This window comes from Amycolatopsis eburnea (assembly GCF_003937945.1).
Classification (GTDB): Bacteria; Actinomycetota; Actinomycetes; order Mycobacteriales; family Pseudonocardiaceae; genus Amycolatopsis; species Amycolatopsis eburnea.
Window position 1 is genome coordinate 450,961 of record NZ_RSEC01000021.1, and the last position, 41,331, is coordinate 492,291.

47 protein-coding genes (1 of these 47 only partly in view) are annotated in these 41,331 nt (G+C 70.0%); 21 read left to right on the top strand and 26 right to left on the bottom strand.

From position 1 onward, the window contains the following. Positions 1 to 1,038, top strand: partial view of an FAD-dependent oxidoreductase gene (locus EIY87_RS06015; protein ID WP_125306610.1) — the 3' portion only. It extends 81 nt beyond the left edge of the window; only the last 1,038 of its 1,119 coding nucleotides appear in the window; its start codon lies beyond the left edge, outside the window; the stop codon is at positions 1,036 to 1,038. Here EIY87_RS06015 and EIY87_RS06020 read toward each other — a convergent pair. Further along, positions 1,035 to 1,916, bottom strand: coding sequence for an intradiol ring-cleavage dioxygenase (locus tag EIY87_RS06020; RefSeq protein WP_125306611.1), 882 nt, complete (start codon positions 1,914 to 1,916; stop codon positions 1,035 to 1,037). The genes EIY87_RS06015 and EIY87_RS06020 overlap by 4 nt on opposite strands. Before the next feature lie 82 nt (positions 1,917 to 1,998). Continuing rightward, positions 1,999 to 2,430, bottom strand: a complete 432-nt coding sequence (locus tag EIY87_RS06025; protein ID WP_125306612.1) for a MerR family transcriptional regulator — start codon at positions 2,428 to 2,430, stop codon at positions 1,999 to 2,001. Positions 2,431 to 2,454: 24 nt separating this feature from the next. Here EIY87_RS06025 and EIY87_RS06030 point away from each other — a divergent pair, with 24 nt between their 5' ends. Continuing rightward, the gene (locus EIY87_RS06030; protein ID WP_125306613.1) at positions 2,455 to 3,810 is read left to right on the top strand and encodes an MFS transporter; all 1,356 of its coding nucleotides are present in this window, start codon (positions 2,455 to 2,457) and stop codon (positions 3,808 to 3,810) included. Here EIY87_RS06030 and EIY87_RS06035 read toward each other — a convergent pair. Both EIY87_RS06035 and EIY87_RS06040 read right to left on the bottom strand, forming a co-directional pair. After that, positions 3,785 to 4,069, bottom strand: coding sequence for a MoaD/ThiS family protein (locus EIY87_RS06035; protein ID WP_125306614.1), 285 nt, complete (start codon positions 4,067 to 4,069; stop codon positions 3,785 to 3,787). The genes EIY87_RS06030 and EIY87_RS06035 overlap by 26 nt on opposite strands. Before the next feature lie 2 nt (positions 4,070 to 4,071). Beyond that, on the bottom strand, positions 4,072 to 5,154 hold the full coding sequence (locus tag EIY87_RS06040; RefSeq protein WP_125306615.1) for an exo-alpha-sialidase: 1,083 nt from the start codon (positions 5,152 to 5,154) through the stop codon (positions 4,072 to 4,074). 165 nt (positions 5,155 to 5,319) lie between these two features. Here EIY87_RS06040 and EIY87_RS06045 point away from each other — a divergent pair, with 165 nt between their 5' ends. Together EIY87_RS06045 and EIY87_RS06050 are read left to right on the top strand one after the other, a co-directional pair. Continuing rightward, on the top strand, positions 5,320 to 5,688 hold the full coding sequence (locus EIY87_RS06045; RefSeq protein WP_125306616.1) for a YciI family protein: 369 nt from the start codon (positions 5,320 to 5,322) through the stop codon (positions 5,686 to 5,688). Between the two features lie 55 nt (positions 5,689 to 5,743). Beyond that, positions 5,744 to 6,568 (top strand): NAD(P)H-binding protein, encoded by an 825-nt coding sequence (locus EIY87_RS06050; RefSeq protein WP_125306617.1) that lies wholly within the window; start codon positions 5,744 to 5,746, stop codon positions 6,566 to 6,568. 13 nt (positions 6,569 to 6,581) lie between these two features. Here the strand turns inward: EIY87_RS06050 and EIY87_RS06055 are convergent, their stop codons facing one another. Genes EIY87_RS06055 through EIY87_RS06065 form a run of 3 tightly spaced genes read right to left on the bottom strand, consistent with a single transcriptional unit; the run spans position 6,582 to position 8,181 of the window. Continuing rightward, positions 6,582 to 7,544 (bottom strand): NAD(P)-dependent alcohol dehydrogenase, encoded by a 963-nt coding sequence (locus EIY87_RS06055; protein ID WP_125306618.1) that lies wholly within the window; start codon positions 7,542 to 7,544, stop codon positions 6,582 to 6,584. Beyond that, positions 7,541 to 7,765, bottom strand: a complete 225-nt coding sequence (locus EIY87_RS06060; protein WP_125306619.1) for a helix-turn-helix transcriptional regulator — start codon at positions 7,763 to 7,765, stop codon at positions 7,541 to 7,543. The genes EIY87_RS06055 and EIY87_RS06060 overlap by 4 nt, the downstream gene beginning before the upstream one ends. Continuing rightward, a complete protein-coding gene (locus EIY87_RS06065; RefSeq protein ID WP_125306620.1) occupies positions 7,759 to 8,181 on the bottom strand; it encodes a hypothetical protein in 423 nt (140 codons plus the stop codon). Before EIY87_RS06065 ends, EIY87_RS06060 begins: the two co-directional genes overlap by 7 nt. A gap of 133 nt (positions 8,182 to 8,314) precedes the next feature. Between EIY87_RS06065 and EIY87_RS06070 the strand changes: the two genes are divergently transcribed. Together EIY87_RS06070 and EIY87_RS06075 are read left to right on the top strand one after the other, a co-directional pair. After that, on the top strand, positions 8,315 to 8,665 hold the full coding sequence (locus EIY87_RS06070) for a YciI family protein (protein WP_125306621.1): 351 nt from the start codon (positions 8,315 to 8,317) through the stop codon (positions 8,663 to 8,665). Positions 8,666 to 8,670: 5 nt separating this feature from the next. After that, positions 8,671 to 9,918 carry an RNA polymerase sigma factor gene (locus EIY87_RS06075; RefSeq protein WP_225439739.1) on the top strand — a complete coding sequence of 416 codons (1,248 nt, stop codon included), beginning with the start codon at positions 8,671 to 8,673 and terminating at the stop codon, positions 9,916 to 9,918. A 125-nt stretch (positions 9,919 to 10,043) separates the two neighbouring features. Here EIY87_RS06075 and EIY87_RS06080 read toward each other — a convergent pair whose 3' ends face one another. Beyond that, positions 10,044 to 10,667 carry an enoyl-CoA hydratase/isomerase family protein gene (locus EIY87_RS06080; protein WP_125306623.1) on the bottom strand — a complete coding sequence of 208 codons (624 nt, stop codon included), beginning with the start codon at positions 10,665 to 10,667 and terminating at the stop codon, positions 10,044 to 10,046. Next, positions 10,664 to 11,263, bottom strand: a complete 600-nt coding sequence (locus EIY87_RS06085; RefSeq protein ID WP_191983969.1) for a TetR/AcrR family transcriptional regulator — start codon at positions 11,261 to 11,263, stop codon at positions 10,664 to 10,666. Before EIY87_RS06085 ends, EIY87_RS06080 begins: the two co-directional genes overlap by 4 nt. A 54-nt stretch (positions 11,264 to 11,317) precedes the next feature. Between EIY87_RS06085 and EIY87_RS06090 the strand changes: the two genes are divergently transcribed. Next, positions 11,318 to 11,671 (top strand): arsenate reductase family protein, encoded by a 354-nt coding sequence (locus EIY87_RS06090; RefSeq protein WP_125306624.1) that lies wholly within the window; start codon positions 11,318 to 11,320, stop codon positions 11,669 to 11,671. On the opposite strand, the gene EIY87_RS06095 is transcribed toward EIY87_RS06090, so the two are convergent. From EIY87_RS06095 to EIY87_RS06110, 4 genes are all read right to left on the bottom strand, one after another. Continuing rightward, on the bottom strand, positions 11,668 to 12,879 hold the full coding sequence (locus EIY87_RS06095; RefSeq protein ID WP_125306625.1) for a threonine synthase: 1,212 nt from the start codon (positions 12,877 to 12,879) through the stop codon (positions 11,668 to 11,670). The two genes, EIY87_RS06090 and EIY87_RS06095, sit on opposite strands and share 4 nt — an antisense overlap. A gap of 11 nt (positions 12,880 to 12,890) precedes the next feature. Then, complete coding sequence (locus EIY87_RS06100; RefSeq protein ID WP_225439740.1) at positions 12,891 to 13,376, bottom strand: EXPERA domain-containing protein; 486 nt, start codon at positions 13,374 to 13,376, stop codon at positions 12,891 to 12,893. Between the two features lie 77 nt (positions 13,377 to 13,453). After that, positions 13,454 to 14,671, bottom strand: a complete 1,218-nt coding sequence (locus EIY87_RS06105; RefSeq protein ID WP_125306627.1) for a tyrosine-type recombinase/integrase — start codon at positions 14,669 to 14,671, stop codon at positions 13,454 to 13,456. Then, positions 14,658 to 15,161 (bottom strand): helix-turn-helix transcriptional regulator, encoded by a 504-nt coding sequence (locus tag EIY87_RS06110; RefSeq protein ID WP_158641285.1) that lies wholly within the window; start codon positions 15,159 to 15,161, stop codon positions 14,658 to 14,660. Before EIY87_RS06110 ends, EIY87_RS06105 begins: the two co-directional genes overlap by 14 nt. A 118-nt stretch (positions 15,162 to 15,279) precedes the next feature. Between EIY87_RS06110 and EIY87_RS06115 the strand changes: the two genes are divergently transcribed. The 6 genes from EIY87_RS06115 (at position 15,280) to EIY87_RS06145 (ending at position 19,190) form a co-directional block, all read left to right on the top strand. Then, positions 15,280 to 15,474: a helix-turn-helix transcriptional regulator gene (locus tag EIY87_RS06115; protein WP_125306629.1), complete on the top strand. Its 195-nt coding sequence runs from the start codon at positions 15,280 to 15,282 to the stop codon at positions 15,472 to 15,474. A 74-nt stretch (positions 15,475 to 15,548) separates the two neighbouring features. Further along, positions 15,549 to 15,899: a hypothetical protein gene (locus tag EIY87_RS06120; RefSeq protein ID WP_125306630.1), complete on the top strand. Its 351-nt coding sequence runs from the start codon at positions 15,549 to 15,551 to the stop codon at positions 15,897 to 15,899. Beyond that, positions 15,896 to 16,150: a hypothetical protein gene (locus EIY87_RS06125; RefSeq protein ID WP_125306631.1), complete on the top strand. Its 255-nt coding sequence runs from the start codon at positions 15,896 to 15,898 to the stop codon at positions 16,148 to 16,150. The genes EIY87_RS06120 and EIY87_RS06125 overlap by 4 nt, the downstream gene beginning before the upstream one ends. A 185-nt stretch (positions 16,151 to 16,335) precedes the next feature. After that, entirely contained in the window at positions 16,336 to 16,521 is a 186-nt protein-coding gene (locus EIY87_RS06130; protein WP_125306632.1) for a hypothetical protein, read from the top strand. A 1,048-nt stretch (positions 16,522 to 17,569) separates the two neighbouring features. After that, a complete protein-coding gene (locus tag EIY87_RS06140; RefSeq protein WP_125306634.1) occupies positions 17,570 to 17,992 on the top strand; it encodes a hypothetical protein in 423 nt (140 codons plus the stop codon). Between the two features lie 244 nt (positions 17,993 to 18,236). Then, positions 18,237 to 19,190: a hypothetical protein gene (locus tag EIY87_RS06145; protein ID WP_125306635.1), complete on the top strand. Its 954-nt coding sequence runs from the start codon at positions 18,237 to 18,239 to the stop codon at positions 19,188 to 19,190. A 483-nt stretch (positions 19,191 to 19,673) separates the two neighbouring features. Here EIY87_RS06145 and EIY87_RS06150 read toward each other — a convergent pair whose 3' ends face one another. After that, positions 19,674 to 20,111 carry a hypothetical protein gene (locus EIY87_RS06150; protein WP_125306636.1) on the bottom strand — a complete coding sequence of 146 codons (438 nt, stop codon included), beginning with the start codon at positions 20,109 to 20,111 and terminating at the stop codon, positions 19,674 to 19,676. A 117-nt stretch (positions 20,112 to 20,228) separates the two neighbouring features. Next, on the bottom strand, positions 20,229 to 20,513 hold the full coding sequence (locus tag EIY87_RS47565; protein WP_158641286.1) for an SWIM zinc finger family protein: 285 nt from the start codon (positions 20,511 to 20,513) through the stop codon (positions 20,229 to 20,231). 613 nt (positions 20,514 to 21,126) lie between these two features. Between EIY87_RS47565 and EIY87_RS47570 the strand changes: the two genes are divergently transcribed. The 3 genes from EIY87_RS47570 to EIY87_RS49250 all read left to right on the top strand — a co-directional run bounded on the left by EIY87_RS47570 (position 21,127) and on the right by EIY87_RS49250 (position 25,073). Beyond that, positions 21,127 to 21,291 carry a hypothetical protein gene (locus tag EIY87_RS47570; RefSeq protein WP_158641287.1) on the top strand — a complete coding sequence of 55 codons (165 nt, stop codon included), beginning with the start codon at positions 21,127 to 21,129 and terminating at the stop codon, positions 21,289 to 21,291. After that, positions 21,284 to 24,646 carry a hypothetical protein gene (locus EIY87_RS06160; protein WP_125306638.1) on the top strand — a complete coding sequence of 1,121 codons (3,363 nt, stop codon included), beginning with the start codon at positions 21,284 to 21,286 and terminating at the stop codon, positions 24,644 to 24,646. The genes EIY87_RS47570 and EIY87_RS06160 overlap by 8 nt, the downstream gene beginning before the upstream one ends. 64 nt (positions 24,647 to 24,710) lie before the next feature. Beyond that, positions 24,711 to 25,073: an excisionase family DNA-binding protein gene (locus tag EIY87_RS49250; protein WP_125306639.1), complete on the top strand. Its 363-nt coding sequence runs from the start codon at positions 24,711 to 24,713 to the stop codon at positions 25,071 to 25,073. A gap of 645 nt (positions 25,074 to 25,718) precedes the next feature. Here EIY87_RS49250 and EIY87_RS06170 read toward each other — a convergent pair. The 7 genes from EIY87_RS06170 to EIY87_RS06200 form a co-directional block, all read right to left on the bottom strand. After that, entirely contained in the window at positions 25,719 to 26,060 is a 342-nt protein-coding gene (locus EIY87_RS06170; protein ID WP_125306640.1) for a hypothetical protein, read from the bottom strand. A gap of 48 nt (positions 26,061 to 26,108) precedes the next feature. Beyond that, positions 26,109 to 26,489 (bottom strand): hypothetical protein, encoded by a 381-nt coding sequence (locus tag EIY87_RS06175; protein WP_125306641.1) that lies wholly within the window; start codon positions 26,487 to 26,489, stop codon positions 26,109 to 26,111. A 75-nt stretch (positions 26,490 to 26,564) separates the two neighbouring features. Further along, entirely contained in the window at positions 26,565 to 27,548 is a 984-nt protein-coding gene (locus tag EIY87_RS06180; protein ID WP_125306642.1) for a helix-turn-helix transcriptional regulator, read from the bottom strand. 134 nt (positions 27,549 to 27,682) lie between these two features. Further along, positions 27,683 to 28,108, bottom strand: coding sequence for a hypothetical protein (locus EIY87_RS06185; protein ID WP_125306643.1), 426 nt, complete (start codon positions 28,106 to 28,108; stop codon positions 27,683 to 27,685). 255 nt (positions 28,109 to 28,363) lie between these two features. After that, positions 28,364 to 28,996 (bottom strand): hypothetical protein, encoded by a 633-nt coding sequence (locus tag EIY87_RS06190; RefSeq protein ID WP_125306644.1) that lies wholly within the window; start codon positions 28,994 to 28,996, stop codon positions 28,364 to 28,366. A 96-nt stretch (positions 28,997 to 29,092) separates the two neighbouring features. Then, a complete protein-coding gene (locus EIY87_RS06195; protein WP_125306645.1) occupies positions 29,093 to 29,320 on the bottom strand; it encodes a hypothetical protein in 228 nt (75 codons plus the stop codon). Further along, complete coding sequence (locus tag EIY87_RS06200; protein WP_125306646.1) at positions 29,307 to 29,678, bottom strand: hypothetical protein; 372 nt, start codon at positions 29,676 to 29,678, stop codon at positions 29,307 to 29,309. Before EIY87_RS06200 ends, EIY87_RS06195 begins: the two co-directional genes overlap by 14 nt. A gap of 237 nt (positions 29,679 to 29,915) precedes the next feature. Between EIY87_RS06200 and EIY87_RS06205 the strand changes: the two genes are divergently transcribed. Together EIY87_RS06205 and EIY87_RS06210 are read left to right on the top strand one after the other, a co-directional pair. Next, positions 29,916 to 30,695 carry a DUF1295 domain-containing protein gene (locus EIY87_RS06205; protein ID WP_125306647.1) on the top strand — a complete coding sequence of 260 codons (780 nt, stop codon included), beginning with the start codon at positions 29,916 to 29,918 and terminating at the stop codon, positions 30,693 to 30,695. After that, a complete protein-coding gene (locus EIY87_RS06210) occupies positions 30,692 to 31,504 on the top strand; it encodes a carbon-nitrogen hydrolase family protein (RefSeq protein WP_191983970.1) in 813 nt (270 codons plus the stop codon). Before EIY87_RS06205 ends, EIY87_RS06210 begins: the two co-directional genes overlap by 4 nt. Positions 31,505 to 31,522: 18 nt before the next feature. On the opposite strand, the gene EIY87_RS06215 is transcribed toward EIY87_RS06210, so the two are convergent. The 3 genes from EIY87_RS06215 to EIY87_RS06225 form a co-directional block, all read right to left on the bottom strand. Beyond that, the gene (locus EIY87_RS06215) at positions 31,523 to 32,269 is read right to left on the bottom strand and encodes an SDR family NAD(P)-dependent oxidoreductase (protein WP_125306648.1); all 747 of its coding nucleotides are present in this window, start codon (positions 32,267 to 32,269) and stop codon (positions 31,523 to 31,525) included. Positions 32,270 to 32,374: 105 nt separating this feature from the next. Then, the gene (locus EIY87_RS06220; RefSeq protein WP_225439742.1) at positions 32,375 to 33,262 is read right to left on the bottom strand and encodes a LysR family transcriptional regulator; all 888 of its coding nucleotides are present in this window, start codon (positions 33,260 to 33,262) and stop codon (positions 32,375 to 32,377) included. Further along, the gene (locus tag EIY87_RS06225; RefSeq protein WP_125306650.1) at positions 33,262 to 34,515 is read right to left on the bottom strand and encodes a cytochrome P450; all 1,254 of its coding nucleotides are present in this window, start codon (positions 34,513 to 34,515) and stop codon (positions 33,262 to 33,264) included. Before EIY87_RS06225 ends, EIY87_RS06220 begins: the two co-directional genes overlap by 1 nt. Positions 34,516 to 34,562: 47 nt before the next feature. Between EIY87_RS06225 and EIY87_RS06230 the strand changes: the two genes are divergently transcribed. Both EIY87_RS06230 and EIY87_RS06235 read left to right on the top strand, forming a co-directional pair. Then, on the top strand, positions 34,563 to 35,291 hold the full coding sequence (locus tag EIY87_RS06230) for an alpha/beta fold hydrolase (RefSeq protein WP_125306651.1): 729 nt from the start codon (positions 34,563 to 34,565) through the stop codon (positions 35,289 to 35,291). Between the two features lie 240 nt (positions 35,292 to 35,531). After that, positions 35,532 to 38,771 (top strand): tetratricopeptide repeat protein, encoded by a 3,240-nt coding sequence (locus EIY87_RS06235; protein WP_125306652.1) that lies wholly within the window; start codon positions 35,532 to 35,534, stop codon positions 38,769 to 38,771. A gap of 85 nt (positions 38,772 to 38,856) precedes the next feature. Here EIY87_RS06235 and EIY87_RS06240 read toward each other — a convergent pair whose 3' ends face one another. Then, entirely contained in the window at positions 38,857 to 39,627 is a 771-nt protein-coding gene (locus EIY87_RS06240) for an L-histidine N(alpha)-methyltransferase (protein WP_125306653.1), read from the bottom strand. A 28-nt stretch (positions 39,628 to 39,655) separates the two neighbouring features. Between EIY87_RS06240 and pdxR the strand changes: the two genes are divergently transcribed. Further along, a complete protein-coding gene (pdxR, locus tag EIY87_RS06245; RefSeq protein ID WP_125306654.1) occupies positions 39,656 to 41,101 on the top strand; it encodes a MocR-like pyridoxine biosynthesis transcription factor PdxR in 1,446 nt (481 codons plus the stop codon). Positions 41,102 to 41,331 lie beyond the last annotated feature (230 nt).

Below are 41,331 nucleotides of genomic sequence, written 5' to 3' on the forward strand. Positions count from 1 at the left end.
GCCGTCGTCTACGAAGCCGAGGCTTCACCCATGGCGCGGATGCAGGGCGGGATGCTCGACATCCACGACTACAACGGCCGGCTCGCCGTCGAGGCCGCCGGGCTGATGACGGAGTTCCGGGGCTTGATCCTGGAGGGCCGTCAGGCGATGCGCGTCCTGGACGCGAGCGGGAAGCTGGTGTTCGAGAAGGCCGACGACGGTTCCGGCGGCCGTCCCGAGGTGCAGCGCGGGGATCTGCGGCGGATGCTGCTGGACTCGCTGCCGCCCGGCACCGTCCACTGGGGACACAAGGTCGCCGGGGTCCGGCCGGGGAACGAGGTGGTCTTCGCCGACGGGACCAGCGTCGAGGCCGCGGTGCTCGTCGGCGCGGACGGCGCCTGGTCGCGGGTGCGCCCGCTGCTGACGGCCGAAACCCCCGAGTACGCCGGGACTTCCTTCGTGGAGACCTACCTCTTCGACGCCGACACGCGGCACGCCGCCGTGGCGAAGGCGGTCGGGGGCGGGTCGATGTTCGTCGCCGGGCCCACGCCGGGGCAGGGCATCAACGCACACCGGGAAAGTGGCGACACCCTGCACGCCTACGTCGAACTCGAGCGGCCGCTGGAGTGGTTCGACGCCATCGACTTCGGCGACCCCGCCGCGGCCGCCGCCCGGATCGCGGCGGAGTTCGAGGGCTGGGCCCCGGAACTGACCGCGTTGCTCACCGACGCCGATTCCGGGCCGGTGCTGCGCCCGCACCACACCCTTCCGGCCGGGGTGCGGTGGGAGCGCGTGCCGGGAGTCACCCTCGTCGGCGACGCCGCCCACCTCACCGCGCCGAACGGCGAAGGCGCCAACCTGGCCATGCTCGACGGCGCCGAACTCGGTCAGGCGTTGGCCGCGTACCCGGTCGAGGAGGCGTTGGCCGGCTACGAGGAAGCGATGTTCACGCGCAGCGCGAACCCCGTCGACGAGTCGGTCCTCATCGAGAGCGTGTTCGGCGGCGAGATCCCCGAGCAGCTGCAGCAGCTGTTCGACGAGCTCAAGCCCGGCAGCTAGCGCGAGGGCGGCGGTCCGCCCGGGCCGCCGCCGGCCGCCGGGGCCGTCGTGGTGTCGACGCCGACCTTGAGCGTCACCGTGTAGCCGGCGGTCACGTCGCCGGTCACGGTGCCCAGCTGCAGCGCGCCGCTGTCGTCGCCGAAGACGTTGTCGCTGCTCAAGCTCACCTTCCGGAGGTTGGACACCGACGCTTCGTACCCGGGCTGCGCGTAGACCGCTTCGCAGACGTTCTGCGGCAGCGCGACCTGGGACGTCGCGATCGCCTTCGCGCTGTCGGTGATCGACGCCTGGTCCGGGTACACCTCGAAGTGGATGTGCGGCCACCGGCCGTCGTAGCAGGCGGGGAAGACGCTGGTGTAGCGCACGCGGCCGTCGGCGCCGGCGAGCTGGACGCCACGCAGGTAGTTCTCGTTCTGGACCCCTTGCGAATAAAGGGAATACCGGCCTTCGCGGTCGCAGTGCCAGACGTACACGGCGACCCCGGCGAACGGCGAACCGCCCTTGGCCAGGTCCGCGACCACCAGCTCCAGCGTCATCGGGACGCCTTCGGCGGTGCCACTGCCGGTGCCGAAGCTGGACCGGATGTCCGAGCGGACCACGCCGCTCTGCTCCAGCACGTCGGGCCCGTTGGAGCCGTCGCCGGGGTACGGACCCGCGGTCTCGTCCGGGATCTCGCCCGACGCCGTCGCGGTCGAAGAAGCCGACGTGGTGGTGGCCGAGGTCCCGCAGGCGGTCAGCACGGCACCGGCCGCGCCGAGCCCGAGGAACCACAGCGCCCGGCGGCGGCTGAGCAGGGTGCCGATGTCGAAGCCGAGGCCCTGGTCGACGACCTCGTCACGCGGCCGGGGCAGCGGGCGGCCTTCGTAGGTGGGGTTCATGGGGTTCACCCTGCCGCCGCGAGGTTGTCCTGCCTTGTGCGGAAGCTGTGCGGTTGCTGTCAATCGTCCCCGATGGGCGGTTCTACGCCTGCCCCGGCGCCCAGAGCCCGTCCGCGTCGCCCGCTTCCAGGCGGCCCCGGTACACGCCGATCTTGCGGTCGATCAGCTGCAGGTTCTCCTGCAGCTCGGCCAGCTTCGCCAGCACCTCCGCGCGGTGCTCCTCCAGCAGCGCCAGGCGTTCCGGCTCGTTGCCGCGGCCGGCGGCGACCAGGTCGGCGTAGCGGCGGATCGTCTTGATCGGCATGCCCGTGGCCCGGAGCTTGGTGCAGATCTTGATCCACTCCAGGTCGAGCTTGTGGTAGCGGCGGCGGCCGCCGCTCGTGCGGTCGACCTTCGTGACCACCAGGCCCGCTCGTTCGTAGTAGCGCAGCGTGTGCGCGCTGACGCCGGTGTAGCGGGCCGCGTCCGCGATCGTCAGCCCCTCGGCGGGGATCGGCGGTTTGACTTCGAGCACGCTCTAAATCCTAGCGTCGATCGCATGAACGTTCCGACCGCTCATCGCCCCGCGCTCGTGCTGGCCGTCTGCTGCGCCAGCATCGTCGTGGTCGTGATGGACATCTCCATCGTCACCGTCGCCCTGCCCGCGATCCGCCGCGACCTCGGCGCGTCCGTCTCCGGTCTGCAGTGGACAGTCGACGCCTACACGCTCGTGCTGGCCGGGTTCCTCGTGCTCGCCGGGTCGGCCGCCGACCGGTTCGGGCGCAAGCGGGTTTTCCAGTGCGGCCTCGCCGCGTTCGGGCTCGGTTCGCTGCTGTGCAGCCTCGCGCCCGGCATCGGCTGGCTGATCGCGGCCCGCGCGCTGCAGGCGGCCGGCGGCACCATGCTCAACCCGGTCGCGATGGCCATCGTCGCCACCACCTTCCCCGTCCCGGCCGAACGCGCCCGCGCGATCGGCGTGTTCGGCTCGATGTCGGGGCTGGCGCTGGCGCTCGGGCCGATCCTCGGCGGTGCGCTCGTCGACGGCTTCGGCTGGCGCGCGGTGTTCTGGGTCAACGTCCCGATCGTCGCCGCCGCACTGGTGGCCACCGCGTTGTTCGTGCCCGAGTCCCGCGCGCCGCGCGCCCGCCGGTTCGACCCCCTCGGGCAGCTCCTCGTGCTCGTGGTGCTCGGCAGCGTCGTCTACGCGCTGATCGAGTCGCGGCCGCTGGGCTGGACGTCGCCGCTGGTCCTCGGCCTGTTCGCGCTCGCCGCGCTCGGCGTGGCCGGCCTGCTCGTCCACGAACCGCGCCGCACGGACCCGCTGCTGGAGCTGCACCTGTTCCGCGGCGTCGCCTTCAGCTCGGCGATCGTGATGGCGGTGCTGGCCCTGTGCGGGTTCGGGATCTTCCTGTTCACCGCCACCCAGTACCTCCAGGACGTCCGCGGCCTGACGCCGCTGGCCGCCGGGTTGTGCCTGCTGCCCGTGGGGCTGCTGGTGCTCGTGCTGTCGCCGCGCACCGGACGGCTGGTCGGCACGCACGGTCCGCGCGGGCCGCTGGTCGTCGCCGGGAGCGCGCTCGCCCTCGGCGGCGCCGCGGCCGCGTGGCTCGGCCCGGCGACGCCGCTGCCCCTGGTGCTCGCCGTCTTCCTGCTGTTCGGCGTCTTCCTCGGCACGGTCAACCCGCCGATCACGAACACCGCCGTCTCCGGGATGCCCGGTTCGATGGCCGGGGTGGCCGCCTCGCTGGCGTCGACCGGACGGCAGACCGGCACCACGCTGGGCGTCGCGCTGGCCGGCACCGCCCACGGCGTGTGGTGGCTGGTGGCCGGGCTCGGTGCCGGGCTGCTCGCGCTGGCGCTGGTGGGCACCGCGCGCCGGGCTGAGGCGCTCAGCCTCCCGCGACCGACGGGATGATCTGCACCTCGGCGGCGTCGCGGAGCCGGGCGCCGGTGCCGCCGAGGGCGCGGCACTCCTCGCCGTCGACGTAGAAGTTGACGTACCGGCGCAGCCCCGCCTGCTCGTCGCGCAGCCGCCGTTCGAGCGCCGGGTACCGCTGCGCGAGCGCGTCGAGCAGGGCGCCCAGCGTGGCCGGCTCACCGACTTCGACGGCCAGCTTCGCCTCGCCGCCCGCCTTCTCCCGCAGCGTCCCGGGCAGCAGCACGGTGACCCGCACGGTCACACCGTCGCCGCGCGGACGCTGAGCACGTCGGGCAGGTGCGCCGCGACGAGCTGCCAGCTGTCGCCCTCGTCCCGGCTGGCGTAGACGTCGCCGCAGCGCGAGCCGAAGTACACCCCGGCCGGCTCGGCGTCGTCGGTGCACATCGCGTCCCGCAGCACGCCCGCCCAGTAGCCGTCCGGCAGGCCGGCGCCGACCGCTTCCCACGACTTCCCGGCGTCCTCGCTCCGGTACACCCGGCAGTGGCCGTCCGGCGGGAACCGCAGGGCGTCGGCGACCAGCGGGAACGTGTAGATCACCTCGGGGCGGCCCGGGTGGACCACGACGGGGAAGCCGAAGTCGCTGGGCAGCCCGTCGGCGATGGACTGCCAGGTCTCGCCGCCGTCGTCGCTGCGGTAGACGCCGTGGTGCACCTGGGCGTAGAAGCGGTCCGGCTCGGCCGGGTGCGCCGCGACCTTGTGCACGCACTGGCCGTATTCGGGGTACGGGTCGGGCACGTGGACGGCCTTGATGCCGGTGTTGCTCGCCCGCCACGACTCGCCGCCGTCCTCGGTGCGGTAGACGCCGCCGGTGGACATCGCGACGGTGACGCGGCCGGGCTCGGCCGGGTGCGGGAGCACGGTGTGCACGGCCTTGCCGCCGCCCCCGGGCGTCCAGTGTTCGCGGTGCGGGTGCTCCCACAGGCCGCGGACCAGCTCGTACGTGCGGCCGCCGTCGGTGGAGCGGAACAGCGCGGACGGCTCGGTGCCGGCGTAGACGACGTCCGGCTCGCTCGCCGGGCCGGGCACCAGCTGCCACGCCCTGGCCAGGGATTCGCCGGTGTCCGGCGGGAACGCGATCGGCGCGTGGTCCGGCTCGTCCCAGGTCGCGCCGAGGTCGTCGCTGGTGGCCACGCTCGGCCCGAAGTGCTCGCTGGTCACCCCGGCGAGCAGGCGCGGCGTGGCGCGGCGGGTGTCGATGCCCACGGCGTAGACGTCGGTCATCGGGTGGTGCGGGCCGCTCACCTCCCAGGTCTTCCGGTCGTCGTGGCTGGTCGCCAGCCACAGGCCTTTGCGCGTTCCGATCGCGAGCACGACGGGCATCCGGGCACCTCCGGTCGACGGTGACGCGGGTCACAGTACTCTGCCCGGGAAAATGTCCGGGAGAAATGTCGAGGGCCGGGCGCGGCCGATCGACGCGGGGGTGAAGGCCGGTCATCGCGTCCGGAAGGCACCGGACCCCGGCCCGTACGACCAGGGAGCAGGACCATGCGTTTCCTCATGATGCACCGGATCGACGAGAACGACCCGCAGGCGTGGAACCCCAGCCCGGAGTTCATGGCGAAGATGGGCGCGTTCGTCCAGGAGTCGGCGGAGAAGGGGATCCTGATCACCGCGGAGGGCGTGCACAAGTCGGAGAAGGGCGCGCTCGTCCGCAAGCCGCGCGGCGCCGCGATCCGGGTGACCGACGGCCCGTTCGCCGAGGCCAAGGAGGTCATCGGCGGGTTCGCGCTGATCAACGCCGCGGACCTCGCGGAAGCCGTCGAGTTCGCGCGGCGCTACGCCGAGCTGTTCGACCTGGAGATCGAGGTGGAGGTCCGCCAGGTCGTCGAGTTCGAGGACCTGCCGCAGGGCTGACGTGGCGGCCGGTGGCGCTACGGTGGGTCCAGGACGATCCTTGGGGGGTTCGCACATGTTCCTGGTCACCGGTGCCACCGGCAACGTCGGCTCGGAAGTGGTCACGGCGCTGAAGGAAGCGGGTGAACCGGTCCGGGCGCTGGTGCGCCGGCCGGACGCGGTGCTCCCGGACGGCGTCGAGGCCGCGGTGGGGGACCTGAACGATCCCGCCGGCCTCGGCGACGCGCTCAAGGGCGTCGAAGGCGTCTTCCTCCTGCCGGGCTACCAGGACATGCCCGGCATGCTGGCGCGGGCGCGCGACGCGGGCGTGCGGCGGATCGTGCTGCTGTCCGGCGGTTCGGCCGCGCTCGAGAACCTGGACAACGCGGTTTCGCGGTACATGACGCTGGCCGAACGCGCGGTGCGCGCGTCCGGCCTCGACTGGACGTTCCTGCGGCCGCGCGCGTTCATGACGAACGCGTTGCGCTGGCTGCCGCAGCTGCGCGCGGGCGACACCGTGCGCGCGCAGTTCCCGGACGTCGCCGCCGCGTGCGTCGACCCGGCCGACATCGCCGCGGTGGCGGTGAAAGCGCTGAAGGGCGGGTACGAAAGCCGGATCGGCGAACTGACCGGGCCGGTCGCGATGCGTCCCGCCGAGCAGGTCGCCGTGCTGGCCGAAGTGCTCGGACGGGAGCTTCGCTTCGTGGGGCTGACCGGCGACGAGACGCGCGCGGAGCTCGAGGCGAGCATGCCGGCCGCGTACGTCGAGGCGTTCTGGGACTTCTACGCCGGCGGGACGCTCGACGAGGCGACGGTCCACCCGGACGTCCGCGAGATCACGGGCCGCCCGGCCCGCACGTTCGCCGACTGGGCTGCGGCCCACGCGGACGCCTTCCGCTGACCGGCCGCGGGGTTCAGGGGAGCAGGACGACCTTGCCCGCCGCGCGCCCCGCGTGGAGGTGGCCGATCGCGGCGGCGGCGTCGGCGAGGGGATAGGTGCGGTCGAGCACCGGCGTGACCTTCCCGGCTTCGATCAGTTCCCGCAGGGTCTCGAGGTCCGCGCCGCGCTCGCGGGCGATGAGCCCCCGCAGCCGGTGCCGCACCAGCGGGCTCAGCAGCGCCGCGAAGAGCACCCGCTGGATGCCGCCGAACCAGCGGCCGCCTTCGCCGCCGACGATCACCAGCGTCCCGCGCGGGGTCAGCGCCCGGCGCAGGCGGGTCAGCGATCGCAGGCCCGCGGTGTCCACGATCAGGTCGTACCGCTGCGCCGCGAAGTCTTCGCGCGTGTAGTCGACGACGTGGTCGGCGCCGAGCGTGCGGACCAGGTCCGTCTTGGCGGTGCTGCACAGTCCCGTGACGTGCGCGCCGAAGGCCTTGGCCAGCTGGACGGCGAAGGAGCCCACGCCGCCCGCCGCCCCGATGACCAGGACGCGCTGCCCGGGCCGGACGTCGCCGGCGTCGCGCAGAGCCTGCAGGGCGGTGCCGCCGGAGACCAGGACGGCCGCCGCCTGCTCGAACGACAGGCGCGCGGGTTTCGCCGCGACGAGGTCCTGCTCGGCGACGGCGAACTCGGCGAAGGACCCCTTGCCGACGCCGAACACCTCGTCGCCCGGCCGGAACCGCGTCACGCCGTCGCCGGTCTCTTCGACGGTGCCGGCGAAGTCGAGGCCCCGCACCGGCTGCTTCGGCCGCCTGAACCCGAAACCCAGGAGCCGCAGCAGGTACGGCTGCCCGGTGGTCAGGTGCCACACGCCCGGGTCGACGCCGGCCCCGCGCACCCGCACGAGGACCTCGCCGGCACCGGGCGAAGGTCTGTCGACGTCGCGGAACTCGAGCAGGCCGGGACTTCCGTAGCGGGACTGGACGATCGCTTTCACGAGGACTCCTCCGGGTACTGGAACACTTCTTCGAGCGGGACGCCGAACACGTGCGCGAGCTGGAACGCCATCTCGAGCGAGGGGGAATAGCGGCCCTGCTCGATCGCGATGACGGTCTGGCGGGTGACGCCGATCCGGGCGGCGAGGTCGGCCTGGGTCATCTGGCCGTGGGCGAACCGGAGGGCGCGGATCGAGTTCGTGACGCGGGTCGGTTTCACCACGGCTGGAAACCCCGGCGGTAAGCGGCGATCCGGGCGGCCGACCCGAGCACCGCGGAGAGCGTGAACGCCAGGTAGACGGTGTTGGCGATCCAGAAGTGCGGCGCTTCGACCAGCGCCAGCAGCAGCGCGGCCACCGCGCCGATGACGACGAACGACTGCCCGACGTGGTCGCCGAACCGGCCGATCTCGCGGTCGCGCTGGTCCTTTTCGCCGTCTTTCGAGACCACCGCGGCGACGATGCTCAGCACGATCGCCGCGGCGATGGACGCGCCGACCGTCCAGAGCAGCGTCGCGACGTACGGGACTTCGGCCAGCGGCCGCCCGCCGGCCCGGCCGAGCACCAGGACGAGGTAGACCGCGTAGCTCACCACCGCGGCGAGCCCCTGGATCCAGGCGTTCTTCTCTTCGTGGGTCACCTTCGCCAAGGTAAAACAAACCAGACATCGTGTCAAAGTTTCTTGACATGAGAAAATCTTCGGCGAGGGTGTCCAAGGCGGCGCCGGCCGTTCGTAGTGCTCGCGTACGGCAACCGACACACCGGAGGACACCGTGAAGTACCTGATGCTGATCAACGCCGGCCTCGACGCCGAGGGTGAGCCCACCGGCTGCAGCACGCCCGAGGACTGGATGCGGTTCGACCAGTCCATGAAGGACGCCGGCGTCCACGTCGGCGGCAACTCGCTCGCCGACTTCACCACGGCCGCCGCGGTCCGCGTCAGCGAGACCGGCGAGCGGATCGTCACCGACGGGCCGTTCGCCGAGTCCCGCGAGGTGCTCGGGGGCTACTTCGTCATCGACGTGCCGGACTTCGACGTCGCCCTCGACTGGGCGGCGCGCTGCCCCGGCGCCCGCGACGGCGGGCACATCGTGGTGCGCCCGCTCGCGTCCTACGGGGACTGACGGCCGTGCCGGAGCGGGCGGCCGCGTCGATCGAGGCGGTGTTCCGGGAGGAGCGCGGCCTGCTGCTGGCCGCGCTCGCCCGCCGGTTCGGCGACCTCGACCTGGCCGAGGAGGTGACGTCGGAGGCGATCGAAGCGGCGCTGGTGCACTGGCCGGCCGAAGGCGTGCCGCCGAAGCCGGGCGCCTGGCTGATGACGACGGCGCGGCGCAAGGCCGTCGACCGGCTGCGCCGCGACCAGGCCTACGCGGCCCGGCTCGCGGTGCTGCAGGTCGAGGCCGACCGCGCGGCCCCGGCCCCGGCCCCGGCGCCGGACGGCGGCCTGCCGGACGAGCGGCTCCAGCTGTTCTTCACCTGCGCCCACCCGGCGCTGCCCGCGGAGGACCGCGCGGCACTGACGTTGCGGTGCCTCGCCGGCCTGACGACGGCCGAGGTGGCGCGCGCGTTCCTGGTGCCGGGCGCGACGATGGGCAAGCGCATCGTCCGGGCGAAGAACCGGATCCGCACGCTCCGGATCCCGTTCCGCGTCCCGGACCCCGACGAGCTGCCGGGGCGGCTGCCGGGCGTGCTCCAGGTCGTCTACTCGATCTTCACCGAGGGGTACGCGGCGAGTTCGGGGCCGGACCTGCAGCGCCTCGACCTGGCGGAGGAAGCGATCCGGCTCGCCCGGATCCTGCGCCGCCTGCTGCCGGGCGAACGCGAGGTCGCGGGCCTGCTGGCGCTGATGCTGCTGATCCACGCCCGCCGCGACGCCCGCACCGGCCCGGACGGCGACCTGGTCCTGCTCGACGACCAGGACCGCGCCCGCTGGGACCGCGCGATGATCGAGGAGGGCACGCCCTTGGCCGAGATCGCGCTGACCGGCGGCCCGCCCGGCCGCTACGGCGTCCAGGCGGCGATCGCGGCCCTGCACGACGAGGCCCCGGATGTGGCGAGCACGGACTGGCCGCAGATCGTCGCGCTGTACGACGTGCTGCGCGGCCTGGCCCCGTCCCCGGTGGTCGACCTGAACCGCGCGGTGGCGGTGGCGATGCGCGACGGCCCGGCAGCGGGCCTCGCGTTGCTCGACGCACTGGCGGACGAGCCCCGCCTCCGCGAGTACAGCCCATTCCCCACGGCCCGCGGCGACCTCCTGACCCGCCTCGGCCGCCACCCCGAAGCCGCGGCGGCGTACCGCGACGCCCTCGCCCTGGCCGGCACCGAACCCGAACGCGCCCACCTGCGCCGCCGCCTCGCCGAGGTCGCAAAGCCGTGAAGGCCTCCTTCACGGGCATAAACGCCGGTAAGGAGGCCTTCACGGACTTTGGGTGCGTGCGGGGCCGAGCGGTCGTCCGGAACTGTCGGTGCCCGCCGGTAAGCTGGAAACCGGGGGCCGGAGGCCTACGCGGGCGCGCGCAGCGCCGTCACCGCCGGGGCGAACATCGTCGCCTTGATCGCGCCCAGCGTGCCGCGGTCCTTGCCCGCCAAGACACGCACCCGCTCGGAAGCCACCTTCACCAGCTCGGTCTCGGCCGCGATTTCGTCCACCAGGCCGGTTTCCAGCGCTTCGGCGCCGCCGAACCGGCGTCCCGTGGTCATCGACGCAATCGCCGCCGCCGGGGTCAGCTTGGCCTGGATCAGCGCCGCCATCCCCGGCGTGAACGGGATGTTGATGTCCGCCTCCGGGAAGCAGAAGTAGCCGCGGTCCGCGCGCATCACGCGGAAGTCGTGCGCCATCGCCAGCATCGCGCCCGCGCCGAACGCGTGGCCGTTGACCGCCGCCACCGTCGGCACCGGCAGTGTCAGCACCCGCGCGAACAGCTCCTGCACGTCGGTGACGTACTGCTGGGCCTGGTCGCCGTGCGCGGTCAGCCAGTCGAGGTCGAGGCCGTTGGAGTAGAACTTGCCGCCGCCGGTGGTCACCAGCGCGCCGTCCACACCGTCCAAAAAGGAATGGACGCGCTGCAGCCACTCGGGGGAGAAGCGGTTCTCGTCGTCGCCCAGGTCGAGCACGGAAACGGTCACGGTCGGTCCTTTTCTCGGGGTGGCACGGTCAGCACGGCCCGCACGGCGGCGGCGAGCCGTTCCCGCACCAGGGGATCGGTGAGGTCGCGGCGGAAGAACGCGGTCGGCAGGTCGACGACGCAGGTGGTGACGACCTCCACGGCCAGGCCGTCCCCGCGGTCCCAGAGCAGCCGCGCGAGCCGCACCAGCAGCGCGACCAGCCGTTTGTCCAGCGCGTGCAGGGTGTCGGCGAGCTCGCCGGGCAGTTCGGGCCCGAAGAGCCGGTCGCCCCGGACCTTCAGCAGCATCCGTGCCGCGTCGGGTCGCTGAGCGGCGAACAACGCGGGGGTGCCGGCCGCCGCGACGACGGCCTCGACCGGCGCCGGAGCGGCGTCCACCTGGGACTCCTGCAGGTCGAGGAACGCTGTCGCCGCGCGCACCCAGACCCGGGCGAGCAGCTCGCTGAGCGAGCCGAACGCGTGGTAGATCGTCCCGTTCGGCACGCCGGCCGCCGTCGCCAGCCCGCGCACGGTCACGTTCTCGTACCCCGACGTCGCGACCAGCCGTTCGGCGACGTCGAGCAGCGCGTCGAGGTCGTGCACACGGGGCCGGGGCATGCCACGACCGTAACAGAACAGCTGCTCCAAAACCAGCGCGGTAGGCTGCCGCCCGTGGAGATCTGGGTCAACCCGGCGTGCTCGAAGTGCCGGTCCGCGGTGTCGTTGCTGGACGAAGCGGGCGCGCAGTACACCGTGCGCCGCTACCTCGAAGACCCGCCGACGCCGGCGGAGCTGACCGAAGTGCTCGAGCGCCTCGGCCTCGAACCGTGGGACATCGCGCGCACGGCCGAGCCGATCGCGAAGGAGCTCGGCCTCAAGACGTGGGGCCGCACACCGGCGGACCGGTCCCGCTGGATCGACGCGCTCGCCGAGCACCCGAAGCTGATCCAGCGGCCGATCATCACGGCCGACGACGGCACCACCGTCGTCGCGCGCGACCCCGAAACGGTCCGCTCGGTCCTTTAAGGAATCGCGTCGGTCTTCGCCAGCAGCGGGACGTCGAGCGGCACCGTCTCCGGGTACTTGATCCCGGCGCCGGTGTTGAGCACGACGACGTCTTCGTCGCCGTCGAGCCAGCCGGACTCGCGCAGGTGCCGGAGCGCGGCGAAGCACGCCCCGCCTTCGGGGCAGACGAACGTGCCTTCGCGCTCGGTGAGTTCCCGTTGCGCGGCAAGGAGTTCCTCGTCGGTGACGGCGACCGCGGTCCCGCCGGTCGCGTAAACCGCGTCCAGCACGAGGAAATCGCCGATGGCCTTCGGCACGGTGATGCCGAAGGCGACCGTGCGCGCGTCCGGGAACGGCTCGCTTTCCCGGGCGCCGCGCTCGAACGCGGACACGATCGGCGCGCACCCGGTGGCCTGCACCGCGACCAGCTTCGGCAGGTCGCCGGTCACCCAGCCCAGTTCGCGCATCTCCAGTAAGGCCTTGTGGATGCCGATGATGCCGACCCCGCCGCCGGTGGGGTAGAGGATGACGTCCGGCAGCCGCCAGCCGAACTGCTCGGCGATCTCGTACCCCATCGTCTTCTTGCCTTCGATGCGGTACGGCTCCTTCAACGTCGAGACGTCCTGGACGCCCTCACGACGCGGGACCGCCGCGGCGACGAGCTTGCCCGCGTCGCCGATGAGGCCGTCCACGCGGTACAGCTCGGCGCCGGCGGCGACGCACTCGCGCAGGGTGATCGCGGGCGCGTCGTCCGGCATCGCGATCAGGCTGGTCAGCCCCGCGCGAGCCGCGTACAGCGCCCACGCCGCCCCGGCGTTGCCGTTCGTCGGCATCGCGATCCCGCGCACGCCCAGCTCGGCCGCCCGCGAGACGCCGACCGCCGCGCCGCGCGCCTTGAACGTGCCGGTCGGGACCAGGCCCTCGTCCTTCATCCACAGCCGGGAAAGCCCCAGCTCACGGCCGTAGCGCGGCAGCCGCAGCAACGGCGTCATGCCCTCGCCGAAGCTCACGACGTGCTCGGGCGAACGCACCGGCAGCACCTCGTGGTAGCGCCACAGCGTCGGCTCGCGCCCGCCGATCTCCTTCGGTGTCACGGCTTCGCGGACCCCGTCGAGGTCGTACCGCGCGAGCAGCGGCGCGCCCGACGGCGAAAGGCCCTGGACGGCGTCGGCGTCGAAGGGCTCGCCGGTCCGGGAGCAGTCGAGGTGGCTGAGGAACGAGTACGGCACGGCGCCTCCGGTCAGAAACGGCGGGTGAACGGCAGTGGCTTGCGCATCCGGACCAGCAGCAGGAGCGGTACCAGGACGTAGGGCAGGTTGAAGGCGAGGAACTTCACCGGGTTGCCGGTGCGCGTGGCCGGGTCGCCGAAGAACTCGACGCCGAACACGACGATCCCGGTCAGCGTGACGATCATGGTCGCGTAGATCACCGACGGCAGCTGGATCCAGTTCTTCCCGGTCACCAGCGCGACCACGAGCACGACGTAGAACGGCATGTAGACGAACGCCGAGAGCCCGGTGACGATGCGCATCCAGTCCGGCGGGTGCATGAACAGCGGGTCGGCGTCGTGGGCGTACCAGTAGTTGGAGTTGACGAAGAAGTTGCCCGAAGGGCGGGAGAAGTCGACCCCGACGGTCGGCAGCAGGTCGCTGATCAGCGACGTCACCGTGAAGACCGAGAACAGCACCGCGAAGAAGACGTCGATCTTACGTTGGGAGAGCGCCAAAACCCCGTCTGACCTGCCGATTTGCGGTGCTCCACGTGTGCTGTCCAATCCTCTGTTCCGTCCATATTCCGTCCAGCTCACGCCTGACGCATGCTGAGAGCCGAGCGCGGGCGGAAGAACCGCGTGTCCACAGCCCTCCGTGCTCGATCATGCGAGTCTGGCTGAAGGTGGCCATACACGCGGAGCGTAAACGCGGGGTCGTGGTGACCCAAGTAGACAGCAAGCTCGTTGATCGTTGTGCCGCCAGCCAGCTGAAGCCCCGCGTAGAAGTGGCGCATCGCGTGTCGGCCGTCTCTTCGAGTCCGACCCTCGACGCCGGCGGCGGCCAAGGCGTTGTCCCAATACTTGTCGTATGTCGATGGCTTGAGATGTCTCCCCGTGTCTGGATGTACGAACATCAGACGGTACGTCCGCAGCTCGCCGTCTGGTCGTTCCCAAGGAAGGGTGACTGGCTGAGGCTTGTATGCGGCGACGTGCTTGCGTGCGACCAACAGGGACGACGACGCCAGGGGAACCTCTCTTTCGGTGTTGTTCTTCGGTAGCGCGAACACCCACACGTTGCCCAAGCGCTTGAGCTGTCGTCGGATGTGAATGATCTCCCGGTCCTCGTCGAGGTCGTCATCGGCGATGGCGAAGAGTTCTCCTTCGCGATGTCCGCAAGTCGCGCCGATGATTGGCATAGCGCGAAGAGGCTCTGGGTGAGCGTCGATCACCCCCCACATACGGGAGTCCTGCCAGACGGTCACCTTCTCCGAAGTGGCCTTGCCGGTCGACACGATCCTCGATCGCACAGGGTTCTTACGCAAGTCACCATCGACGACCGCAAGCTCGAGCAGCCCGCCGAGCACCAGCCGGCACAGCATGACGGTCGAGTCGCCGTACCTCTCGCTCTTACTGGTCAGCCAGGCTTGGACCTCCGACGGACGCCGCATCGACTTGATTGCTCTCTGGCCGAATGCTGGCCCGACGTGGAGTCGTAGAATCTGCTCGTACTTGATCTTCGTCGCGGGGTCGACCTTCACAGAACCCAACCAGCGCGTACCAAGCGCCGCCACAAGGCCCTTGCCCGCCTTGGGGTCGACGTACTCCCCGCGGTCGCGATCCGCCTCCATCTTCTGCCAGTACTTCGTCGCTGGAGTCTTGGTCGTGAATGCTTTCGTGCGCTCCCGCTCGTCCGGGTCAAGCCAGCACGCTAGCCAGCGCTTTCCCTTACCCCATCGGGCGTTCGGAACCCGCTTGATCTCCCCGTCAGGCTGCTTCTCTGGCCTCGTCCAAAGGTCCTTAGTGAACCCCACTCCTCGCCCCTCTCTCCTTTGCCGAGGGCTCCCGCTCCACGTGGTCAGACTCTTGGGGGGATGCCTCCGCTGACGGAAGGTGCGCGGCTAACGTCTCCAGGTTCTTGGTTGCAGCCACCAGTGCCTCCTGTGCGCGGTAGTGGTCCTTCCCTAGAAGTGTGATCAGCTCAGCCACGATGGGCGGGTAGTCCACTTCGACCTCTTCCCTCAGGGCGGCTGGTGTGAGGTACCAACCCGAGGGCATCTCTATCTCCCTGAGCGACGGCGGCGGCCGTAAGAGGTCCGCGCAGGTAATGCCCAGGGAGTCGGCGATGGTCAGTAGCTCGGCTGCCGTGAACGCCCGCTTGCCCTTCTCTGCGGATGAGACGGCCTGCCGGGACCAGGCATTGCCTAGGAAGTAGCCAAGCTCTTCGCCTAGCTGCTCCTGGGTCATATCGCGTGCTTCGCGGTGCTCCCGCATCCGGATGCCCACGATCTCTTCAACTCGCACAGGGGCCCCTTCCTCTTGTCTGTTCTCAGCATGACATGCATCGCTGGCGTTGACTAGTTCGGGTCGTCGTGTCATACTCATCAATGACAGTCAACGACACGAACGACAGGAGGGCCCGGTGGCCGACACTCAGCCGCACTACCTGACTCTCGCCGAAGTCGCCGACCGCTACCGCACTACGGAGCGCACGGTCCGCTACTGGCGGCAGACCGACTACGGCCCGAAGGCCGTGAAGGTCGGACGTCACGTGCTTTACCCGGTCGCGGAACTGGAAGCGTTCGACCAGCGGCTCTTGAGCGACACCGCCGCTTAGCAGAAAGAAGGCCGCCCAGGGGGTGAAGGCCCTGGGCGGCACAGCCACCACGAGTCTGTAAGGGAGACCCGAGAATGACGACCACCATCATCGCACGCACTGACCTGCTGAACGTCGACCAGCCGACGGAACTGCTGCCCCCGGTGGAGCACGGCGGTGCCGAGTGGTGCGAGCACAGCATCTGCGAAGCGATGCGCGACGTGGACGCCTCGATCACCAGCATGAAGACGCTGTTCGTGTTCGAGGATCTGGAGGGCGACCGCGTCGAGGTCGTGCGGAAGGACGAGTGGACCGCGGCGGACGGCTGGAAGATCGGCGCAGTCCAGATCGCCGGGCTGAACGCCGAATTCCTCCTGGAGCACGGCACCAGCATCGTCTCCGCCGCCCTGCGTGTCGGCATCGAGATGGGTCAGGTGCAGCGATGACCACCACCGCCTTCACCCCTGCTCACGAGGATCCGTCGTGGGTTCTCGAGCAGCTGATCGTCTACTTGATCGCGAAACACCAGGAGGCGATCACCGAGTTCGCCAAGGGCAACCGCCTGCTCAGCGACCGCGACCGCATCAGCGGCTACGAGGAAGTCTTGGTGTACCTCAACGGCCTGACGGTGGGGCGGATGGGGCTGGGGTCCGAGGAGCTGGCTGCCGTCTGGGTCGACGTGGAGGTGCAGCGATGACTGCTGAAGTCCTGCCTCTCCGCTCCGCGATGCCCTCCGCCGCACCTGTCCCCGCTCACCTCCGCACCTGGACGAAACCGGACTGTGACTGGTGGTGCCCGGGTGGGCACGGCATCCCCGGCGAGGACCACTCGCACTCGATGTACGTGCGGTGGGACCTCCACGTAGGGCCGCAAGAGGACTGGTTGCAGATCGGCGTGCACCGTGACGAGGGAGAGTCGCAGCCGCGAATCTTCCTGCACCGCAACGACTCGTGCCGCGCCGACAACGGCTTCGCTCTCGACCTCACGCCCTCCGAAGCGGCGGAGCTGATCCGCGAACTGCAAATGGCACTCGCGGTCGTCGATCGAAAGGACCGGGTTGACCGGTGAGTGACGCAGAACGCGAAGCTGTCCTGGCTGGCCTCGCCGCTCGAATGGAGGGCGTCGAGGCCAGTTGGGCGGCTGGGACCGTGGGCCACAGGAACGACCGTGACCGCGTAGACGAAGCCTTGGCGAAGTGCTGCCGAGGCGGCAAGCCGTTCACGGCGCTCGACGTGGACACGGCGATCCTGGAGGCGGACCCACGGCCGTACGCCGGCCTGGTGCTAGCGAGCGCGATGGCCCTCTGGTCGCGACGCGGCGACATTGTCCCCGACTATTCGCGGCCGCCGATCCCGTCGACTCGCCGTTCTCGGCACGCTTCGCGGCTGACCTGGTGGGTCTCCGGTGCTGCCGTGGAGCAGGAAGCTGCCTGATGATCACAATCCCCCCGTTGACGCTCCTGGGTGCGCGTACCCCCTTCCTGCGCTGCGCCAGTGAATGTGTCCGGGGTTACGGCGGGGGAGCTGGTTGGACGTGCCAGCTCCCCCGCCTTCTGTCGTCTAGGAGATGAGGCTGCGTTGTCGCCAGAAGTGCACAAGTCCGCCCCCGTGGAGCCCGGCAGTACTGAGTGGGTCGCGGCTGTCCTGGAGTTCGAAGCGGATCACGGCTATCCGCCGTGGGCTGTCGTGGGCGACGACGGGTGGTGTGTCTCCCGGTTCGAGGACGGTCCCGGTGTCGCCTGGACCGCCGCCGGAGTTCGCGCTCTCCAGCAACGCACCATCGACACCCCGGGCGCGTACGCGTTCTGGGGTGGGCTGCTGAATCAGCTGCGCGAGAAGGGGCCTGCCGAGTGACTGCGCCGTACATCGGGGACCCGATCCCCCGAGACTCAGCCACTGTCCGCCGCGACGTGGACGCCTACCGACAGGCCCTTACGGAGACTGCCCGCAGCGGCGATCGCGACGAGTACAGCGACGCGTTGGCGTCCCTGCGTGCCGCTGAGGCGGAGCTCAAGGAGGCGGAAGCTCGAGAGTTCACCGCCCTCACTAAAGGACTCGGCCGCGGCGACGCCGCGGCCGCTTAGCCACCCATTACCACCTCGAAAGGAACCATCACCGTGACCGAACCCGATTCCGAAAGCACGGCAGCTGGCGAGATCATCCAGCGTAGGGTGCTGGCCCGCCGTGCGGAACGTGAGGCCCTGATGGCGGAATTCGCCCCCCAGGCCAACTATGACGCTCCGGAACGCCCCGCCGGCCGAAACCCGGAGATCGGCCACTTCCGCCAGCTCCAAGCCCGGATCGACGAGGCGCAGACCGCCCTCACTGCCGTGCGCACCAACCGGGAGGCCAGCAAGTTCGAGCTTGCGGACGCTCAGCAGGCACTCGACGCGGCTCGCGCCAAGGTGCAGCGCACGATCGACAACGCGGAGAACCCGCAGCAGGCGGCGGCGCTGGCGTACTCGGCTGCGCAGGACCATGACCGCCCAACTCGACCGGCGAGCATCGGCGACCTCGCTGTTCGCCGTCGAGACGACTAGGTCAACTGACTGGCGTGCCCGCGCCGGCGACGTACTCTCGACCAAGAAAAGCAGGAACCCGGGGCCACCAACCCCGGGTTACCTGAAAGATTTCCCACCCGCCTGGGAAGGAGACCCATATCTTCATGTTGTGCCTCAATGGTAGCACTCTGGCCTTTACTGCGCGACACTACGCGCCAACGTCTTGCGGCGAAGCGCTTGCTTCGCAGATCGTTCGCGCCACCACTTCGAAAGGCGGTGCGGCGTGAAGAACGACGAACGCACCGAGATCCGCGCCGGCCGTACTGAGCCCGCCAAGTTCGCCAAGGTCCCGATCTGGCTGGTCCTCAACCCTGATGTCACCCCGCAGGCAAAGGCTCTGTACGGGGCTCTTCACGCCCACGTGAACGTCAAGCGAGGCGACGGCGCCGTCTGGCCTGCGCTGACGACCATCGCGCAGATGCTTGGATACAGGCACAGGCAGAGCCTGACCAGGTACGTCAAGGAACTGGACGCGGTGGGCGCCATCGACGTGGAAGAGGTCCCCGGTCGGTCGAGCATCTACGTGGTGCATGAGACGCCCGTGGACGGCTACGCCGGACCGCAGACCCTGACGGACTTCTATGCCGCCCGGAACGCCGCGACCGAGGACGCGTTACCGGACCCCGTGACCGTTACCGACCCCCGTTACCGGGGTCGCAACCCACAGGTTTCGACTACCCGCAACTCACAGGTTTCGACCGGTCGAAACTCACAGGTTGCACGAATCAGACGAACCGAATCAGACGAAGGTAATCACACTCGCACTTCCAGTGAGGGCGATTCCATCGAGGGCACTCCTGTGAGGGCGCACGCTTCGCGTTCGCCGCAGGGAAGAAGCCAGTTGAAGGGACCTCGGGAGGACCCCGCGCTTCCTGGGCATCTTGTGGGTCTGACTCGGAAGGCGCTGACGCGCCAGCTAACGAAGATCTGGACAGCGGTGATCCGGGAGAACGGTGCCGACTGGGAGTCCTCCACGCCAGGCGGGTTCGATGTAGATGGCGCTGTGCGTCACCGAGACCGTCATCCCGCCGGCGGCAGGATCAAAGCCACGATTGACCAGTTCGACGACTTCCAGCTCAGGGAGACTCAGGTCCTCGCTCAACTGCTGACCGCTGTCCGAGAAGACGCGGTGAAGTGGGCCCGGCAGTGCCACGAGGGCTGGCAGAACGCCGCCTGAGCAGGAGCAGGCAGGGAAGGCGATGGTTTCGCGACAGCCTCGCGAGACCATCGCTACACCTCGCGAAGCTTCGGGAATGCCATAGCTTCCCCAGGCTGTGCCATACCGAATGCCATACCCAATGGCACGCCGCCGCGGCGACTCCGTGAGTCCTCCGTGAGTCCTCCCGGAAACCCCTGACGAAGGGTTGCCGATGGCATCCGGAGGGTCGCGTCGCGCCGGCTGTGACTAGTAAAAACTTATAGGGTCAACGTATCAGGGAACCTGACATTGGTCGTGCAAGAAAGTGCAGGCTGCACGACGACGACACGTTGACGCATGGGAAGTTGACAGCTGCACGGCACCTCGCTGGCACGGTAGCAGGGTTTCTCCGAATATCCGCTGGTCAGAGCCCCTTGTCCGCGGTGAGTCCCTGGGGGAGTCCTTGAGGCCGTGCGTGACAGGGATTTACAGCGAGGCCGGTAAAAGCCGATGGGAGGGAACCTACATGGCGTCCTTGGTGGCTTGGATGGCCCGCAGGTTCGCGGTAGCCAGCTCGGCACGCGCCCGCGCCAACTCGACCGTCAACTCCGCTTCACGTGCCCGAGCGGACTCCACACGAGGATCGTCCCGGTCGTACTTGCGGAGCGCCGCGATGACAACGTCGCCAGCGTCGAACACCTGCTGGCTCAGTTCACGGCACCGCACCGACAGGGCTTCCGCTTCCGCATTGGCTTCATCGCGGGTATCCAGGAGCCGGTTCAGGGTGGTGCTGGCGGCGGCTGACTCACGCATCAGCCGCTCCGTGTACCGGTCCATCAGATTCCGGTGGGTGTCGGCCTCTGCCTGAGTCATCGCCAGCACGTCTGCTGACTCCAGGTAGGCGTCCCACTCTTCGGGGGCGCAGGTGTCGGGATTGGGCCGCAGCCCGCCATCTTCCACGGCTCGACGGTACCCCTCGGAGGGGCAGGCAAGCGGTCCTGAGTCGCCCACTGGGTCGATGACGGGCCCCGATGATGCGGATGACGCAACCTGATGACGCTGCCTGATGACGCATCCTCAGGCAGCGACAAGCTGAGCGGCTGCGACGTGGTAACAGCGCCGGCCGTGCTCTCCGGCCTTGCAGGTGCACGACGCGTGGGCCGTGCTGACCTCGTAGCGGTGCACGCCGTCCGAAGCCACGACGGTGAAGGTGGTGCGGTCGACGTGAACCCGGATCGTGGCGTGCGCCCCCGACTGGAACGCCTTGAGGCCGGTGCTCTGGTCACGCTGGTAGGCGCGTACGGCCTTGCGGATGGTCTGCTCGTGACACCGAGCGAACGAGGCGGACTCGGCGACCGTCATGTACGGCGACAACCGCGGAGTGTGCCCCGGCTCATCCCGTCTTCGTTGCTCCTCCGACCCATCTTCCATGAGTCGATCTAGGTCTGTGCCCAAAGCCAGCGCTAGGCAGGTCACTCCACGGGAGAGTGAATGATGGATGCAGAGCTGGGTGGATTCCCTGCATGAAAGAACCCCCGGTGCGACTCCTGCACGGGGGTTCTGTGCCATTCCACGGATCAGGCGGTCTAGGCACCGATAGCTTACACGTCTGTCCGTCCTCATGAGACCCCGAAGCCCCCGAGTATGGGCAGACTCGGGGGCTTCGTCGGGCTGAAACGGTTGCATCGACCACCCTGCATTATACCAGTTCAGGCGGGCAAAAATGGTATAATTGGTGGTGCATTGACCAATAACTGAATGCCACGCTAGTCGTTCCGGCTGCCGGTGTCGGGAGCCCCTGGATAGGGGTAGTTCCGGCAGATACACCGCAGTGAGTGCAGCGAGCACGCCGGGAAGCGACGAATGGTGAGACGCCCTTAGTGGGTGGCCCCGAGAGGGAAGCCAGGCCGATACCGACAGACCACCAAGTCTGTTCGTGTGTCGCTTGGCGTTCCCGACCGAGGGAGCCACCTCGATGGGCATCACCGACGCGCCATTGCGGCGCATCACGGGCAACTCGCCCCCTTCTCCTTCCGAGCTAGCTGCGATGCTGCGGCTCGCCTTCATGCGAAGCCGGCTCGCCGATACCTCTCGTTCTGTGCGTGTGTACAGCACGGAGAGCGAGGGCTACCGTGCCTGAGGGGTTTCGCATCGCCTCGGCTTTCGTAGAGGTAAACCTCCACGACAACACCGAGGCAGATGAACGACGCATCCGCGCTCGCCTGGAAAAGGGTGGGCCGATCAGTATCCGGACCATCCTCGACGACCCCGATGGACTCGAGAAGGTCAAGGAACGAGTACGTCGGTCCTCGCCGGCGAAGCTCCCGCTGACTGCGGACAACCCCATTGACGACGCTTGGCGCGCAAAGGTCGAGTCGTCCCTAAAGGCCACCGCCAAGCAAGCGCTCAAGATTCCTGCCACCCCGGACGGCGAGAAGTTCCGTCGCGACCTGGCTGCGGTCATCGGCGAAGTCGAGAAAGGTCTCCAGGCGGAGATCCCCGCTGACCTGACGGACGCCGCCAAGTTCCGCAGCGAGGTCGAGACGCTGGCGAAGATCGCCAGCGAAGAGACCCGAGTTCGGATCAAGGCAGAGATCGACCAGGGCACGATCGAATCCGAGGCGGAGAAGGCCGCCGCCCGGGTCAATTCCAAGTTCCGGGCGCTCACCTTCGCGGCCCTGAGTGCTGGCCTGCCGGCCGCTGCCGCAATCGGCACCGCTGGCGCTGTCGCAGCCCTATCGGCGATCCCTGCGGTGTTCGTGGGTATCGGCGCGGCGGCACTGAAGGGCAACGTCCAGGTCGCGGACTCCTTCGCTGGCCTCAAGTCCTCCGTGGTCTCGGACACGCAAGCAATGGCGGCCGTGCTCAGCGGCCCCCTGTCTGGTGCCGCCGACGACCTTCAAGCCTCGTTCAAGCGTCTCCGCCCGGCGATCCAGACCGCGTTCGCCGAGTCAGGGCCAGTTGTCGACGAGCTGACCGGCTCGGTCACCGACCTGGCGGAGAACGCCATGCCGGGAATGGTCACGGCCATCGGGAACAGCGAAGGCGCACTCCAGGGTTTCCGCAGCCTCACCGGCCAGACCGGCGCTGGTCTCTCGGACTTCCTTCGCAACCTCTCTCAAGGCAGCGATGCCGCTGGCCAGTCGATGACTATCTTCGGTGGCACAGTCCGCTCTGTCGAGGCCGCGCTAGGCATGGTCCTGGCGAACCTCGCTTCCGGAGCAGCTGGTCCGCTGCGTTCGTTCGACGCGATGGTGAACCAGGTAGCCGCCGGGCTGGGCTCGCTCACAGGCCAGGGTTCTGGCGCGCTGGGGTTCCTCCAGGGCTTCACCAACGTCGGCACAGGGACTCTGACCGTCCTGCGTGGTCTGGCTGCTGCTGTCTCGGCCCTGCCGCCTGGCGTGACGCAGATGGCCGGTTCTATAGCCGCAGCCAACATGATCACCAGCAAGTTTGGGTTGGACGCCGGCAAGGCATTCGAGGGCTTGGGCACACGAGTTCGGGACGCCGGCAAGGATCTCGACGGTGCGGCGAAGTGGGGCACCAAGTTCGGCACAGCGCTGGGTGGTCTCGTGGGTGGCGCGCTGAACCCTGCCACGATCGCGGTGGCGCTCCTCGGCACGGGGCTGGACATCCTGGGACAAAAGCAGGCGAAAGCCGCTCAGGCTGCCGCTGAGCACCGAGAAAACGTCCGCCTGCTCACCGACGCCATCCGCGCCGACAACGGCGCCATCGACGAACAGACTGCGAAGGCGAACGTTGCTGCGCTCAACAGCAAGAACGCCGCGGCGAACGTGTCGATCTTCGGGGCCAACCTGGCCACCGCAACCGCCGCTGCCAATGGGCACAGTGAAGCGCTCGACACCATCCGCACCAAGTCGGACGCGTGGATCCAGTCGCTGCTTCACCAGGGCGTCGAGTCCCAGCGCGACATCGACGGGCTGAAGAACCTGAACCACCAGGTGCTCGAGAATGGCGGCTCTTACGACAGTGTCGCCGGCGACGTTGCGCACTTCAACGAAAGCTTGGCGGCTACCCACCCGCAGCTTCAAAAGCAGCTTCAGGCGTTGTACAACGGCACGGGGGCTGTCGGTGAGCAGGCCCGGGCGACCCGGGACGCGTACGCGGCGTACCTGCTCGAGGAGCAGGGTCTCTACAACGTCAGCGAAGCGCAGATCAAGGCCCGCGACTCGACGACACAACACACGGCCGCGATCCACGAGCAGGTTAACGCGTCGCTGGGGTACCGCGGTGCGGTGCTGAACACGAAGGCCGCGCTCGACAAGTACAACGAGACGCAGAAAAACGGCAAGGCCAGCGCCGACGACAAGGCACGGGCCGAGTTGGCGCTTGAGCAGGCGATGGCGCAGCAGGAGCAAGCCGCGTACAACGCCGCCTACGCCACTTCAACGGCGGCGAGTGCGGACGGCAAGAAGGCTGACGCTTCCCGGGCACTAAACCAGGAGACTGTGAACCTAGCGAACAGTTTCAATGGTCCGCTGCCTGCCAGCTTGCAGCAGACGATCGGGAAGATGTCTGCGACTGAGGCTCAGGCTGCCGGGTTGAAACTCGGGGTGAACAACCTTGGTATTGCGGTGTACACCCTGCCCAACGGCAAGACGATCGTCATCGAGTCGAATGCGGATCAGCAGGCCGCTGCCATGCAGAACCTCCGCGACAAGATCAACCAGATCCCGACGAACAAGAAGTCGACCGTCGAGATCGTCACGATCTACAAGACCGTCGGTACTGCCGCCGTACGAACGGGTAACAACTCGCCCGACGTGTACCTGTACGGCCCGCACAGCGCCGAAGGCGGCCTCCCCAGCCAGGGGCAGATGAAGCGTTTCGCCAAGGGCGGACCGACCATCGTGGACGCCAGCGCCGGTGGGTTGCTCCAGGGACCTGGCACGGGCACCTCGGACGACATCTTGACGCTGTTCAGCAACGGCATGCTGGGCAAGACGTCCGACGAAGAGTTCGTGGTCAACGCGGAACAGACAGCGAAGTGGTACCCCCTCCTCATGGCGATCAACTCAGGCCTGAAGGGGTTCGCCAACGGCGGCCTGGTCCAGGCTGAAGACGGGTCTTGGGTAGATCCGTCGTTCTACGGTCCTGCTCCGAAGGGGCCGCACGCGATCTACACTGAGCAGGGTTTCGCGAAGCTCCGCGCCCGGGCAGACGCCTACGGGTTCGGATCACTGTCAGCCAAAGACCAGAATCAGCTACGCACCTACGGTGGCTACGCAGTTACGGCGACACAGGGTGTTGTGGCGGCAACTGCTCCGGCTGCCATTCAGGCGCTTGCCCACCGCTACGCGGGGGCGACCAGCGGTCAGCCCGCCGGCGGAACCGCGACGGCGACCTCAAGCGTGGACACTCGTGGGAGCGATCGCACGGTCGTCAACATCACGCAGAACATCTACACGATGGACCCGTCGGAGGCGGCGCGGAAGTCTGCGAACGAGATCACGTGGGCACTCCGCAATCGGTAAGCCTCACCTGATTGAGGAGTGATCCAGTAGGCCCTGACCGGCAAGGAATGGTAATGGGTGGCGTATGAATGATCATGCGCCACCCACTACTAGTGATAGGCCGACCGCTGCTCAACTAAGGGCTCGAGCGCAGGCTATCGGCGACGCGATCACCGAACTGCTCATCGCGTTTGCAGCCAGCGCCCACGCGGACCAGCCGGGTGCTTCGAACGCGAAAGGTACACCTGTCAGCTTGTCCAATCCGGAACGTCGCCGCGCATGGACTACCTACGAGGTCGCAGAGAAGATTGGTCAACCGTACAGAACCGTAATGCGACTCATCGCGACCGGCCAACTGCGCGCCGTAAAACCAGGCAAGTCGTACTCGGTCCCGGACGAGGCTCTGAAGGAGTATCTCGCGGGCCGCGATATCGAAACCACGGGGTGATCAAGTCGCCGCACCGCTGTCCCGGCGGGCCTAGATGGGAAGCGTCAACGGCTATGGCCGCTACACCGGCGTTAAGACGGTTCCTGCGGCGGCTTCGACGCTTATCCCGCAGACTTTCGTCGCAACCGGTAGATCTCATTCGCCAGAGGAGTGATTCAACAGGCTTCAGCTGGCGGAATACGCTAGGGGGTGATTCATGGATGATCACGAGCCACCAGGTACGCCCTGGATGACCCCCATTGAGGCGGCCACCTACGCCCGAGAGCACAAGGACACGATCCTGCGCGCCTGCCGCGAGTTCGACGAGTCCCGAGGTAAGCGGGGACTACGGAGTACTCAGCGTGTGCGGAACGGTCGCCGGAAGATCCATATCGACGACTTGCGGAGCTACATCAAGGGCGAGACGCCAGCGCACGACCGGATACATGACCACTAGTTAGAAGGTCGACTTCAGGATGCACTGAAACTGCCAGGCGGCTCCACGTCCGGATGACGTGGAGCCGCCTGCCCTCCGGTTCTTGTCGCCGAAGGAACACCACCAAGCCACGAGCCCCGGGGTAGGACATGTTGGCGTGGCTGCGGTGGAGCTGGAACCCGGCTGGTGGCCCGCCCAAGGGGGGTGAGGCAGGCGCACCAGCCGGGGGCCTATTGACCCCGAGCTGCCCGCGCCGGCAGCTCGGGGGGCAAGTTGCGTTCGGTCCATCGGTCAAGTTCAACTCGGCTCACCGACGCCTGGACCTGCTCCGCGGTCGGTACTATCTCCGCGTTGATCACGACTGTCAGGTCTTTCGGGAAGATCGTGATGACCTCTTCGACAACATCGAGGCCAGCACAAGCAGCGCGAACAGCCTCCAGCCACGAGACGAGGTCGCAGCCGTCGTTCTGGAATTCATGCCGAAAGACGACCCAGGCTCCGAGTGCCAGCTTCTGGGCAACTTCGGTAGGGTCATGGACGCGGTAGGGCTCAGCCACGCTATCGGCGGGCACGGCGCACCTCCAGCCCTGCGCTCGTTCCTCCACAGTTGAGTTCGGCCATCACCAGCGCTCCCGCGGCGGCCGCGGCGTCTGGAACTTTGGCCAGTAATGAGCGAGCACCACGCGGGCCGCACGATAATCAGCCTTGGTCAGCGACTCGCCGATCCGACGTGGCCGTGCCAGCTGGCATTCCGCCTGCCACAGACGGGCTTCGCTGTGCTTGAAGCTGGCGGCCTCCAGGGCAGCGACTTCGGCTAGCTCACGTTCGCTGTCGCTGGCGGGGGCGCTCATCGCCTGGGTAAGACAGATGACACCGTCCGCCTCCGCGTCTGGTGACAGCGCGGAGAGGGTGCGTTCATCGTCGGGCTGGTCCTGAAGCGGAACCAGGTCGCTCTCGTCGCCCACCTCAGCGGAGGGCGTCTCACCTTCACGCGCCGTCACACATCGATCATCGGGCGGACCGTCGTCGCAGGTGAAGGGGCTCGGCGATGCGTGTACTGATGCGCATCACTCGAATCAGCTTGCGTCGGCCAATTCCCGCCGCCGAACAGCCCACTCTGACGACGCCCACTCTGCGGGCATCTCAGCCAGGCAGTCGCGTGCGGCCTGACGGGCGCCGGACTCGTCACCGAGAGCGCGAAGCACGAACGCTCGCTGCCCAAGGAAAAACGCCGGCGTGTACCAGTAGCCAGACGGTGGCAGCTCCTCGACCGGTGGCAGCCGCTCGACCATGCCATCTGCTTCGGTGAGCAATCGCACCGCATCGGCGCGCTCCTCGTTACGGGCGAGGACCTCAGCACGCTGGTATGTCTCGTATGTGCGTAGCCCGACGTGGACGCGAGTGTCACGCCGAGCAGCCTCAGACAGCGCGTCTGCGGCACTCAAGTCGTGGCGGCGAATCGCGCTGTACGCAGAGAACGAGAGGGCCGTCGACAGCCGTAGGGGATCGTCAGCTTCCATCGCGAGTACGGCGGCCCGGTCGAGGTGTTGGCGAGCCTGGTCCCACCGCTGCCCTGGGATAGCGAGCCAGCCGCGGTACTGCTCCAGCTCGGAAAGCAGCCCCACTGCTGCTGGACGCGTCGCAGAACGTGCGTTCGCGGCGAACTGTCGGGCTAGCTCACGCTGTGCGTCGACCATCGGGATGACGTGCGCCGAGCTGGTTTCGTCTTCCAGACGACGCACTGCGGTGAGCACTCCAGCGAGTGACTCCAAGGCTGCTGCGTCGACCCGCTGCGGCCGGTCGACTGCATCCGCGAGGCGCTCTTCCTCCGCGGGGCTAAGTGTCTCGGTGCCGAGCGACGGCCACAGATCGAGCAGCTCACCGCGGGCGTTGAGGAGTTCGTCAAGTCGGGCGGCGGTGCGCTTATCGGGGCGTTGAAGCTTCGCCTCGTAGCGGGAAAGTGTGGACTGCGAGATGGGCACGCTTCGCGCAAGCTTGCGCTGTGACAGCCCGGCTGCCTCCCGTAGGCGGAGCAGAGCAGCGCCGAAAGTTTCGGCCATCGTGCTACCTCGGTTCGCGGAGTCAACCTCTCCGCGTGCCCCCGGGAGCTACCCGGGGGCCGTTCCTCCGCGAAGAGGTACCGCGCCAGCCTACCTGTGTTGCGAGGCCGGTCACATGGCGGTCAGCGACCTCGCTACTGCTGGTTGGCCTGCCAGTCGTAACCCCGCTCGTTGGCCCGGGGAGCGTTCTCGATGCGCTCCCAGTCGGCTGCGTTCCGCCGGCGCTGCTCCATCTGCACAAGCTCCGCCTCGTTCGCCGCCTGCCGGATCTGCGTCGCCAGCGTCGTCAGCGATACGTGAAGAGCGTGCTCAGCGGGCATGCCCTCTTCAAGGACACGTCCAAGGGTCGTCATGCCGCCCTCAACGACCCTCAGGGAAGCGGCAAGGTCCACGAGAACAGCGTCCATGCCGCGGAGGATCGTGGTGTCTGCGGCGGGACGTGAGAGGGCTGCCGAGTACTGCTCCGCAGCCTGCGTGAGGGAGCCGCTACGGAAGCGGCCAGATCCGCCAGCGCCCACGCTCGGGTTGGTGACGCGGCGACGGGTGTCGTTGGCACTCATGGTTACTCCTAGTGTTCGATTTGGGCGGCCTGGACATGATGTCCAGAGTTGACCGCGGGGAACGGTTGTGTCTGCGTTGTCGCTGGTCGCTGAGGTGTCGAGTGCTCCCCGCCGCCATGGGCGGTCATCATGTCCACGCCGCCTCCCTGGCACTGTTTCGCCAGCTCAGGTCGCACGGACATGATGATCAGACATGATGACCGGATCCTGTCCGCCCGGACATCATGTCCAAGATCAGCCGGACATGATGTCCGGTCACTTAGAGCTACCTTTTGCCAGTAGCGCGAACCCCGACACGACCATGAGCCCATCGATCACCAGCGGGCCGACACCGGCACCGAGTCCGCTGTAACCCCAGGTCGTCAGCACGTCCCGGATGTGGCCGTAGGAGATGATCGCGGAGCCCGCCGCGACCACCCCGACACCACCGAACCTGGCGAATCGCCAGAGCCCGCCAGCTGGCCACGGCACCCGCGAAAGCACCTCGACCGCGATGAGCAACGCGACCGGCCAGACTGCCGCTCCGAGCTGAGCGACCAGGCTTGGTGACCAGCTGGCGCCAGCGCCGCCAGGCGGGATCCGGGCGGCCAAGACGTTGGCGGCGATGGAGACGACGGAGCCGAACACGAACCCTGCCCATGCCACGAACATGCCGCCTGCTGGCGGTGCGCTGGTGACGCTCTGACCTGCGCTGGTGCCCTTTTCTGGCGGCGCTGGCGGCGCTGGCGGCTCGCTGGCGACCTCTGTCGCCAGCTCCTCCTCCATCGCCTCCAGGGCCTTCCTGATCTGGTGGTCGGTGGCTCCGGTGAGGGTTGCGAGCGTCGGCCGGCCAGGTCGCTTCTCGCCCCGCTCCTCCGCCTCTCGGTAGTGCTGGCGGATCGCTGTCACCAGTTCTTCACCAGCTGGCGCTAGTGTCTGCGTCACGGTCGGACTCGCTTCCGATCGAGGTCCCCGGCGGTGGTGCTACACCGGTCGGGGACCGCCTTACTTCTGGTCCGGGTTGTAGATGGCGAGGGGTTCGCCGAAGTCGCCGTAGGTGGCGGCGAACAGCTCATGAAGAGCTTGGGCATAGGCCGCCGCGTAGGCCCGGTCAGCTTCCCTGCCGGTCGTCTCGTAGAGAGCTTGGTGGCCGTCACGGTCGCGCTTCAGCTTCTCCGCGAACCCCTCAAGGTCGTAGTCGTCAGCGACCGGGCCGTCGTCAGTTGGCGACATACGTGCACTGATCCTTTCCGCGGATGTAGACCACCTGGTCTGTCGCGTCGGTGATCGTGCACTCGGTCACCGGCCGGTCGGCAAACCCGGAGAGGGTGACGGACACGGTGCTGCCCTTGTCAACGGTGATCTTGCGGGAGACCGGGGTGGAAAGACCGGGGATCTGCTCGGTGCGAACCCCGCCGGATGCGGTCGGGTCGGTGTACGCGATCTGGTCTGCTCCGAGACCTCCCACCGTGAGAGTGACCTTCTCTGCGGCTGGCTCGCTCCCCGTCGGCGAAGCGGGGATGTCAGTGGACGTGGAGGAACAAGCCGCAAGTGTGAGAGCGGCTGCGGCGGTGATGATGGTCAGCTTCATGACCGGCGGTCGCAGTTGATCAGTTCCCTGTTACGAGGGATCTCGTTCCGTCCAGGTTCCGTGGCACAGCCGTCAACAGCAGTCAATTGCAGGTGACTGCCAGCGGTCCTACCAGGGTCAAAGGAGCCTGTGCTCTGCGGACCCGAAGGTCGGTGGTCCGTGCAGGAAGAAGACGTCGATCTTCCGTTCCCGCAGCGGCAGGTTCATGCCGCCGATCTTAAGTCCTATTGTGAGGGGATGGACGCGCTGCGGGTGTGCCTGTACGTCTTCGCCGGGGTGACGCTCGGCACCTGGGTGCTGTCGGTGCTGACCAGGGAGTACTCCTGGGTGGACCGGATCTGGTCGATCGTCCCGGTCGCGTACCTGGCGATCTTCGCCGGCGCCGCCGGGTTCGCCGACGCCCGGCTGAACGTGATGTTCGCGCTGGTCACCCTGTGGGGGATCCGGCTGACGTTCAACTTCGCCCGGAAGGGTGGCTACGCACCCGGTGGCGAGGACTACCGGTGGGCGGTGCTGCGCGGACGGATGGCGCCGTGGCAGTTCCAGGTGTTCAACTTCTTCTTCATCTCGCTGTACCAGAACGCGATCCTGCTGCTGATCACGCTGCCCGCGTACACCGCGTTGGAGAACCCCGGCTCGTTCGGCGTGGCGGACGTCGTCGTCGCGGTGGTCTTCCTGGCGTTCCTGGCCGGGGAGACGGTCGCGGACCAGCAGCAGTGGGCGTTCCACCGCGAGAAGCACGCCGGCCGCGCGCCGACGCGGTTCCTCCAGGACGGGCTGTTCCGCTACTCGCGGCACCCGAACTTCTTCTTCGAACAGGCCCAGTGGTGGGTGATCGCGGTGTTCGGGATCGTCGCCGGCGGTCCGCAGTGGACGGTCGCCGGAGCGGTGCTGCTCACGCTGTTGTTCGTCGGGTCGACGAAGTTCACCGAGAGCATCACGAAGTCGCGCTACCCGGAGTACGCGGACTACCAGCGGCGGACGTCCGCGGTGGTGCCCTGGCCGGCCCGCGGATGACGGTCGTCGGGGCGCTGCAGCTCGGGACGGGTGTTCCCGTCGAGCGGATCCTGGCGTTCGAGGACGACATCCGCGGCGCCGACCTGGTGGTCCTGCCGGAGGCCGTCCTCGGCGGCTACCCGGGCCGGACGCCGTTCGTGGAGTACTTCGCCGCGTCGGTGCCGGTTCCCGGACCGGAGGTTTCGGCGCTGGCCGGGCTCGCGGCCCGGACCGGCGCGTCCCTGGTGGCGGGCGTGATCGAGCGCGACGGTTCGACGCTCTACAGCACGGCGGTGTTCCTCGACCCGGCGCTGGGTCTGGTCGCCAAGCACCGCAAGCTGGTCCCGACGGCCCGCGAGCGCCTCGCCTGGGGCCGCGGCGACGGCTCGACCCTCCCGGCGGTCCCGACCGCGGCCGGCCTGGCGGGCGCGGCGATCTGCTGGGAGAACCACATGCCGCTGTTCCGGGCGGCGATGTACGCGAAGGGCGTGGAGATCTGGTGCGCCCCGACGGCGGACGACCGCGACGTCTGGCAGGCGTCGATGCGCCACATCGCGGACGAGGGCCGGTGCTTCGTGGTTTCGGCATGCCTGTACGAGACCGCGGGTGAGGATCCGTTCCGGGGCGGGAGCGTGATCGTGGGCCCGCTGGGTGACGTGCTGGCGGGGCCGCTGCGGGACGCCGAAGGCCTGATCACGGCGGAGATCGACTTGGCGGACATCGTGGCGGCGCGGCAGAGCCTGGACGTTTCGGGGCACTACGCGCGGCCGGACGTGTTCTCGCTGACGGTGGACGAGCGCCCGCGGGACGGCGTCACCTTCCTGCGGTGACACCGTCCCGGGCGAGGCTCACACCGCCAGGCGGCCGCCGTCCACCGGGACGATCGCGCCCTGGACGAAGCTCGAGTCGTCCGTCACCAGGAAGGCGATCGCCGCCGCGATTTCCGACGGGGACGCCACCCGGCCCGCCGGGCCAGCGGCCGCCAGTTCGTCCAGGCCGTCGCCGAACGCCGCCGTGCCTTCGGTGCGGGTCGGGCCCGGGCTGACCGCGTTGACCCGGACGCCGGACGGGCCGAACTCCGCTGCCCACGCCTTGGTCAGCAGCTCCACCGCCGCCTTCGACGAGCCGTACAGCGCCATGCCCGTCATGCCGCGCGTCGCGACCATCGTGGACACGTTGACGATCGCGCCGCGCCCGCGGGCGGCCATCTCCGGGGCCAGTTCCGCGACGAGGTAGAACGGCGCCTTCACGTTGATCGCGTATACGCGGTCGTACTCCGCCTCCGCCGTCGAAGCCGTGGGTCCGGTCGGGAAGATGCCCGCGTTGTTCACGAGCACGTCGATGTGGCCGCCTGCTTCCCGCGCTCGGTCGGCGAGGGCGCGGACCGACGCGGCGTCGGTCAGGTCGGCCGCCACGAAGTCGGCCTTGCCGCCCGCCTCGCGGATGGCCGACACGACCTCGGCTCCGCGCGCCGCGTCCCGGCCGGACAGGACCACGTGGGCGCCGAGCCCGGCCAGCGTGGTCGCCGTCGCGCGGCCGATGCCGCTCGTCCCGCCGGTCACCAGCGCCGTCGACCCGGACAGATCTGCACTCATCGTTCAACTCCTCCGAAGACCCGGGTGTCTCCCCGGTCGGAGGGTTCAAGCGCGAGGCCCGCCAAGGACTTCCGGCGAAGCGTTCGGCATCGCTTATGCCCGCGATCAGTCCGCTCGATAGTCCTCCAAAGCGGCGACGAACTCCGCGACGTCACGCCGGTGCGACGCCGCGGGCCAGACCGCCCACGTCCGCCGGACGATCGGGGTGCCCGCCAGCGGCACCCACCGCACCGTGTCCGGCAGCGGGTACGGCCACTCGGGCGGCGCGAACGCGTACGCCCCGCCCGCGTTGACCGCCGGGATCTTCAGCTCGACGATCAGCCGCTGCTCTTCCGGGACCTCCGGGCCGACGTCGAGGCCGTGGCTGCGCAGGATCGCCGCCAGCTCGTCGTACCAGGCCGGGCTGCCCGCGCGGGCGAACGCGAACCACTCCAGCCCGGCCAGGTCCTCCAGCCGGACCGGCGAACCCAGCTTCTCCGCGAGGTCCGCGGCCAGCAGGACGCCGACGTCCTCCGCCACCACGAGCACCGCGTCCAGGTCGGGCCCCGGCGGGCGCTCGCGCACCAGCCCGACGTCCAGCTCGCCCGCGCGCAGCGCCGCCACCTGCGCCACCGACGACAGGTGCCGGGCCTGCACCCGCGTCTCCGGGTACGCCGCCGCCAGCCGCGCCAGCGCCGAGGGCAGCAGTTCCGGCGGCAGTTCCAGGGGAACGCCGACGCGCAGCACGCCTGTCGTGGTGTGGCGTGCCAGCGCGGCGAGGGCCTGGTCGTGCCGCGCCAGCACCGCCCGGGCCTCGCCCAGCAACGTCGCACCGGCGTCCGTGGTCCGCACGCCGGTGCTCGTGCGCACCAGCAGCTGGAGGCCCAGCCGCCGTTCCAGCGCCGTTATCGTCTGGGACAGCGCGGGCTGGCTGAGGTGCAGCTGCCGCGCCGCCTTCGACATCGTCCCGGCCTCGACCACCGCGACGAACGCCCGCATCTCCCGGATCTCCATCAGCCGGACCACCGGATCGGCAGCGATTTCAGCCCGTTCTGGAAGTTCGACCGCAGCCGCACCGGGTCCCCCGCCAGGGAGACGGGACCGAGGAGGTCCAAGACCGCACTGAACATCGCCCGCATCTGCACCCGCGCCAGGTGCGCACCCAGGCAGAAGTGCGGGCCGTGGCCGAAGGTGAGGTGGTCGTTCGGCGTGCGCCCGACGTCGAAGGTGTCCGGGGAAGGGAACACCGCGGGATCCCGGTTGGCCGAAGAGAACCACACCACCACCTTGTCCCCGGCGCGGATGTCCACATCGGACAGCCGGACGTCGGAAACCGCCGTGCGCCGGAAGTGCATCACCGGAGTCCACCACCGGAGCATCTCCTCGACCGCCGACGGCAGCAGTGACCGGTCCGCCAGCAGCCGCCGGTATTCCGCGGGGTGCGAGAGCAGCGCGAGCATCCCGCCCGGCAGGCCGTTGCGCAGGGTTTCGTTGCCCGCCACCGAAAACAGCCAGAACAGGTTCTCGAATTCGGCGAGCGAGACGCGCCCGCCGTCGTCACCGACGTGCCGCATCAGGTTGCTCATCACGTCGTCACCCGGGTGCGAGCGCTTGTACTCGCCCAGCGCGTTCGCGTACGCGTAGAGATCCGGCATCCCCGCGCGCGTCCGCGGATCCGGCATCGAGCCGTCCGGCCCCGGCGACGGGCGCACGGCGAGCGCGGCCCGCGCCAGGTCGCTCACCTCCGAGACCGAAACCGTCGAGCTGACCGCGTACTCGGCGTCCTGGTAGCCGATCACGCGGTTGCTCCAGTCGTACATCAGCCGCCGGTCCTGCTCCGGCACGCCGAACACCCCGGCCAGGGTGATCAGCGGCAGATCGGCGGCCACCGCGGCGAAGTCGCACTCGCCGTCGCCGGCCACCGCCGAAACGAGGTCCCGCGCCCACCTTTCGATCTGCGAAGTCAGCTTCGCGACAGCACGCGGGGTGAACGCCTTCGTCAGCAGCCCGCGCAGCCTGCCGTGCTCCGGCGGATCCATGTTCAGCATCATCCGGCGCACGTACGCGAGGTCGGCCGCGTCGCGGATCTGCGTCCCGCCCAGCTGCGACGAGAACACCGCCGGGTCGCGCAGCACCCGCCGCACTTCGGCGTGCCCGAGGACGGCCCAGAAGTCGTCGACGCGCACCACCGGGCCGGCGCGCCGCAGCCGCGCCAGCTCGTCGTACGGGACCCCTCGCACGTAGGTGTCCGGATCGGTGATCGTCACGCCGCCGACCCTAGCCGCGCCCACCGACAATTTGGGAGGCTGCGCGGATGGACACCCTGAACATGCGCACCGGCGGCGAGGGCGAACCGGCCGTCCTCCTCCTGCACGGCCTGGGCGCGACCGGCGCCGTCTGGGCCCACTTCACCCCGCCGTTGCCCCGCCGGGTCCTGGTGCCCGACCTGCCCGGCCACGGCCCGTCCTCGCCGCTGCCGCACTACAGCTTCGAGACGCTGACCGCCGCCGTCGCCCGCGCGCTGCCGGGGAAGGGCCCGTACGTCGTCGCCGGCCATTCGCTCGGCGGGGTGCTGGCGCTGGAACTGGCGTCCGGGAAGTACGACGTCGAGGTCGCGGGCGTGCTGGCGCTCGGGGTGAAGGTCGAGTGGAGCCAGGACGACCTCGGGCGCGCGGCGAGCTTCGCGGCCAAGCCGCCGCGGGTGTTCGAGACGCGGGAAGACGCCGAACAGGCGTACCTGAAGGTGTCCGGGCTGCTCGGGATCGCGCCCGCGGACCCGGCCGGGCTTCGCGAGACCGAGGGAGGGTGGCGGCTCGCGATGGACCCGGCCGCGTTCGGCGTCGGCGCGCCGGACATGCCGGCGCTGCTCGCCGCGGCGCGGTGCCCGGTCGTGCTCGCGGCGGGCGAGGACGACCCCATGAGCCGCCCGGAGCAGCTGCGCGCACTGGACCCGGACGCGGTCACCCTCGCCGGCCTCGGGCACAACGCCCACGTCGAGGACCCAGCCGCCGTGCGCGCCCTCCTGGAGCGCTTCGGCGTCTGATGGCCCGGGTGCAGCCGTCGTACCCCACGCGACGGCTGCTCCGCGAACCCCTCGTCACCACCGGACGGGAGAAAGCCTAGGAACTCGTGGTGGACGAGCGCCTGTACTGCCGCGTCACGCGGCGGTCACGGTCGGTACCTGCGGAAACGGTTATCTTCGCCGTTCGGTGGTACAGGTGGGGAGGCACGATCGTGATGCTTGAGGGGTACGTTCCGCTCGGGCACGCGGGAGAGGACGCCTGTGGAGGATGGCCCGTCGTTCGCCGGATGGCTGCGTGAGCGCCGCGTGCTGGCCGGGCTCACGCAGGCGCAGCTGGCCGAGCGTGCCGGGCTGAGCCTCCGCGCGGTGCGCAACGCCGAGCTCGGCAGCGTCCGCAAGCCGCGCCCGGAAACCGAACGGCGGCTGCGGGAAGCGCTGGCCGAGGCCCCGCCCGAGCCGGTGCGGATCGGCGTGCTGGGCCCGCTGACGGTGTCGCGAGGCGCCGAGCCGGTCGAGATCGGCGCCGAAAAGCAGCGCCTGATCCTGGCGTTGCTGGCCCTGCAGCCCAACCGGACCGTCCGGCGCGAAGACCTCGTCGACGTCGTCTGGGACGAGCCGCCGCCGTCGTGTCTGGACCTGCTCCACACCTACGTCGCGCGGCTGCGGCGGGCGCTGCGGCCGGCGGACCTCATCGCCACCGACAAGGGCGGGTACCGCCTCTCCGCCGAAGAAAGCCAGCTCGACCTGCTGGAGTTCGAAGCCCTCCTCGCGCGGGACGCCCCCGGCGAGGCGCTCGCGCTCTGGCGCGGCCCGGCGCTCGCCGACGTCGAACGCCTGCGCCAGCACCCCGCCCGGCTCGCGCTCGCGATGCGGCGCGCCAAGGCCGTGATGGCCTACGCCGGCGTCGCGGCGCCCGAGGACGCGGCGGTGCAGCTGCGGGTGCTGACCGCCGAGGAGCCGCTGAACGAGTCCGCGCACGCCCGGCTGATGCTGGTGCTCGCCGCGTCCGGGCGCCAGGCCGCGGCGCTGGACGTCTTCGAGGACGTGCGCCGCCGGCTCGCCGACGAGCTGGGCATCGGGCCCGGCCCCGAACTGCGCGCCGCCCACCACCAGGTGCTGCGGCAGGACTTCGCCGGCCCGGAACCCCCGGCCCGCGTCCCGGCGCAGCTGCCCGCCGACGTGCCCGGGTTCCGCGGCCGCGCCGCCCAGCTGGCCGAGCTCGACGAGCTGCTGCACCGCGACGGCACCGGCGCGCGCATCGCCGTCCTCTCCGGGACCGGCGGGGTCGGCAAGACGGCGCTCGCCGTGCACTGGGCGCAGCGCGCGCCCGCCGAGTTCCCCGACGGGCAGCTCTACCTGGACCTGCACGGCTACGGCACGGTCCGGCCGGTCGAGCCGGGCGACGCGCTGTCCGGCTTCCTGCGCGCGCTCGGCGTCCCCGGCGCGGACATCCCCGCCGAGCCGGACGAGCGCGCGGCGAAGTTCCGCACGGCGCTCGCCGGCCGCCGGATGCTGCTGGTGCTCGACAACGCCGGTTCGGTCGGCCAGGTCCGCCCGCTGCTGCCCGGTTCGCCGTCGTGCCTGGTGCTGGTGACCAGCCGGGACGCGCTGCCCGGGCTGGTCGCCCGGCACGGCGCCCGCCGCGTGCTCGTCGACCTGCTCACCGACGCCGAAGCCCGCGACCTGCTGCGGGCGCTGCTCGGCCCGCGCGTCGACGACGAATCCGAGGCCACCGAGGCGCTGATCGGGTACGCCGCCCGGCTGCCGCTGGCCCTGAGGCTGGTCGCCGAGCTGGCGCTGAGCCGCGAAGGCGAGCGGCTGGCCGCGCTCGCGGCGGAGCTGGCCGACGAACGGCGGCGGCTCGACCTGCTCGACGGCGGCGGCGACCCGCTCACCGCCGTCCGCGCGGTGTTCTCCTGGTCCTACCGGCACCTGCCCGCTGACGCCGCGCGCGTGTTCCGGCTCTGCGGCCTGCACCCGGGCCGCGACCTGACACCGGTCGCGATCGCCGCGCTCGCCGACGTCCCGCTGCCCGAAGCCGAGCGGCTGACCGGCGTGCTGGTGCGCGCCCACCTCGCGCAGCAGACCGGCGCCGACCGCGTCCAGCTGCACGACCTGCTGCGGGTGTACGCCGCCGAGCTCGCGGCGGCCGAGCCGGACGAGAGCCACGCGGCCCAGGAGCGGCTGTTCGACTGCTACGTCCGCTCCGCCGCGCAGGCCATGGACGTCGTCCTGCCGCAGGAACGGCACCTGCGACCGGTCGTGCCGGACCCGGACGTCAAGGTGATCGAGGCGCAGGCGTGGCTGGAGGCCGAGCGGCGCAACCTCCTCGCCGTCGCCGCGCACGCGACCCGGCACGGCTGGGCCGACCACCTGCGGCTGCTGTCCGGGATCCTGTGGCACTACCTCGACGTCGGCGGCTACCACGAAGAAGCGCTGGTGCTGCACACGCACGCGTCGGCGCTGGCCCACGACGCCGGCGACCGCGCCGCGGAGGCCGAACCGCTGACCCTGATCGCGCTCGGTCACTGGCGCGTCGGCCGGTCGCGGGAAGCCCGGCGGTACCTGGAAGAGGCGCTCGTCCTCGTCCGCGAAACCGGGGACCGGCGCACCGAGATCCACGTGCTCAACACCCTCGGCCTGGTCTGCCGCGCGCTCGGCCGGTTCGCCGAAGCGATCGGCTACTCGACGGAAGCACTGGCCGTGGCGCGGAAGACGGGCGACCGCACCAGCGAGGGCCTGGTCCTGGTCGTGCTCGGCTGCTCCTGCCGCGGCATCGGCCGGTACGCGGAAGCGGCCGGCTACCACCGGGAAGCCTTGGCGCTGGCCCGCGAAACCGCCGACCGCACCAGCGAGGGCTACGCGCTGGTGAACCTCGGCGACGCGTTGTCGGCGCAGGGGAACCACGACGAAGCCGCGGTGGCGCTGGCGGAAGGGCTGGAGCACTTCCGGGCCATGGGCGTGCGCGTCAGCGAGGGGTACGCGCTCGGCATCCTCGGCGACGTCGAGCACGCGCGCGGCCGGTACGCCGAAGCCGCGGACCACCTCGAACGAGCGATGGAAATCGCGCGCGAGACGGGCAGCCCGACCAACCGCGGCGTCGCCTTGAAGCACCTCGGCGACGTCCGGCTGGCGCAGGGACGGCCCGCCGAAGCGGCCCGGCACCTCGAAGAAGCACTCGGCCTGGCACGGGAATGCGGCGACCGGGGCGTCGAATCCCGCGTGCTCAACAGCCTGGGCGCGGTCGCGGCCGCGCGCGGGGCCTCGGCGGAGGCGCTCGCCTACTACCGCGAAGCCCTGGCCGTGGCGAAGGAAACCGGCTGCGGTCCCGAACAGGGCCGCGCGCACTGCGGCCTCGGCGAAGTCCACTGTGGACTCGGCGACGCGGTGGCCGCGCGCGAGCACTGGGAACGCGCGCTGGCCTGCTACGCGGGGGAGTGCGTGCCCGGCGCGATCCGCGTCCGCAACCACCTGGCGGCCTTGGACCGCGTGGCAGGCTGACGCGGTTCGAGCGCGGCGAGGTCGCTTTCCAGCCGCTGGCGGTCGCGGTCGACGAAGTTGGTGCTGCCCGCGAGCCGCCGGGTGATCACGACGTCCTCCCGGTGGCCTTGAAGAACGTGTAGTGGAAGGTCTCGGTCCGGTGCAGGTCCGCGACGCCGCGGGCCCAGCTTCCGGCGGTGGCCAGACCGCGCGCGACGGCCGTTTCGCCGACGCCTTCGACCATCGCGGTGAAGGTGTCGCGGGTGAACCCGGTGACGAGGGCGGGCCGGGACGCGTCGGCGTAGACGGTCCTGGGCTCGACCACGACGTCGGCGAAGCCGGCGCCGGCGAGCAGCGGGTACAGGCGCCGCCCGATGAGCGCGTCCCCGCCGGCGTCGGCCTGCAGGCGCACGAGGCAGTCGATCGCGGCCTGCGCGGGTTCGCTGCGCGGGTGGAAGAAGGCCGAGCCGTGGTCGCCCTCGATGACGGTGATCGTGCCGCCGGGCCGCAGCAGGGTCTTCAGGTGGGCCAGTGCCTTTTCCGGTTCGGGCAGGTGTTCCAGCACGAAGCAGACGAAGAGGTGGTCGTACTCGCCGTCGAGGTCGAACAGGTCGGCGTGGCGGAAGTCGACGCCGGTGACCCGGGCCGCGGCCTCCTTCAGCGACGCTTCGGAGACGTCGACCGCGGTCAGGCGCGCGCCGGGACTGCGGGCCGCGAGGTGGACGGTCTGGGCGCCGACGCCGCAGCCGACCTCCAGCACGCGGCTGCCGGCGGGGAACGCCGTCCCCGCGTGCAGGAGTCCGGCGAGGGTGTCGGCCTGGTCGCCGAGGCGACGGGCTTCGGGAGCGGCGTAACCGTGCACGTAAGTGGTGTCCATGAACCCAGCGTGCTGCGACAATGGTCCGGTGGACAGAGCCAAAGCGGGCCCTTCGGAGGGGTCCATAGGGTCGGACTTCCTCCAGCTGGACGTCCGTGAGGCGCCACCCGGCGGGCTCGCGGACTGGCTCGCCGGCCGGCTGCGCGCCGCGGTCGCCGACGGCAGGCTCCCGGTCGGCGGCCGGCTGCCCGCGTCCCGGGTGCTGGCCGCCGAGCTGCGCGTCTCGCGGGGCGTGGTCACCGAGGCCTACCAGCGGCTCATCGACGACGGGCACGCCGCGGGCCGCGGCCGCGCGGGCACGGTCGTGGTCGCCGCGCCGGTGCTGCCCCCGGACCCCGCGCCCGCGCGGGTGCCGTCGAAGGTGATCACGCCGCTGCCCGGCGTCGAGGTGTTCGACGCGATCCGCGCGATCCCGGCCCGCCTCGACCTGACGCCGGGCGTCCCGGACCTGACGGCGTTCCCGCGCGCGGCGTGGCTGCGCGCCGAGCGGGCGGTGCTGGACGAGCTGGAGCCGTCCCACTTCGGCTACGGCGACCCGCGCGGCGCGCCGTCGATGCGGCTGGCGGTGTCGCGCTGGCTGGCGCGCAACCGCGGGATCCGCGTCGACCCGGGCGAGATCATCGTGGTGGCGGGGGTCGCGCAGGCGCTGACGCTGCTGGGGGAGGTGCTGCGGCAGCACGGGATCGCCGAGATCGCGGTGGAGGACCCGGGCTCGCTGGGCGCGCGTCAGCACCTGCACCACTGCGGCCTGGCGACCCCGCCCATCCCGGTGGACGACGACGGCGTCCGCGTCGCCGCCCTGCAGTCCCCGGCGGTGCTGCTGACGCCGGCCCACCAGTTCCCGATGGGCGTGGTCCTGGGCGGCGAGCGCCGCCGCGAGCTGATGCGCTGGGTGTCCGACGGCGGCATCGTGGTGGAGGACGACTACGACGCCGAGCACCGCTACGACCGCGCGCCGGTGCCGGCGGTGCGGGCGATGGTGCCGGAGGTCTGCTACACGGGGAGCGTGTCGAAGCTGCTGGCGCCCGCGCTGCGGGTGGGCTGGCTGCTGGCGCCGCCGCGGTTCCGGGACGACCTGGTGGCGGCGAAGCGGTTCGCGGACCTGGGCAACGCTGTGCTGGCCCAGCTGGTGCTGGCGCGGCTGATGGAGACGGGCGAGCTGGAGCGGCAGCTGCGGGTGGTGCGGGGTCGGCACAGGCGTCGCCGGGACGCGATGATCCGGGCGCTGTCGGCGTCCCTGCCTGGGGCGCGGGTGCACGGGGCGGCGGCCGGTCTGCACCTGACGGTCACCTTCGACGGCGAGGTCGACGACGTCGCGGTGGCGGCGGCCGCGCTGGGCGAGGGGGTGAAGGTGCAACCGCTGTCGTGGCACCGGCAGCGGCCGGGGCGGCCGGGGCTCGTGCTGGGGTATGCGGCGCGGACGGCGTCGGAGATCGAGGAGGGGATCGCGGTGCTGGGGCGACTGGTGCGTTAGCCCGCTCGGGGCGGGTTGGTATGGCGCGGTCCGGCCGAGGTCCGAGCGCGGATCGCGCGGTCTTGAATGAGTCATTCAAGACCTCCGGTGACAGGGTCCCGGCAAAGTCGTGCCGGCGAGCGCGTCGCGGGGATGTCGTGAAAGGGATGCTCCTATGGATGTCGAGGGGTGAGTTCGAGGCCGTTTGCGGTGATGATCCGGTAGAGCTCCCGGGCGATGTAGCGTTTGAG

What these genes read in the sequence shown, in the direction of transcription:
- EIY87_RS06020 (WP_125306611.1), bottom strand. Translation starts at nt 1,916, where the DNA reads ATGAACCCCACCTACGAAGGCCGCCCGCTGCCCCGGCCGCGTGACGAG.
- EIY87_RS06030 (WP_125306613.1), top strand. Translation starts at nt 2,455, where the DNA reads ATGAACGTTCCGACCGCTCATCGCCCCGCGCTCGTGCTGGCCGTCTGC.
- EIY87_RS06040 (WP_125306615.1), bottom strand. Translation starts at nt 5,154, where the DNA reads ATGCCCGTCGTGCTCGCGATCGGAACGCGCAAAGGCCTGTGGCTGGCG.
- EIY87_RS06045 (WP_125306616.1), top strand. Translation starts at nt 5,320, where the DNA reads ATGCGTTTCCTCATGATGCACCGGATCGACGAGAACGACCCGCAGGCG.
- EIY87_RS06050 (WP_125306617.1), top strand. Translation starts at nt 5,744, where the DNA reads ATGTTCCTGGTCACCGGTGCCACCGGCAACGTCGGCTCGGAAGTGGTC.
- EIY87_RS06085 (WP_191983969.1), bottom strand. Translation starts at nt 11,263, where the DNA reads ATGCCCCGGCCCCGTGTGCACGACCTCGACGCGCTGCTCGACGTCGCC.
- EIY87_RS06120 (WP_125306630.1), top strand. Translation starts at nt 15,549, where the DNA reads ATGACGACCACCATCATCGCACGCACTGACCTGCTGAACGTCGACCAG.
- EIY87_RS06125 (WP_125306631.1), top strand. Translation starts at nt 15,896, where the DNA reads ATGACCACCACCGCCTTCACCCCTGCTCACGAGGATCCGTCGTGGGTT.
- EIY87_RS47565 (WP_158641286.1), bottom strand. Translation starts at nt 20,513, where the DNA reads ATGACGGTCGCCGAGTCCGCCTCGTTCGCTCGGTGTCACGAGCAGACC.
- EIY87_RS47570 (WP_158641287.1), top strand. Translation starts at nt 21,127, where the DNA reads ATGGGCATCACCGACGCGCCATTGCGGCGCATCACGGGCAACTCGCCC.
- EIY87_RS49250 (WP_125306639.1), top strand. Translation starts at nt 24,711, where the DNA reads ATGAATGATCATGCGCCACCCACTACTAGTGATAGGCCGACCGCTGCT.
- EIY87_RS06180 (WP_125306642.1), bottom strand. Translation starts at nt 27,548, where the DNA reads ATGGCCGAAACTTTCGGCGCTGCTCTGCTCCGCCTACGGGAGGCAGCC.
- EIY87_RS06185 (WP_125306643.1), bottom strand. Translation starts at nt 28,108, where the DNA reads ATGAGTGCCAACGACACCCGTCGCCGCGTCACCAACCCGAGCGTGGGC.
- EIY87_RS06195 (WP_125306645.1), bottom strand. Translation starts at nt 29,320, where the DNA reads ATGTCGCCAACTGACGACGGCCCGGTCGCTGACGACTACGACCTTGAG.
- EIY87_RS06200 (WP_125306646.1), bottom strand. Translation starts at nt 29,678, where the DNA reads ATGAAGCTGACCATCATCACCGCCGCAGCCGCTCTCACACTTGCGGCT.
- EIY87_RS06205 (WP_125306647.1), top strand. Translation starts at nt 29,916, where the DNA reads ATGGACGCGCTGCGGGTGTGCCTGTACGTCTTCGCCGGGGTGACGCTC.
- EIY87_RS06210 (WP_191983970.1), top strand. Translation starts at nt 30,692, where the DNA reads ATGACGGTCGTCGGGGCGCTGCAGCTCGGGACGGGTGTTCCCGTCGAG.
- EIY87_RS06215 (WP_125306648.1), bottom strand. Translation starts at nt 32,269, where the DNA reads ATGAGTGCAGATCTGTCCGGGTCGACGGCGCTGGTGACCGGCGGGACG.
- EIY87_RS06220 (WP_225439742.1), bottom strand. Translation starts at nt 33,262, where the DNA reads ATGGAGATCCGGGAGATGCGGGCGTTCGTCGCGGTGGTCGAGGCCGGG.
- EIY87_RS06230 (WP_125306651.1), top strand. Translation starts at nt 34,563, where the DNA reads ATGGACACCCTGAACATGCGCACCGGCGGCGAGGGCGAACCGGCCGTC.
- EIY87_RS06240 (WP_125306653.1), bottom strand. Translation starts at nt 39,627, where the DNA reads ATGGACACCACTTACGTGCACGGTTACGCCGCTCCCGAAGCCCGTCGC.